This window comes from Pseudomonas sp. 2848 (genome assembly GCF_003253945.1).
Taxonomy (GTDB): domain Bacteria; phylum Pseudomonadota; class Gammaproteobacteria; order Pseudomonadales; family Pseudomonadaceae; genus Aquipseudomonas.
Map to the genome: position 1 here is coordinate 1 of NZ_QKZD01000004.1, position 55,401 is coordinate 55,401.

Sequence of the window (55,401 nt, forward strand, 5' to 3'; positions counted from 1 at the left end):
CGGGCTTCGCCAGCGACTCCATCTGGAGGGAGTCGCTGGCGAAGCTATGTCTGAAAGGATCTTTCTAAAAAAATCCCCTCAAGACAGTTGCTCCCACAGGATTGTCACTGTGCAGTACCTGTGGGAGCCGGCTTGCCGGCGATAGGGCCGTTATAGGAGAAAGGCTTACTCCCCGCGGTTTTTCTTGACGATGGTGTCTGCAATACTCGCCGGCGCCTCGGCGTAGCGGGTGAACTCCATCGAGAAACTCGCCCGGCCCTGGGTCATCGAGCGCATCGAGGTGGCGTAGCCGAACATCTCGCCCAAAGGCACCTCGGCACGGATCACTTTGCCGGCCGGGGTTTCGTCGCCATCCTGGATCATGCCCCGGCGCCGGCTCAGGTCGCCGAGGATATCGCCCTGGTACTCCTCGGGCGTCACCACCTCGACCTTCATCACCGGTTCCAGCAATACCGCGCCGCCTTTCTGCGACAGCTGCTTGGTGGCCATGGAGGCGGCAATCTTGTAGGCCATCTCGTTGGAGTCGACGTCGTGGTACGAGCCGTCGAACACCGCCGCCTTGAGGTTGATCAGCGGGTAGCCGGCGAGCACGCCGTTCTTCATCTGCTCCTCGATGCCTTTCTGGATCGCCGGGATGTATTCGCGCGGCACCACGCCGCCGACAATCTCGTTGACGAACTCCAGCCCTTCCTTGCCTTCGTCGCCTGGGGCGAAGCGGATCCAGCAATGGCCATACTGGCCGCGTCCGCCCGATTGGCGCACGAAACGCCCTTCGATTTCGCAGGTGTTGCGGATCTTCTCGCGGTAGGCCACCTGCGGCTTGCCGATATTGGCTTCGACGTTGAACTCGCGGCGCATGCGGTCGACGATGATGTCCAGGTGCAACTCGCCCATGCCGGAGATGATGGTCTGGCCGGTTTCCTCGTCGGTCTTGACCCGGAACGACGGGTCCTCCTGGGCCAGCTTGCCCAGGGCGATGCCCATCTTCTCCTGGTCGCCCTTGGTCTTCGGCTCCACCGCCACCGAGATCACCGGGTCGGGGAAATCCATGCGCTCGAGGATGATCGGCTTGTCCATGTCGCACAGGGTGTCGCCGGTGGTCACGTCCTTCATGCCGATCAGTGCGGCGATATCGCCGGCGCACACGTCCTTGATCTCGGCGCGCTGGTTGGCGTGCATCTGCACCATGCGGCCGATGCGCTCCTTCTTGCCCTTGACGGAGTTGAGCACCGCATTGCCCGAGCTGAGCACGCCGGAATACACCCGGGCGAAGGTCAGGGTGCCGACGAACGGGTCGGTGGCGATCTTGAAGGCCAGGGCCGAGAACGGCTCCTTGTCGTCGGCGTGGCGTTCCAGGTGCTTGTCTTCATCGTCCGGGTCAGTGCCCTTGATCGCCGGGATTTCGGACGGGGCGGGCAGGTAGTCGATCACCGCGTCGAGCATCAGCGGCACGCCCTTGTTCTTGAATGACGAGCCGAGGATGGTCGGGACGATTTCGTTGGCGATGGTGCGTTGGCGCAGGGCGGCCTTGATTTCCTCGGTGGTGAATTCCTCACCTTCAAGGTACTTCAGGGTCAGTGCTTCGCTGGCATCCGCCGCCGCTTCCAGCATATGGGCACGCCACTCGTCGGCCAGGGCCTGCAGTTCAGCGGGGATCGCTTCCTCGCGGTAGCTGGTGCCCTGGTCGGCATCGTTCCAGTAGATGGCTTTCATCTTCACCAGGTCGATCTGGCCAATGAAGTTCTCCTCGCTGCCGATGGCCAACTGGATCGGCACCGGGTGGTGGCCCAGGCGCTGGTCGATCTGTTTCACCACACGCAAGAAGTCCGCGCCCTGGCGGTCCATCTTGTTGATGTAGGCCAGGCGCGGCACATGGTACTTGTTGGCCTGGCGCCACACGGTCTCGGACTGCGGCTCGACCCCATCGGCGCCGCTGAACACCACCACCGCGCCATCGAGCACGCGCAGCGAGCGCTCCACCTCGATGGTGAAGTCGACGTGGCCTGGGGTGTCGATGATATTGAAGCGGTACTTGTGCTCGAACTGCTTGGTCGAGCCCTGCCAGAAGGCCGTGGTGGCCGCCGAGGTGATGGTGATGCCGCGCTCCTGCTCCTGAGCCATCCAGTCCATGGTCGCGGCGCCGTCGTGCACCTCGCCCATCTTGTGGTTGACCCCGGTGTAGAACAGGATCCGTTCGGTGGTGGTGGTCTTGCCGGCATCCACGTGAGCGACAATGCCGATATTGCGGTACAGCTCGATGGGAGTCGTGCGGGCCATGGCGGGTCACCTGCGGGTGAGGATTCTCCCAAGGTAGCAGAGCGGGAGAATCCTGCCGGGGCGACCGTCAGTCGGCGAGCACCTGCAGCTGCCATTGGCCCTCGGCTTCACGCGCCAGGCCGCTGGCCGGCAACAGGGCCAGCAGGCGTTCGTGCAGGGCCGCGTCGGTGAAGGCCTTGAGGGTGGCCATGTCCAGCGCGCCGATGGTGATCAGTTCGGCCTTGGTGTAGGACAGCCACGCCTTCTTCAGCACCATCAACACGTCGCTGCCGGCGGTGCTGGCGAAGCGTCGGTGCAAGGTGCGGCCTTCCAGTTCGAAGCTGTGGCGGTGGCTATAGGTGCTCTCGTCACCATTGCCCTCAACGCAGCGGTGGCAGCGGCAGGGGCCGTCGCCGAAAGCGTTGCGCAGGTAGGCGTTGAAGTCCACGACGGGCTTGAGGGTCAGGCGTTTGTCGACCTCGAACAGGTCGGCGATCAGGGGTTGTTCTGCGCTCACTCGGTATCCTCGCGTGGTGGGGCATGCATCGGCGGGCACCCTAACAGATCGGCGCCCGCGAGGCCATGTCAGCCAGGTCGCAGGGCCTCCCGTGGGAGCGGGCCTGCCCCGCGATGAGCCGGTAGAGACAACCCCGAGCGTCTGCCGTACTCTTGTCACCCATTTTCAGCCCCATACCCCGAGGTAACCCCGCTTGAGCAGCAAATACCCCTACATCGCCACCGTGACCGTCAGCGCCGAAGACCGTGGGGGCGACACCGAGGCTTCGGAGAACAGCAGCATGCGCGTGGGCCTCGAGGCGGTAACCGAAGTGCTGAAGAAGGTGCATTTCGTCGGAACGCTCGCGGCACCGGAAAAAGGCGCCACGCACATCTGCGTCACGCTGGAGAACGGTCTCACTTACTACGGCCTGATCGTCAACGGCCATGCCGAACTCGAAGGCGGCTGGATCGCCTTCGAATGCGACATGCCCACCCCCGAAGAGCTGGGCCTGTAACCCTTACCCCAGTTCAGCCAGGCACTGCTCGAGGATGTCCAGCCCTTCCTCGAGCACCTCGGCCTCGATGGTCAGCGGCGCCAACAGGCGGATGATATGCCGCGCCTTGCCACTGGGCATCAGCAGCAACCCCTTGGCACGCGCCGCCTCCAGCACCTTGGCCAGTTGCGCCGGTGCCGGGCTGCCATCGCCGTTGACGAACTCCAGCCCGCGCATGGCGCCGACGCCGGTCAGGCGGCCGAGCGAACTGGACAATCCTGCGGCTTTCCAGCGTGCATGGCGTGCGACGATGGCCTGTTCCTGGCGTTCGCCCCAGGTGGCGAGGTTGGCGTCGGTCATCTGCGCAAGGCTCGCCAAGGCCGCCGCACAGGCGATCGGATTGCCCGAGTAGGTGCCGCCCAGGCCGCCCTTGGGCAGCGAGTCCATGATCTCCCGGCGGCCGACCACCGCGCCCAGGGGCATGCCTCCGGCGATGCTCTTGGCCAGCAGCAGCAGGTCCGGCTCGATGCCCAGTCGGGGGAAGGCGAAACGCTGCCCGGTGCGGCCGAAACCGGACTGGATCTCGTCGACGATGATCAATATCCCGTGGCTGTCGCAGAAGCGGCGCAAGGCCTGGGCGAAGCTCGGATCGAGGGCGAGGAAACCACCTTCCCCCTGCACCGGCTCGAAGATGAACGCCGTCACGTCCTCCACCGCCAACTCCACACTGAACAGGCGTTCCATGGCCTTGAGCGCCTGTTCGCAGCTCACTCCGGTGTCCGGGCTGGGGTAGGGCAGGTGATAGACCGGGCCTGGCAGTTCCCCCACGCGTTGCTTGTACGGGGCTACCTTGCCATTGAGGTTGAGGGTGGCCAGGGTGCGGCCATGGAAGCCGCCGTCGAAGGCGATGACAGCGCGCTTGCCGGTGGCGCCGCGGGCGACCTTAAGCGCGTTTTCCGCCGCTTCCGCGCCGCTGTTGGTCAGCATGCCGGCCAACGGGTAGCTGACCGGGACGAATTCACGCAGGCGCTCCATGAGCTCCAGGTAGGGGCCGTGGGGCGCCGCGTTGAAGGCGTAGTGGGTCAGGCGCGTGGCCTGCTGCTGGATCGCTTCGACTACCGCTGGATTGCAGTGGCCCAGGTTGAGCACGCCGATGCCGCCGACGAAGTCGATGTAGCGCTTGCCGGTGATATCCCAGACTTCGGCATTGCGACCATGGGAAAGCGTGATCGGGTGAACGATGGCAATGGACTGGCTGATGCTTGGCTGATTCATGTGCGCGGCGCCTGTGATTCGATGGCGTGAATATCGAAGCGTGCCGGGGGTATCCGCAAACGATTTATTGGATTGCTGTCATTCCTTTGAGTCATGAAATTATGCGGGGCCTGCCTACGCCGCCCGCTTGCTGGAATCGCGCCAAGATAAAAGGCGGCTGTCCCTTAAGGGGCAGCCGCCTTTTGCTGTTTCGCTTCGAGCCTTCGACCGTTGGGGTCAGTGGCGACGCTTGTGCTTGCGGTTGCTGTCACCCATGTGGTTGCCGATGGCGCCACCGGCCGCGCCGCCCAGACCTGCGCCAATGGTCGATCCGTTGGAGCCGCCGAGCTTGCCGCCAATCAGCGAACCGCCCGCCGAGCCCAGGCCGCCACCGATGGCCGCTTCGGTACGGTTGCCCTTGCGCGCGCCGACCGCGCTGCCGGCCGCGCCACCGAGACCGGCGCCGATGGCCGCACCGGTGCTGCCGCCGATCTGTTTGCCCACGACGTTGCCCAGGGCGCCACCCAGGCCGCCGCCGATGGCCGCGGTGCCGTCACCGGCGAAAGCGCCCTGGCAGAGCAGCAGGCCGAGGGCGAGGGAAGGCAGAGTCAGACGCATGTTATGAACCTCAGGGGAGTCATCAGGGGTAGATTGCCGCACGCTCGCGGCGAGTCAGGGTTGCAAGGACGCTTCAGCGGTAGTAGCGGTCACGGTACTGGCGGTCGTCATCGTCGCGGTCATGGCGATGGTGGTGACGGTGGCCGCGGTCACGATCGCGCCAGCCATCGTCATCATCGTGGTAATGGTTGCTGTAGCAGCCGCCGAGCAGCAGCAGGGTGGCGACCATGGAAAGGCTTGCAAGGCGTGTCATCACGATATAGGTCCTTGATCCGCAACGGTTTACGCGGTACCTCCTGAGACCGAAGGCGATCGATTTGGTTCTTGGGCGCGCAAGATTTTATTGCGGCGGCGATGAACGGCGGCGGTGATTCACCTGCTGCCCCCGCAATGCTAGAGTCACCTTCTTTTTTTTGTCCCGAGGATGGAACATGCGAGCAATTCTGCCGATCACCGTGGCGCTGCTGCTGGCGGGCTGTGCATCGTCGACCATGGAAGCGGCGCGCGGCGGCGCACCCACCGCGCAGCTGGATTCGCACAAGACGCCGGATCTGGTGGCCCAGTGCATTCAGTTCAGCTGGCAGGAAGAGAACACCTTCGGGGTCGACGCCAGCGGCTACCTGGAGGCTCGCAAGCAAGGTGGATTCACGGTTTATACCCGCGAAGCCGAGTCGTTCGTCGACGTTTACGCCCAGGCCGGCGGGACGCGGGTGGACTACTACGCGCAGAAGAACGACGGCATGGCCCTGCGCCGACGGGCGGCAGCCGCGACCTGCCTGTAGGTCGCGCCCGGTCAGTGGCCCGATATCACATCGGCAGCAGCCGGTCCTGAATCACCTCCTTCATCACCAGCGTCGAACTCAGGCGCTTCACATTGGGAATGCTGGTCAGCTGTTCGTCATACAGCTTCTGGAAGGCCGGCAGGTCCCTGGCCACCACGTGCAGCAGGTAGTCGGGGTCGCCGAACAGGCGCTGGGCCTCGACGATCTGCGGGATCTCCCCCAGCGCCGCCTCGAAGTCCGCCACCGGCTGGCGGGTCACCTCGCGCAGGGTCACGAACACCAGCGCGGCGAAGTTCAAACCCAAGGCCGCCGGGGCCAGGCGGGCGTGGTAACCGAGGATGGCGCCTGAGTCCTCCAGCGCCTTGAGGCGCCGGTGGCAGGGCGACAGGCTCAAGCCGACGCGGTCGGCCAGTTCGGTCACGGACAGGCGCCCGTCTTTTTGTAGCTCGGCAAGGATCTTTCGATCTGTTCGATCCATGGGGAAGATTCTTCCATTACTTGGTTTGGTACGGGGAATATACGAAAGAAAATCCCTGGGCGATATCCGTAGTCTTTCTTTCACCGAAACCTGTGTAAGGAAGGCTCGAAATGGCCATGAGTGTACTGACGGCGTTCTGGGCCGTTTCCCTGCTGTTCGTGATCACCCCCGGCGCCGACTGGGCCTACGCCATCTCGGCCGGCATGCGCGGGCGCTGGGTAGTGCCGGCGGTGGCGGGCATGCTGTCCGGCCATCTGCTCGTTACCTTGGTGGTGGCCGCCGGAGTCGGCAGCCTGATTGCCGGGCACCCGCTGGCGCTGAGCTTGCTGACCCTTGCAGGTTGCGTGTACCTGTTGTGGCTGGGTGGCAACCTGCTGCTGAGCCCGGCCGTGCCCGAGGCCGGCGCCGGAGGTGGGCAGGACTCGGGGTCGCGCTGGGCATTCAAGGGCTTGTGCGTCAGCGGCCTCAACCCCAAGGTGTTCCTGCTGTTCCTGGCGTTGCTGCCGCAGTTCACCGACCCGCAGTCGAGCTGGCCGGTGCCCTTGCAGATCCTGCTGCTGGGGTTGGTGCACCTGGGCAGTTCGCTGGTGATCTACCTGATGGTCGGCTACGGTGCCAAGGCCGTGCTGCGCACCCGGCCTGCCGCGGCGCAGGCCGTGGGCCGGTTGTCCGGTGGAGTGATGATCCTGATTGCCGTGGGGCTGATTGCCGGGCAGTTGCGTTGAGCCTGTCAAGCACGGCGGGTTGGGCTATGCTGACGGCCCTCACGATTCGGACCTGACCCTCATGAAATACGCCGCCGCACTTCTGCTCAGCCTGCTGGCGCTCGTGGCCCACGCCGCGCAACCCGGCGACACCCTCGCGCCCTGGACATTGCTCGATCAGTACGACCAGCCCTACAGCCTGGGGGCCGATACCCGAGTCCTGCTGGTCGCCCGCGACATGGACGGCGCCAAGCTGGTCAAGGCGGCCCTGGCCGAACAGCCCAAAGGCTACCTGGAGGCGCGGCACGCGGTGTTCGTCGCGGATATCCAGCGCATGCCGGCGCTGATCAGCAAGCTGTTCGCCATCCCGGCCATGCGCGACTACAGCTACCGCGTGCTGCTCGACCGCGAAGGCCGGGTCGCCAGCCGCTATGCCGGGGACGAAGGCAAGGTGCTATGGCTGGCGCTGGATCACGGCGTGGTGGCAGCGCGCAACAGCTACGCCGATGCTGATGCCTTGAAGGCTGCGTTGGACCAGGCTGGCCGCTGAACTGGCCTGCCAGCCGCTCAGGAAAAGGCCCGGCGCAATAGTTGCGGCAGTACCTCACCCGCCTTGCCGGGCAGCATGAACGCCCGCGGGTGCTCGCAGGGCACAGGCTGCGGATTGACATGCACCACCGTCGCCCCCGCAGCCAGTGCCATGCGAGGTATCGAGGCTGCTGGCTGTACCAGGCCTGATGTGCCTACAGAAAGCAGTACATCGCACTGTCGCGCGGCGGCGAATGCCTGCTCCAGTACCGCCTCGGGCAACATCTCGCCAAACCACACCACACCGGGGCGCAGCGGCCCGGCGCAGCAAGCGCAGCGCGGTGGTTCCATACGGCAGCCGTGAGCGGCCTCCTCGGGCAGTGCCACGGGCTCATCCGCCGGGCGCGCGCAGTCCAGGCAGCGAAAGGCATCCAGCCGCCCATGCAGGTGCAGCACGGCGCGGCTGCCGGCGCGTTCGTGCAGGTCGTCGACGTTCTGCGTTACCAGGGTCAGCTTCGGCACCTGCGCGGCCAGCGCGGCGATGGCCAGGTGACCCGCGTTGGGCGCGGCCTTGGCGATCCCGGCGCGGCGCATCTGGTACCAGCCCCAGACCAGCGCCGGGTCGGCGCGAAAGCCCTCGGCGCTGGCCAGCTGCGCCGGATCGAAGCGCGCCCACAGGCCGGTCAGCTTGTCGCGAAACGTGGCTATGCCACTTTCCGCGGACACCCCGGCACCGGTGAACACCACCACGTGGCGGGCCTGGGCAAGCAGCGTCGGATCGAATGGCATGAGGGCTCCCATGGTGCGGTGCAGGGCGGTCGGTCACTGTGCCAGTGGGTCGCGGGCCGGACAAGATCCGAGTGAACCCTTGGCGCACGTGGCAACCCAAGCCAGTACAGCCAATAGGAGAAGACTCATGGAAATCGGAACAATCTGGTTCGTTGTCGCGCTCATCGTCATCCTCCTGGAAATCTGGGCCATCTGGCACATCATCGGCAGTGATCGGCGCGCCGAGCGCAAGATGCTGTGGGTGGTGTTCGTCGTCTATGCACCGTTCCCAGGCCTGTTGTTCTGGGCCTGGCGTGGGCCGCGCGCGGTGAAGGGCAGGGCGGTGCTGCAGGAAAAATAGGCGCCGACCAAGGTGTGGCAGGCGGGGCTTGACCTCGACTTAACCTGAGGTTTGATACTCGGCCGCTCTTTCCATCGATGGAGCGATACCATGACCCAGCCAGCCGCCTTTGCCCTGAGCAACCCCGAAGGCCTCTACGACCCCAGTGGCAATGCCTATTCCCACGTCGCCGAGGTACGCGCCGGCAGCCGCCTGCTGTATATCGCCGGCCAGGGCGGCGAGGACCTGCAGGGCAAGTTGTCGGCACGTTTCGACGAGCAGGCGCGCCAGGCCCTGGTGAACCTGAAGATCGCCTTGGCCTCCCGTGGGGCAACGCTCGAGCACGTGTGCAAGCTCACCCTGCTGGTGGTCGACCATTCCGAGGCGCGGCTGCGCCAGTGGGTGGCCGAGGCCGAGCGTGCCTGGGGCGGCAGGATGACCCCGACCTGCACCTTGATCCCGGTGCCGCGCCTGGCGCTGGACGGCATGCTGGTGGAAGTGGACGCGGTGGCGGCCTTGCCGCAGGTTTGACAAAGCCCGCATCCATCGGCGTGGCGACGCGCCGCGAGGATGGATGCGCCGCCGCCCCGCTGCAAACGCCTGAGCGCCCAGGTAGACTCGCGCTCCCGCATTCATCGAGCCTGTTCCATGACCCTCCCTGTCGAACTGCTCCAGTCCGGCCCCGAGCATGCCGACCTGGTGCGCAACCTCTACCAGTTCTACGCCTACGAGTCCTCTGACTGGGAGCAGGAGGATGTCGAGGCGGATGGGCGCTTCTACCTCCACGAGCCGCACTTCACCCGCTACTGGCAAACCCCGGGCTGGAGCGCCAGCCTGATACTGGTGGACGGTTTCGTCGCCGGCTTTCTGCTCATCGAGCGCAGTGAACTGCCCGGCATCGACGCCTGGGAGCTGGCCGACCTGTTCGTGCTCAAGAAATATCGCCGCCAGGGCGTGGGCCTGGCGGTAGCGCGGCGCACGCTGTGCGAGGGTCAAGGCGACTGGTTGGTGCGGTGCTACGGCGAGGATGCCCCGGCCCTGGCGTTCTGTCAGGCGGTACTGGCCGACCTGCCACGGCCGGTGCGGGAGATTGCCCTGGATGACGAGCCGTCGTTGCGCAACTTCCTGGTGACCCAGCGGCGGCACTGAAAGCTGCGGCTCTCAGGCGCAGCCGTTGAGGGAAACGGTTCGATCAGCGAACGGAATGTACCGGTTGGACCACAATGCTTTGTTCCTCCCGGAGGTTCTCTTCTAGAATCCGCCCATGCCCGGGCGCCATGCCGGGGCAATCGCCCGAGAGCCCCATGAGTTCCAGTACACCGTTGTCCGGAGTCAACCAGCCGCTGCGCGGTATCGCCTTGGTGGTGGTGGCTACCTTCCTGTTCGCCAGCCACGACGGTTTATCGAAATTCCTCGGCGGGATCTACCCGGTCATCATGGTGGTGTGGGTCCGTTACCTGGTGCACACCTTGCTGATGGCCGGGATCTTCCTGCCCAAGGCCGGCCTGGCGGTACTGCGCACCCGCCGGCCATTGCTGCAGACCTTGCGTGCGCTGAGCCTGCTCAGCACCAGCCTGTTGTTCACCGCCGGGCTGCAGTATCTGCCGCTGGCGGAGGCGACCTCGGTCAACTTCCTCGCCCCGGTGCTGGTCACCGCATTGTCGGTGCCGCTGCTCAAGGAGCGGGTGACCCCGGGACAGTGGCTGGCGGTGGTCATGGGCTTCGTCGGGGTGCTGGTGGTGGTGCACCCGGGTGGCGCGATGTTTACCCCGGCAATCCTGTTTCCCTTCGGTTCGGCCCTGGGTTTTTGCTTCTATCAGTTGCTGACGCGCAAGCTGGCGGCCCATGACAGCCCGACCACCAGCAACTTCTACGCAGGCGTGTGCAACACCCTGATCATGACGGCGCTGGTGCCGTTCTTCTGGCAGACGCCGCAGTGGCCGCATGTACCGCTGATGCTGGCGTTGGGCGGCTGCGGGATGACCGCGCACCTGCTGCTGACCCAGGCGTTCCGCCATGCCGCGCCGGCGTTGCTGGCGCCGTTCAGCTATTGCCAGATCGTGTTCGCCGGGTTGCTGGGGTTGGTGGTGTTCGCACAGGTGCCGGACAGTACCAGCCTGGTCGGTATCGCGGTGATCTGCCTCAGCGGGCTTGGGGCTGCCTGGATGCAGCGGCGACGTTGAACGGCCCTTATCCCGCGCGTCCTTCGTGCTGCTTGCGGTACGCCCCCGGCTGCACCCCGACGGCCTTGGCGAAGGCCCGGGTGAATGCCGCCACCGACTGATACCCGGCCTGCGCGCCTACCTGCTCGACGGTATTGCCGGCCTTGAGCAACTGGCAGGCATGACGCATGCGCAGGGCCAGCAGCACCTGCCCGGGGGATTGCCCGGCCAGTTCGTTGAAGCGCTTGAAGAACGCCGAGCGCGACAGCCCCGCGCAGGCCGCCATGGCCTCCAGCGTCCAGGCCTGGCCTGGTGCCTCGATCAAGCGCTCCAGCAACCCGGCGAAGGTCGGCTGGCGGGCGAGGGCGACCAGCCCGCCCAACGCTTGGCCGTCGTGTGCCTGCTGGCGCAGCACATAGAGGAACAACAGGTGGGTCAGGCGTTCGAGCAGCGCCTGGGACGGCTGCGGGCGCCGGCACTCCTCGAGGATCAGCCCGAACAGCGCCCGCGCCGCGCTGCCGGCGGGGTCGCTGGCGTGCAGCAGGATCCAGTCCGCCAGCCCGTCGACGATCAATGACGACAACCCCGACTGGAAGTGGAAGAAACCACATACCAGCCCCACGCCGTCCCCGGCTTCCAGGTCCAGCGCCTGCATGCTCCGGCGTGGCTGGGCACAGGCGTCGGCGGCATCCTCGTCGCCGGACAATCGATAGGCCAGGTCACGCAAGAGGAACACCGCATCGCCGCTCTCCAGGCGCAGCGGCTGCGCCTGGCCGTCGATGTGCAGCCAGCAATGGCCCTGCACCACCAGGTGGAAACTGGCCCGACCCAGGCCCTGGGTGCTGGCATGCCAGCCACCGCAGTAGCGGCCCACATGGAACAGGCTGGCATCGAGCTCCAGGCTCTCTAATAACCAATCGACGAGGGGGCTGGAAGAAATCATCTAATGCAAGGACTCTGGAGCAAGGAAAGGCGACTGATGAATATGGATGCTACTTCTTATAACCAACAGACTGTAGCGACCTACATCAAAGGAGACCACTCCATGTCCGCGCGCATTACTCTACACAGCCTGCAGACCGCTCCGGAAGCCGCCCGCCCGTTCCTCGAGAATGCGCAGAAGAACTCCGGCTTCATCCCCAACCTGCTGGGCATCCTGGCCAACGCCCCGGCGGCGCTGGAAACCTACGTCACCGTTTCGGCGCTCAACGGCAAGTCCGAGCTGACCCTGGCCGAGCGCGAAGTGGTGCAGCTGATCGCCGCCACCCAGCACGGTTGCGACTTCTGTGTCGCCGGCCACACCGCGGTGGCCCTGAACAAGGCCAAGCTGCCTCAGGAAGTGGTCGATGCCCTGCGTGCCCGCGGCGAACTGCCCGACGCCCGCTACGAGACCCTGGCCGCGTTCGCCCGTGAAGTGATCGCCACCCGCGGCAACGTCAGCGACGCCACCTACCAGGCCTTCCGTGAAGCCGGTTTCAGCGAAGGCAACGCGCTGGAAGTGATTCTCGGTATCAGCCTCGCAACCCTGTGCAACTTTGCTAATGTGTTCGCCCAGACGCCGCTCAACGACGAGCTCGGCAAATACCGCTGGCAGCCTTCGGCCTGACCGAGGCCTGATGCCGGCGCGCCCGGCGTTTCAAAAGGAGTTAGGGACATGCTTGACCATGCATTTCGACAATGGCTGGATGCCAATGCCGAGGCCATTGACCAGGGCCAGTGCGATCCGCACCTGGTGCTGGCGCAGATCGCCGAGTCGCAGTTGCTGCGCATCGGCGTCGACCCGGCCCTGGGTGGCACGGGCGGCGATGTCAGCGAGGCGGTCGAGGCTATCGCGGCCATCGCCAGCCGGTCGCTGGCCGCGGCCTTCGTCTGCTGGGGCCAGCGCGCCTTCATCGAATACCTGCTGCAAAGCCCCAACCGGGAGCTGTGCAAACGGCTGATGCCCGACCTGCTCAAGGGCGAACTTGCCGGGGCCACCGGCCTGTCCAATGCCATGAAGTTCCTCTCTGGCATCGAGGCCTTGCAGGTGCGTGGCCGCCTTGCGGCCGATGGCTGGAACCTCGAAGGCCGGCTGCATTGGGTGACCAACCTGCGCAAGCGCGGTTTCGTGGTGGCGGCGGCCATCGAGGATGACGCCGGCGGCGCGCCGTTCGTGGTCGCCATTCCCTCCAACGCGCCCGGCCTGGAGCGTTCCGACGATCTGCAACTGATGGGCCTGCAGTCGAGCAACACCGCGGCGCTGGCGTTCCACCAGGTGCCCCTGGCCCGCGACTGGCTGCTGCATGACAACGCCCGCGAGTTCCTGCCCAAGGTGCGCCCGGCGTTCCTGGCGCTGCAGTGCGGCATGGCCATGGGCCTGGCCCGGCGTGCGTTGGATGAAGTGCAGGCGCACCTGCAAGGCCGTGGCTCGTTCCTCGAAGAGGCCCGCCAGGTGCTCAAGGAACGCCTGGAGAATACTGTCGGCGAGCTCAAGCAGGGGTTGCTCGACGGGCGTTTCCAGGGCCAACCGGCCGCCTTGTTCAAACTGCGCATCACCCTCGCCGAATGCGCCGCCGACGCCGTGCAGCTGGAGCTGCAAGCCAGCGGTGGCAAGGCCTACCTGACGGCCTATGGCGAAGGCTTCGCCCGGCGTTGGCGCGAGTCGGCGTTCGTGCCGATCGTCACCCCGAGCCTGGTGCAACTGCGCGCCGAACTGCAACGCCAGGCGGCCAGCGCATGACCGAGGTGCTGCTCGAAGCCTGTGACATCAGCCTGGGCTACCCGCGCGACGGTGGCTGGCGGGCGGTGCTGGAGCAGTTCGACCTGGCGCTGGCGCCCGGCGAGGTGGTGACCATCCTTGGCCCCAGCGGGGTCGGCAAGTCCAGCCTTTTGCGCGTGCTGGCGGGGCTGCAGCAGGCCCGTGGCGGCAGCGTGCAGCTGCGCGGCGAGCCACTGCAGGGCCCGCACCCGCGCCTTGCGGTGGCGTTCCAGGACCCAAGCCTGCTGCCCTGGCTGAGCCTGGAAAAGAACGTCGCCTTCGGCCTCGACTTCGCCCGCCAGCCCAAGCTGGCGGCGGCCGAGCGGCGTGCACGGATCGACCACGCCATCGACGCGGTGGGCCTGGCCCACGCCCGTGGGCAGTACCCGGCGCAACTGTCCGGCGGCATGGCCCAGCGTACTGCGCTGGCCCGCTGCCTGGCGCGCCAACCCGAGGTGCTGTTGCTGGACGAGCCGTTCGGCGCGCTGGACGAGGTGACCCGCGCCGACATGCAGCAACTGCTGCTGCAGCTGATTGCCACCCATAACACCGCCGCCGTGCTGATCACCCACGATATCGACGAAGCCCTGCTGCTGTCCGATCGCGTGCTGCTACTGGGCAACCACCCGGCGCGCACCCTCGGTCAGTGGCACATCGACCTGCCGCAGCCGCGCGCGCAACGGGTCGAGGAGCTGGGCGCGCTGCGTATCGAAATCCTCAAGACCCTTCGGCGGGCAAGCCGCACAGCCGAACCCACCCCATCCCCCTTGCCCTCGGAGGCTGTCCATGTGCATGGATGACTGCTGTTCCACCACGTCCCGTCGCGATTTTCTCAAGCTCAGCGCCATGCTCACAGCCGCTGGCGCCGTGCCGTTGCTGGCGAGCCTGCAGGCGCGCGCCGCCGCCGAGCCGGACGCGCCGGTGCGCATCGGCTACCTGCCGATCACCGATGCCACGCCACTGCTGGTGGCGCACAACAACGGCCTGTTCGAGGCCGAGGGCATCAAGGCCGAGCGCCCGGTGCTGCTGCGCAGTTGGGCCCAGGTGATCGAGGCATTCATCTCCGGGCAGGTCAACGTCATCCACCTGCTGTCGCCGATGACCGTGTGGGCGCGCTACGGCAGCAAGGTTCCAGCCAAGGTCGTGGCCTGGAACCACGTCGGCGGCTCGGGCCTGACCGTGGCCCCGGACATCACCGACATGAAGCAGCTCGGCGGCAAGACCGTGGCCATTCCGTTCTGGTACTCGATCCACAACGTGGTGCTGCAGCAGATGCTCACCGACAACGGCCTGAAGCCTGTGTCCAAGCCCGCCACCGCGCAGTTGGCGGACAACGAAGTCAACCTGCTGGTGCTGCCGCCTTCGGACATGCCGCCGGCCCTGGCCAGCAAGCGCATCGCCGGGTATATCGTCGCCGAACCGTTCAACGCCCTGGCCGAGAACCTCAAGGTCGGCCGCGTGCAGCGCTTCACCGGCGATGTCTGGCGCAACCACGCCTGCTGCGTGGTGTTCATGCACGAGCATGACCTGAACAATCGCCCGGAGTGGTCGCAGAAGGTGGTCAACGCCATCGTCAAGGCCCAGCACTGGACCCGCGAGCACCGCGCCGAGGCCGCGGCGTTGCTGTCCAAGGCCGGCCCCAACAAGTACACCCCGCACGAACCGGCGGTGCTGACCAAGGTGCTGGCGCCATCGGCCGATGACCGTGCCGGCTACATCGCCAGTGGCGCGATCCAGCACCACCAGTGGGACGAGAAACGCATCGACTTCCAGCCTTATCCGTTCCCCAGCTACACCGAGGAGTTGGTCAAGCGCCTGAAGAACACCCTGATCGTCGGCCAGAGCGATTTCCTTGCCGCCCTCGATCCGGCCCAGGCTGCCCGCGACCTGGTGGACGATCGCTTCGTGCGCAACGCCATCGCCGCGGTGGGTGGCCCGGCGGCGTTCGGCATTGCCGAGAATTTCCAGCGTAGCGAGGAGTTCGCGGTCTGATGCGCAGGCATTTCGTGCATGGCGCCCTGGGCCTGGCGGGCCTGGCGGCGCTGCTGTTGCTGTGGTGGGCGGGGGTGCGCCTGTTCGGCGCCGCCGATGGCCTGTCGGCGCGCTTCGCGCCCCAGGCCACGTTGCAAAGCCTGATCGAGCTGCTGGGGCAGGGTGAGGTCTACGGGCATATCTGGGTGAGCCTCGAGCGTATCCTCGTCGGCCTGCTGCTGGCGCTGCTGATTGGTGTGCCGTTGGGCCTGCTGGTGGGCAGCTATCGCCACCTGGAGGCGGCGACCACGCCGGCATTCCAGTTCCTGCGCATGATCTCGCCGCTGTCGTGGATGCCGGTGGTGGTGATGCTGATGGGCGTGGGCGACCAGCCGATTTACTTCCTGCTGGCCTTCGCCGCGCTGTGGCCGATCCTGCTCAACACCGCCGCCGGGGTGCGCCAGCTCGACCCGCGCTGGCTGCAGTTGAGCCGCAGCCTCAGCGCCACGCGCTGGGAGACGTTGTGCAAGGTGATCATCCCCGGGGTGATCGGCCATGTGCTGACCGGCGTGCGCCTGGCCATCGGCATCCTGTGGATCGTGCTGGTGCCGTGCGAAATGCTCGGGGTGAGTGCCGGGCTTGGCTATTTCATCCTCGACACCCGCGACCGCCTGGCCTATTCGGAGCTGATGGCGATGGTGCTGCTGATCGGCGTACTGGGGTTCATGCTCGATGCCTTGGCGCGGGCGCTGCATCGACGTTGGGTGCATGCCTGAACAAAGAAGGCGCGTATAGCGAATCCTGGCGCGGATCTGTGGGGGCGGCGTAGCGCAGCGCCCACAAAGTCCGCGTTCAATCTTGGTATCAAGCGCATCCCAGCGCCTGAGCAGATCAGAAGCTGTACTTGGCGGTCAGCATCAGGTTGCGTGGATCGCCAAAGGTGTCGCCCCCGTAGTTCACCGAGCTGGAAATCGACGAGTAGTACTTCCTGTCGAACACGTTGTTGGCGTTGAGCTGCAGGTCCAGGTGCTGGTTGACCGCGTAGCCGGCCATCAGGTCGGTCACCGCATAGGCGCCTTGCTCGAGGCGGTAGCGGCCGCCATCGGCCACGCTGAAGTCGTTGTACATGCGGCTCTGCCAGGTGACGCCGCCACCGACGCGCAGTTTTTCCAGCGGGCCCTGGAAGCGGTAGGTGGTGAACAGCTTGAGCTGGTGCTCGGGGGTGTCGGAGGACAGCGGCTTGTTGACGTTGGCGGGGTTCTTGGCGTCCTTGATGGTGTGCACGCGGGCGTAGGTGTAGCCGGCACCGATCTGCCATTGCTCGGTCAGCGCGCCTTGCACCTCGAAGTCGATACCCTGGCTGCGCACCTCGCCGGAGGCTTCGTAGCAGGTGAACTGGCCCGCACGGCAGACGCTCTTGTCGTCCACCTCGACCGCGCGGTTTTCCTGGTCGATGCGGAACACGGCAAGGCTGGCATTGAGCGCGCCATCGAAGTATTCACCCTTGATGCCTACCTCGTAGTTCTTGCCTTCGATTGGCCGAACCGGCGTGCCGCTGCTGTTCTGGCTGTCCTGTGGCTGGAAGATATCGGTATAGCTGGCGTAGACCGAGTGGTGTTGGTCCAGCTCGTAGATCAGGCCGGCATAGCGGGTGACGTTGCGGGTCACTTTGTAGTCGCCATCGTTGCTGCCGCGCTTATCGTAGTCGTACCAGTCCAGGCGCCCACCGAGGATCAGCTTGAGCGGATCGGCCAGGCTCAGGCGAGTGGTGGTGTACACGCCTTCCTGGTTGATCAGGTAGCGGCTGCTGCTGGTGTGCAGGAAGTCGGGCTTGCCGCCGTCGATGGGGTAGTCCATGTCGTAGGGGCTGTAGTTGCGCTCGCTCATGTCGTAGATGCGCTTGCTGGCGCCGACCACCAGTTCGTGGGTGCGCCCGAATGCCTCGAACGGGCCGCTGGCGAAGGTGTCCAGGCCCAGTTGGTTCTCGTCGTGGGCCGACTGGTAGACCGTTCGGCTCAGCGGCTTGGCCAGGTCCCAGCGCGACTGGTAGGAGCCGCGGAACAGCGCGTTCTGCTCACTGTAGGTGGCGTTGACCTGCAGCTTCCAGTCATTGGCCAGGCGCTGGCGCACCTCGGCGAACAGGGTATTGATCTCCTGGTCTTTGACCTCCCAGTCGGTGGCCGGGTTGTAGGAGCGTGGCAGGTCCAGGTGATGGCCGTCGAGGGCGGTGGGGATTGCGCCCCAGAACACGTTGGTCTTGTCCTTCTGGTGGGAGAGGCCGAGGGTGAGGGTGGTGTCTTCGCTCAGGTCGGCCTCGGTGATCGCGTAGAACAGCCCGTGGTCCTCCTGCTGGCCGTCACGGAAACCGTTGGCGTCCTGGTACGAGGCCACCACGCGGCCGCGCAGGGTGCCGCTGTCGTTGAGCGGGCTGGAGGCGTCCAGTTCGCCGCGGTAGTTGTCCCAGCTGCCGGCGGCGCCAGTGAGGGTGACTTTCTGCTCCGCCAGCGGGCGCTTGCGCACCAGGTTGATCGCCGCCGAGGGCGTGCCGGACCCGGTGACCAGGCCGGTGGCGCCGCGCACCACTTCCACCCGGTCGAACATTGCCAGGTTCGGCTGGGCGCCGACTACCCAGCCGGTGTAGGCGCTGGGGATGCCGTCGTACATGATGTTGTCGACGTCGAAGCCACGGGCCTTGTAGGTCTGCCGGCCCGGGCCGTTGGACTGGTTGAGGAACAGGCCCGGGGTGTACCTGGCGACGTCGTTGATGCTGGTCATGCCCTGGTCGTCCATGCGCTGGCGGGTGATCACCGTAACCGCCTGAGGCGTTTCGCGCATGGTCAGCGGCAGCTTGGTGGCGGTGGACATGGCGCCGGTGGTGTACGACTTCGACCCCTCGGTGGTGCTGCCCAGGCTGCTGTCATCGATGGCCGTGGCGCCCAGCTCGATCACGGCGGGGGCCTGTTCGGCTGCCAGCGCGGGGGTGAGGGTCGCCATGCAGATGGCCATGGCCAGCAGGTTGCGGGTGGGCGCGAAACGGTGGGGCGAGGGGAGCGATGACATGCCGAGCTTTATCCTTATTGCTATTGTTTATGAGAACGATTAGCAATAAGTATGTCGGGATTGCCCGGCCAAGAACAGGGCGTATGAATTGAAAATGATGAAATTTTCACATTTTTACATTCGAATGGATTGATTTGGCCGCAGCCACACCTATCGACCCGTGCCACCTGTGCCAATCCGTTTACCTTGTTGCCTGCCTATTTCCAGCGCCTGGCCGTCGCGTTGCTTGCCGTGCCGTGCCTGGCCCACCAGCTCGGGGATCAGCGGTCCCTCGGGCAGATGGCGCCAGAAGCGTCCGGGCAGATGCTGGCGCAGCGCGCCGGGGTTGAGCCGGGCGGGGTTGAAGGTGTGTCGGTAGTAGGCCAGCCACAGTTCGGCCCCGGGGTCGTCGGCATTGCGCGCCCATTGCCGCCAGTCTTCCGGGCACTGGCGGCGGTAGTCCAGTTGCGCGCCGTCGTAGCGGATGCCGTCATGGGGCGTGGCGATCAGCCAGCGCTGGCGGCCGAGGCGTTCGGCGAAGTGTGCGCTGGCGCTGTCGAGGATGTCATGCGCGGGTTCGTGGTAGGCCACCAGGTCCAGCTGCAACTGCTCGGCCAGCGCCTCGGGCAATGGCACGAAGCGCACGAAGGCATGCAGGTGATGAGCCTCGCGGCCGACCTGGCGGATGCGCCGTTGCAGCTCACTGCCCAGGCGGTCGCCGGCCAGCATCGCGGTGCGATCGCCATGGGCGACGCGCCAAAGCACCTCGTACAACAGGTTCCAGCGCTGCTCGCCGCGGTAGCGCCCGGCCTGTTCCAGCTGGGCCAGCAGCGCCGCCGGCACGCGGGCGTGGAACGGGCCGGGGCCTGCGGGCAGGGGCGTGGGCACGGCCAGCAAGTCATCCATCCAGGTCTGGCCCCAGGTCACCGTGGCCGGGTCGATGCCGTGGCCGAGCAGTTGGCGGGCCTGGTCGCGCCAGGTGGTGAAATCATCGCCGCAATCCAGCGCGATCATCCCCACAGCCCCATCTGCACGGGCGCCTGGGGTTCGCGCAGGCGGGCCCGCAGCAGGCCGCTGCGCAGCTCGGCCTGGGCCGGGCGGTAGTCGCTGGTGACGATGAACGGGCGGGCTTTCTCCAGCACGCAGCGCAACTGGATCAGGTCGTCGTAGCGGATGCGCCGCTCCCGGCGCAGGGCGACCAGGCGCTGCACGCTGCGCAGGCCGATACCGGGGATGCGCGCCAGCAACGCCGGTTCGGCGCGGTTGACGTCGAGCGGGAAGACCTCGCGGTTGGCCAGCGCCCAGGCCAGCTTGGGGTCGATGTCCAGGGCCAGGTTGCCGGTCTCGCCCAGCAGTTCGCCGGCCTTGTAGCCGTAACCGCGCAGAAGGAAGTCGGCCTGGTACAGGCGGTGTTCGCGCAGCAGCGGCGGCGCGGCCAGGGGCACGCTGGAGGGGCTGTCGGGGATCGGGCTGAAGGCGGAGTAATAGACCCGTTTGAGTCCATAGCCCTGGTACAGCGACTCGGCATTGCGCAGCAAGGTGCTGTCGTCGGTGGCGTCGGCGCCGACGATGACCTGGGTGCTCTGCCCGGCAGGGGTGAAGCGTGGCGCCCGTGGTTCGCCGGCGACGGCCTGCTGGCCGTGGTGGATCACGCCCATGGCTTGGCGGATGGTGCTGGCGCGCTTTTCCGGGGCCAGGCGCTGAAGGCTGGCGTCGGTGGGCAGTTCGATGTTCACGCTCAGCCGGTCGGCCAGGCGCCCGGCTTCCTCGATCAGCAGCGGGTCGGCGTCGGGAATGGTCTTGAGGTGGATATAGCCGCGAAAGGCGTGTTCTTCGCGCAGCAGGCGCGCCACCCGGATCAGCTGCTCCATGGTGTAGTCGGCCGAGCGGATGATGCCTGAGCTGAGGAACAGGCCGCTGATGCAGTTGCGCCGGTAGAAGTCCAGGGTCAGGCGCACCACCTCCTCGGGGCTGAAGCGTGCCCGGGGCACGTTGCTGGAGCGGCGGTTGACGCAGTACTGGCAGTCGTACAGGCAGAAGTTGGTCAGCAGCACCTTGAGCAGCGACACGCAGCGGCCATCGGGGGTGTAGCTGTGGCAGATGCCCATGCCATCGGTGGCGCCGAGGCCGTCGCGGCCGCGCGAGCTGCGCTTGGGCGCGCCGCTGCTGGCGCAAGACGCGTCGTACTTGGCGGCGTCGGCGAGGATGCCGAGTTTGGCGATGAGTTGCATGGGGTGTTCCGCTGAATACTGAATATTCATACAGTATTTCGGGATTGGTCTGATGGCAAGGGCTTCTGATCGGCCAGGCGCTGCCAAGTCCCCCGTGGAACGCCCGAGCGCTCGATTACAGAATTGTAATCTTCACGCCACCCCCCAGATAACCAAGGCTCCCTAAAGTCCCTCGCCAAAGCATTCCGCCGCTTGTCGACGAGGACTTCCGCCGTGCCCATCCCCCGCAAGATCGCCTTGCTCTGCCTGTTGCTGGCCGGCCCTGCCGGCGCCGAGGGCCTGAGCCTGGACCAGGCGCTCGACGCCGCCTTTGCCCAGAACCCGGACTTCGCCGCCATCGGCCGCGAGATCGGCATCGCCGAAGGCGAGCGCCGTCAGGCCGGGCTGATTCCCAACCCCGAGCTGTCGTGGGAGGTCGAGGACACCCGCCGTGACACCAGTACCACCACCGTGACCCTCAGCCAGGCCCTGGAGCTGGGCGGCAAGCGCGGTGCGCGGATCGAGGTCGCCGAGGCCGGTCAGGCGGTCGCCCGCCTGGAACTCGAGCGCCAGCGCAACAGCCTGCGCGCCGATGTGATCCAGGCTTTCCATGCCGCCTTGCGGGCGCAGACCGCGCTGGAGTTGGCGCAGCAGTCACAGGCGCTGACCGAACGTGGCCTGCGGGTGGTGGAGGGGCGGGTGCGCGCGGGGCAGTCCTCGCCAGTGGAGGCCACCCGCGCCCAGGTGCAGTTGGCCCAGGCCGAGGCGGCGGTGCGCCGGGCGCGAACCGAACGCACGGTGGCCAATCAAGCCCTGGCGCGGCTGACCGGCAGCGCCGAGGCCCGCTTCGACCGACTCGACGCCAGCTCGCTCTCGCCAGGCCCGGCGCCCAAGGCCGAACGCCTGCTGGCCACGGTCGAGCAGACCGCCGAATGGCGCCTGGCCGCGGCGCAGATCGAGCGTGGCGATGCCAGCCTGGGCTCCGAGAAGGCCCAGCGCATCCCCAACCTGACCGTGAGCCTGGGCAGCCAGTACAGCCGTGAGGAGCGTGAGCGGGTCAATGTGGTGGGGTTGTCCATGCCGCTGCCGCTGTTCGACCGCAACCAGGGCAACGTACTGGCCGCCGCGCGCCGCGCTGACCAGGCCCGCGATCTGCGCAACGCCGTCGAACTGCGCCTGCGCAGCGAAACCCGCAGTGCCCTGGAGCAGTGGGGCACGGCCATGGGCGAGGTGCAGGCGTATGACCGCACCATCCTGCCCGCCGCCCAGCAGGCGGTGGACACCGCCACCCGAGGTTTCGAGATGGGCAAGTTCGCCTTCCTCGATGTGCTCGATGCCCAGCGCACGCTGATCGAGGCGCGGGGCTTGTATCTCGAAGCGCTGGCCCAGGCGACTGATGCCCGGGCACAGGTGGAGCGGATCTACGGCGAGCTTTGAGCCTCGTCCCGTCGCGGGGCAGGCCCTGAACTGCAACGACTTTTCCAGCAGGAGCAACAATGACCAACCCACGCAAGCTCGCCATCCTCGCCGCCGCCCTGGCCGTTATCGGCCTCGGTGGCGCGGCCTGGACCGGCACCCTCGGCAAGGCCGGCAGCGGCCAGGCCCAACACGACGGCCACGGCGAAGCCGGCCATGGCCATGACGAAGAGAAGGACGACGGACACGGCCACGGTGAGTCCACAGGCGAGGGGCATGGCGAGGAGGAGGGCCAGCTGCACCTGACTGCCGAGCAGATCCGCGCCGCCGGCGTGCAGCTGGCCACCGCCGGTCCGCGCACCTTGGGCACCGCCATCAGCTTCCCCGGCGAAATCCGTTTCGACGAAGACCGCACCGCTCATGTGGTGCCACGGGTTCCTGGCGTGGTCGAGTCGGTGCAGGCCGAGCTGGGCCAGGCGGTCAAGCGCGGCCAGGTGCTGGCGGTGATCGCCAGCCAGCAGATCTCCGAGCTGCGCAGCGAGCAGCAGGCCGCGCAACGGCGCCTGGAGCTGGCCCGGCTGACCTTCACGCGTGAAAAACAGCTGTGGCAGGAACGCATCAGTGCCGAGCAGGACTACCTGCTGGCCCGCCAGGCGCTGCAGGAGGCCGAGATCGCTGCCGCCAACGCCGGGCAGAAGGTCGCCGCGGTGGCACCGGCCGGCAAGGGCAACCGCTACGAGCTGCGCGCACCGTTCGACGCGGTGGTAGTGGAAAAGCACCTGACCGTGGGCGAGGTGGTGGACGAGACCAGCAATGCCTTCACGCTATCGGACCTGAGCCGGGTCTGGGCCACCTTCGCCGTGGCCCCGCGTGACCTGGACAAGGTGGTCAGTGGTCGTGGCGTCACCGTCAGCGCGCCGGACCTCGGCGCCCAGGTGGAGGGCAAGGTCAACTACGTCGGCAGCCTGCTCGGCGAGCAGAACCGCGCCGCCACCGTGCGCGCCACCCTGGCCAACCCCAATGGCGCCTGGCGCCCCGGGTTGTTCGTCAATATCGCGGTCACCGTCGAGCGCTTCGAGGCCGAGGTGGTGGTGCCGGAAAGCGCCCTGCAGACCTGGGAAGAGCAGACCGTGGTGTTCGCCCGCACCGATGAAGGGTTCGCGGCCCGCCCGGTCAAGCCCGGCCGGCGTGATGCCGGCCAGGTGGAGATCCGTGAAGGCCTGGCCGCCGGTACCGAAGTGGCCGCCGCCGGCAGCTTCGTCCTCAAGTCCGAGCTGGGCAAAGGCTCGGCCGAACACAGCCACTGACCGGGGACGTCTTCCATGTTCGAACGCCTGATCCAATTCGCCATCGAGCAGCGCCTGGTGGTGATGCTCGCCGTGGTGCTGATGGCCGCCGTGGGCATCCACAGCTACCAGAAGCTGCCCATCGACGCCGTGCCCGACATCACCAACGTGCAGGTGCAGATCAACACCGCCGCGCCCGGCTATTCGCCCCTGGAGACCGAGCAGCGCATCACCTTCGCCATCGAGACCGCCATGGCCGGGTTGCCAGGCCTGAAGCAGACCCGCTCGCTGTCGCGCTCGGGCTTGTCGCAGGTAACGGTGATCTTCGATGACGGCACCGATATCTTCTTCGCCCGGCAACTGGTCAACGAGCGCCTGCAGGTGGCCCGCGAGCAGTTGCCCGAGGGCATCGAGGCGGCCATGGGGCCGATCTCCACCGGCCTTGGCGAGATCTTCCTGTGGACGGTCGAGGCCAAGGAGGGCGCCGCGAAGGACGACGGCACGCCCTATACCGCCACCGACCTGCGGGTGATCCAGGATTGGATCATCAAGCCGCAGCTGCGCAATGTGCCTGGCGTGGCCGAGGTCAACAGCATCGGCGGCCACGCCAAGCAGTACCTGATCGCCCCGGAGCCCAAGCGCCTGGCAGCCTACAAGCTGACCCTCAACGATCTGGTCGCCGCCCTGGAGCGCAACAACGCCAACGTCGGCGCCGGCTATATCGAACGCAACGGCGAGCAATTGCTGATCCGCGCCCCGGGCCAGGTGGCTTCGGCCGAGGACATCGCCAGCATCGTCATCTCCAGCGTCGACGGCACGCCGATCCGCGTCAGCCACGTGGCCCAGGTCGGCCTGGGCCAGGAGCTGCGCTCCGGCGCCGCCACCGAGAACGGCCGGGAGGTGGTGCTGGGCACGGTATTCATGCTGATCGGCGAGAACAGCCGCACGGTGTCCCAGGCGGTGGCGGCCAAGCTCGAGGAGATCAACCGCAGCCTGCCCAAGGGCGTGGTGGCGATCACCGTGTATGACCGCACCAACCTGGTGGAAAAGGCCATCGCCACGGTGAAGAAGAACCTCATCGAGGGCGCGATCCTGGTCATCGCGGTGCTGTTCCTGTTCCTGGGCAACATCCGCGCCGCGCTGATCACCGCCATGGTTATCCCGTTGTCGATGCTGTTCACCTTTACCGGCATGTTCAGCAACAAGGTCAGCGCCAACCTGATGAGCCTGGGTGCGCTGGACTTCGGCATCATCGTCGACGGCGCGGTGGTGATCGTCGAGAACGCCATTCGCCGCCTGGCCCATGCCCAGCAGCATCATGGCCGCATGCTGACCCGTTCCGAGCGCTTCCACGAAGTGTTTGCCGCCGCCCGCGAGGCGCGCCGGCCGCTGATCTACGGGCAATTGATCATCATGGTGGTGTACCTGCCGATCTTCGCCCTGACCGGGGTCGAGGGCAAGATGTTCCACCCCATGGCCTTCACCGTGGTGATGGCGTTGCTGGGGGCGATGATCCTCTCGGTGACCTTCGTCCCCGCGGCCCTCGCGCTGTTCGTCACCGGCAAGGTGAAGGAAGAAGAGGGCGTGGTCATGCGCACCGCCCGGCGTCGTTACGCCCCGGTGCTGGAGTGGGTGCTGGGCCGGCGCAACCTGGCCTTTGCTGGCGCCGCGACCCTGGTGCTGCTGTCCGGTGTGCTGGCCAGCCGCATGGGCAGCGAGTTCATCCCCAGCCTCAGCGAGGGTGACTTCGCCCTGCAGGCCCTGCGCGTGCCGGGCACCAGCCTGTCGCAGTCGGTGGACATGCAGCAGCGCCTGGAGAAGACCATCATCGAGCGGGTGCCGGAGGTGGAGCGGGTGTTCGCCCGCACGGGCACCGCCGAGATCGCCTCCGACCCGATGCCGCCGAACATTTCCGACGCCTATGTGATGCTCAAACCGCGCGAGCAGTGGCCGGACCAGGGCAAGTCGCGTGACGCGCTGATCGCCGAGGTGCAGCAGGCGGCGGCCAGCGTGCCGGGCAGCAACTACGAGCTGTCGCAGCCAATCCAGCTGCGCTTCAACGAGCTGATTTCCGGGGTGCGCAGCGACGTGGCGGTGAAGGTGTTCGGTGATGACATGGAGGTGCTCAACCGCACCGCCGCGCAGATCGCCACCAGCTTGCAGCAAGTGACGGGGGCGTCCGAGGTGAAGGTCGAGCAGACCACCGGCCTGCCGGTGCTGACCATCGATATCGACCGCGACAAGGCCGCCCGCCACGGCTTGAACGTGGGCGATGTGCAGGATGCCATCGCCATCGCGGTGGGGGGGCGTACCGCCGGTACCCTGTACGAAGGCGACCGTCGCTTCGACATGGTGGTGCGTCTGTCCGAGGCGCTGCGCACCGATGTCGACGGGCTGTCGAGCCTGCTGATCCCGGTGCCGGCCAGTGCCGCCGCGGGGGCCGCGCAGATCGGCTTCATCCCGCTGTCCCAGGTGGCCACGCTGAACCTGCAGCTGGGGCCCAACCAGGTCAGCCGCGAAGACGGCAAACGCGTGGTGGTGGTCAGTGCCAACGTACGCGGGCGTGACCTGGGCTCGTTCGTCGAGGAGGCGTCGCAGACCTTGATCGACCAGGTGCAGATTCCACCGGGCTACTGGACCCGCTGGGGCGGCCAGTTCGAGCAGTTGCAATCGGCGGCCGAGCGCCTGCGCGTGGTGGTGCCGGTGTCGTTGCTGCTGGTCATGGCCTTGTTGCTGATGATGTTCAACAACCTCAAGGACGGCCTGCTGGTGTTCACCGGGATTCCTTTCGCCCTCACCGGTGGCGTGCTGGCGCTGTGGCTGCGCGACATTCCGCTGTCGATCTCGGCGGGCGTGGGCTTCATCGCGCTTTCCGGGGTGGCGGTGCTCAACGGCCTGGTGATGATCGCCTTTATCCGCAACCTGCGCGAGGAAGGGCGCGGCCTGCGCGCCGCAGTCGAGGAGGGCGCCTTGACCCGCTTGCGGCCAGTGCTGATGACCGCGCTGGTGGCATCGCTCGGGTTCATCCCGATGGCCCTGGCCACTGGCACCGGTGCCGAGGTGCAGCGACCGCTGGCGACGGTGGTGATCGGCGGGATCCTGTCGTCGACGGCGCTGACCTTGCTGGTGCTGCCGGCGTTGTACCAGTGGGCGCACCGGCGCGATGAGGCCGAGACTGCGTGAACCTCTATCAACGGGCAAGCCCGCTCCCACGCAAGCATCACAGTGGGAGCGGGCTTGCCCCGCGATGCTTCAACGTCGACGCCACAGCCAGTGGTCCAGGCTCAACCTTCCAGAGCCTTTCAACAGCAGTGGCAACAACGCCACCAGGTAGATCAGCGGCAGCTTGAAGTTGCCAAACCCTTGGTCGGTGATCGCATACCCCCGCCCCAGTTCCGCCAGGCTCGACCACTGGCTTGGCCAGTGCACTGCCGCGATTGCCACTACCGTCACCACCATCAACACTGCCGAGGCCAGGCGGGTGCCGAGGCCGAGCAGCAGGAGCAGCGGGCAGAGCAGCTCGGCCCACATCGACAGTTGCCAGTTCAGGCCCGCCGGCAGCAGGTCGAACGGGAACGGAAAACTGCCTTGCAGGTCGGCGAACCAGTTGGCGCCATTGAACTTCTCCAGGCCCGATTCGAAGAACTCCCAGGCCAGGAACAGGCGCAGCGGCAGGTCGGCGCTCCAGCTGCCGGCCCGGTCGAGGGCCATGAACGGGCGAATCAGGGTGTTTGTCAGCATGGTGATCTCCTTGGGTCAGTGCGACAGGGCAGTGGCGGCCCGGCGTGAGCGTTGGGCCTGCTTGGCGATGAGCTTGAGGCTGATGGCGGCGAACATCAGGGCGAACGCCAGCGGGTACCAACCGCCCATGGGGATGCGCTTGTAGAACGACAGGCAGAACACCGCCGCCAGCACCCAGGTGCCGGTGCTGTGCAGGCCTTTCCACAGGCGTGGGCCGAGCAGGCGCATCGGTGCCTTGAACGAGGTCAGGGCCAGCAACAGGATGAACAGATAGCCCACCGAGCCCGGGATGTTCGCCACCGCGCTACGCCCGGCCCAGAACAACTCCGGGTAGCGTTGCGCATACAGGTAGATCAGCACGCCATGGACCGTATGCGAGAAGGCGAAGGCCAGGCCCAGGTAGCGCCGTTCACGGAGCAACTGGCGGCTGGCCTGGCTGGGTAGCAGGGTGACCAGCGTCGAGGCCAGGAAGGTCAGCAGGAACAGTGCAAAGGAGCTGCGTGCCGTGGCGCGGATGGCGCTGCGCAAGCCGTCGGCACCGAGCGGATGGGTGGCGATGACCAGAGCGGTCATCAGCAGGGTCAATGCCGCGAGGGCGTGGAACAGCTTCCAGCCAGTGGGCAATGGCAATACTTTCATAGGCAAGGGTCCCGGCGTGCTTGGCGACGGCGGGGGCCGTCGCGCGGTGTGGCCGGAAGTGTGCGGGGGCGGCGTATCGGCAGTGTGTCGCGGGAGGCTGGGTTATGTAACGCTGTGTAGCGGTGCTCAGCGAGTACTGGTCAGGCGCTGCTGCGCCGCCGCGCAACCATTGATCTCCACTGCCTTTTGCAGGAAGGCCTGGCGCTGGCGCGGGTCCAGCTCGCCCAGCAGCCGGTAGATCTCGGCCTGATAGTCACGCTGGCGCCCCCACTGCAGCTGCAGGCCTTGTGGCCTGCTGCGGTTGCACGCCAGGCGGGTGGCCGGCTGCGGATAGTAGGCGGCATACAGGGTGGCCATGCTCGGGACTGCCTCCAGGGCCTCGCGGTAGGCGGGGCTGGCATTGTAGGGCGCACACCAGTGGGCGATAGCCAGCGCCGGTGGGGCAAAACCTTGCTTGAGGCTGGCCTCGAGCAAGGGGCAGGCGGCCTCGGCGATCTGGTTGGCGGGCAGGTAGGTGGTGTAGTACAGCGCCAGGCGGTACTGGGCCACTGGGTGGCCGAGGGCGACGGATTTCTTCAGCAGCGCCACGGCCGTGGGCAGTGTGTGCGCCATGGCCTGGCCCTGGCGGCTGAGTTCGGGGTCGCCAACGGCGGTACGCAGCGGGCTGGCGCTGTCGTCCTGGCTGTCGGCCTGCTCCAGCAGGGGCAATGCCTGGCGGTAAAGCAGGTCGGCATGGGGGTCGATGTTCACTTCCAGGGCCTGGGCGCCGACGGCGGCCAGCAGCAACGGCATCGCCACTGCCAGGCTGGCGCGGTGGCTGCGGCCCTGACGGCGGGCCGGAAACGAAGGAACGGCTGGGATGGTCATGGCAGTTACGCGGTTGCCTCGGGCAAATCAGGAGCGACGACAGCGTATTCTATCCATCCGCGCCCCTTCCCCGAAAGCCCGGCGTACGGCCATCAGACCAGCTTGATCGGCGCGGCCTTGCGCAGGGCCTGTCTTTCCTGGGCCAGCCCCAGCTTGGCGGTGATCACCTTGGCCAGCGCGTTATTGCCCAGGTCGTTGAAGTGCAGGCGGTCGACGAACAGGTGTTCGCTGAAGACCGGCGAGCTGCTGAGCATGCTGTTCATGTCATAGCACGGCACCGGCTCGGCCTGGTTCTTGATACGGCGAAAGAAGGCCATGTGCAGTTGGCTATCGAAGGTGTCGCCGAGCAGACGATCAAAATTCGACGGCTGGCGCTCAAGCTCGCTGAGCATAGCCTGTTCGGCGCTGGGCACGACCTCGCGGCACCAGGGCAGCAGCGGCTGGAGGATGAAGGTGAGGGTGGTATGGCCGTCGGCCAGCAGGCGATCCCATTGGCGCAGGGTGCGGCCGACGCAATCGGCGGCGCGGATCAGACGCTTATCGGGGCTGGACAGAGGCTCGATGTCCGGCCAGCGTGGTTGTCGCGCAGGCGCCAGAACCTGGCCCAGGCGCTGCCAGAGCGATTCGCGGCGTGCCTCGCCAGTGGCTTGCACCCCTTCGTTGAAGCGATTGAGAAAATCCTGGTAGGCCTGCGCCCGGTGCGGGTCCTGCGCGCCGGCCAGTACCTCGGCCAGGGCCTCCTGGGCCAGCGAGTTGAGGCCGCTGAGCACCACCACATGGCCGATCTGGCCGAAGCGGTGCTGGTGGGTGAGGAACATCAGCAGTTCCTGCGTGGCATTAAGCCCGCAACCGGTCAGGTTCAGCCAGATCTCGCCGGTCAGCATCGACAGGTAAGAGGCCACGGTGTGCTCGTCGGAGCTGGCGCCGATGCCCATGGCGGTGGAGCCGCCTACCAGCAGGTTGACCCGCGCCGCGCCGCCGCGTTCGGCCACCGAGAAGCGCTTGCCGGCGCAATGGCTGTAGCGCATGCCCAAAGCGTCGGTGTTGATGGTGCCGGAGCGGTAGCCGCGCTCATGCACGTACAGCGTGTGCGGTGCCCGGCGGCTGCCCAGTTGCAGGAAACGCTGGTAATCCTCTGCCAGTGGGTCGGGCGTGCCCATGCTGCCGGGGGTGGCGCTGTCGGTCGGTGTCATGGGCGCTCCTTGGTGTGAGGGCAGGCTCAGGCGGCCAGTTCCCTGATGTTGTAGGCCAGGCCGACAGCGGCAATCAGCAGCAGGGCGACACCCGAGGCCAGGCTTATCAGGCGGTTGCTGCGCGGCGAGGCGATCTTGCCGATGGCGAAGATGTAAAGGCTGAGCACGGCGAAATCGATGGCGATCCACAGCAGCGACAGCACCACCATGCTCTTGCCGAACGACTCGGTGATCTGGATGAACTGTGGGAAGAAGGCGATGAAGAAGATGATGTCCTTGGGGTTGGAGATGCCGACCATGAAGCCCTGCAGCAGGCCGCCACGGCCCGGCTGCACGCCGGTTGGGGCCGGGGTGGCGCCCTCGGCCGGGGCTTGCAGCGCTTCGCGCAGGGTACCCAGGGCGATGTAGCCGATGAACAGGCAGCCCAGCAGGCTCATGCCGCTGAGCCAGGCCTTGTCGATGGCTGCGCTGGTCAGGATGATCCAGGCGGCCGCGCCGATCAGCACCAGTGAAGCCCAGTTGGTGCCGACTGCGGTGAACAGGGCTTTGCGCGAGCCCGAGGCGGCGGCGGTGTTGACGATCAGGGCCACCACCGGGCCGGGCGTGGCGATTAGCAGCAGGACGGTGAGAGCATAGGTGGCGGTCAGTGCGGTATTCACGTTCAGTTCTCGGTAAGGGGTTCAGCTGTTGCGTGGGTATGGAACGGGCAGCGTGCCGGGCTTGGCGAGCCGGGCTCCTGCAACTGGTACTGCTTCCATTCGAAGTTGTCGTCCTGGCCGAAGAAACCAAGGGTCTCGGGCATGACGCCGTCGTTGTAGTGGCGCACCCGCTCACGAATCCGCGCCCGGATGCGCTGGCCGCTCTCGGTACCGGCGCTGGCGACCTCGTCGAAGCTCTCCCGCGGATTGATGACGAAGGCAATGTGCGGGCCCAGGTTGCGGCTTTTCATCAGGCGATGGGCGGGAAAGCTCATGTTGATGAACAGCGGCATGCCGGCGAAGCAGAATGACCAGCGTGCGTCATGCGGGTCCTGCGGGATCTCCTCGGGCCATGGCTGCGTGTCGCGGGCGTGGACCTCGCGCAGCACGTCCCAGGCCAGCGCCTGCTGCGCCTCGAGCGAGGAGTCGGCGGCCGTTTCGAGAAACACCAGCAACGGGTTACCGATACGCTGCTTGAGCGGGATCGGCGTGATGGTGGCGATGTAGTCGGCCAGGCCCCGGGCGATATCGTCGGCCAGCCGTGCGGCGCGGGCGAAGACGATATGGCAGGTGCGCGCCGTGACTGCCTTGCGCCCGAACAGGCAGGGGAAGTCAGGGTTGGCCAGGGTTTCCTTGAAGTGTTCTATGGTCTTGTGTGTCCAGTGGTGGCGGTTCTGGACATGTTCGTCGGCGAGCTCTAGCGCATCCAGGCGATAGCAGTTTCCATAACCCGTAAACATGATTTCCCCAGGTAGATCCGAAGGTAGCGTTAATAGAACTTTTTCGTCATATCCGTGCAGGTTGGTTATATATAATTGTTATTTACCGGCATTTTCGGAGATGGGTCCTACGTTGTAAAACGCCTGGATCTATGACCTACTATTAGCTTCACTCATGCTCTGGAAGGCGCCATGTCGGAACGGATTCAAGCCTTGCACGCCTTGCGGGCCTTCGAAGTGGCCTCGCGCTATGGCTCCTTCACCCGCGCGGCCCAGGAACTGGCCCTTACCCAGGGCGCGGTCAGCCACCACATCAAGACCCTCGAAGCCCTGTTCGGCTGCGACCTGTTCGAGCGCCGCGGCCCCAAGCTGCGCCTGACCGAGCCTGGCCGCCTGCTGGCCCAGGAACTCAAGGTCGGCTTCAAGATCATCGAGAATGCCTGCGCGCTGTTGCGCCAGGATCGCTACGGCGTGCGGCTCAAGGCGCCGTCCACGCTCACCGTGCGCTGGCTGCTCCGGGCCCTGGACGGCTTCAAGAAGGTCGACAACAGCTGTTCGGTGCAATTGTCGAGCGTTTGGATGGACATCGATGCGGTGGATTTCTATTCCGAGCCCTATGACTGCGCCATCCTGTTGGGTAACGGGCGCTTTGCGGCGGATGTGGAGAGCCTCAAGCTGTTCGATGAATGGCTGATCCCGGTATGCCACCCGAACTACCTCGAGCAGGCGCGGCCGGAACTCTCGGTGCTCTCCAGTTGCGAATTCCTCCACCCGTCGCCGGACCGTCGCGACTGGCGGCGTTGGCTGGCGCGCATGGACGCGCTGGACATCAGCATCGACCAGGGCCAGGTGTTCGACACTCTCGATCAGGGTATTTCAGCCGCCCAGCAGGGGCTGGGCATCTCGGTGGTCGACCTGGTGCTGGCCAGCGCCGACCTCGCCGCCGGCAACCTGGCCACGCCGTTCCCCCACGCCGTGGCCACCGGCGACGGTTATTACATGACCTGGCTCAAGTCCAGCCCCAAGGCCCACCAGATGCACAAGTTGCGCGACTACCTGGTGGCGCAGGTGCCGCCGCTGTCGCACAAGGACATCAGCTACCTGTACGGCTGAGGTCGGTGGCTGGCAGCACTCGCTCGAGCATGAAGTCGATGAACACCCGCAGCTTGGGCGGCATCTGCCGCCCGGATGGCCACAGCAGGTAGAAGCTGCCGCGCCGCTCCATGAAGGGGTCGAGCACACTGACCAGGCTGCCGGCCGCCAGCTCCCGGCGCACGCTGAAGTCCGGCAGGCAGGTGATGCCACGGTGGTTGAGGGCGAAGCAGATGCGCGTCTCTACATGGTTGCAGACCATCGAGATGGGAATGGCGTAGTCCTGTTCGGGGTGCTCCCGGCGCAGCGGCCAGGTTTCCAGCTTGCCGCTGCTGGGGAAGCGGTAGTGCAGGCAGCTGTGCCCGCCGAGCTCGCGGGGGTGCTGCGGCGTGCCGCGTTCGCGCAGGTACTCGGGGGACGCCACCAGGCGATGCTGGAAGTGCCCGAGGAACTTGGCGTTCAGCCGTGAATCCAGGGGCTGGCCGCCGCGCATCACCACGTCGAAGCCTTCGCCGATGATATCCACCATGCGGTCGCTGAAGTCCAGGTCCAGCTCGATCTCCGGGTAGCGTGCCATGAACTCGGCCAGCGCCGGCATCACCAGCCCGGTCACCTGCGGCAGGCTCACCCGCAGGCGCCCGCGCGGCGCGCCGCTGGCCTGAGACAGTGCCTGCTCGGTGGCCTCGATCTCGGCCAGGATGCGCCGGCTGCGCTCGAGGAACAGTGTGCCCTCGGCGGTCAGGGTGATGCTGCGCGTGCTGCGGTGGAACAGGCGCACTCCCAGTCTTTCCTCCAGGCGGGCCACGCGTTTGCCCACGGCTGACGCGCTGATCCCCAGCGATTGGCCGGCGGCGACGAAGCTGCGGGCTTCGGCGACCCGAATGAAGACCATGAAGCCACTGAGGCTGTCCATGCTGTGCTCCGATTGCGGACGTTGGTGTCCTGACTGAGCGGAATTGTACCCGGCTTTTTCCGCAATACCCCAGCGGCGCAAGATGCCTGCCTGTTTGACCAACCGGAGACCATCATGCATTCACCTTCCCCGGCGGCCTGCGCCGGAGCATCCCCCGCCAGTGCCACGCGCCTGCCCCTGAGCGGCTTGCTGGCGCTGGCCTTGACCGGCTTCATCGCCATCCTCAGCGAGACCCTGCCGGCCGGCCTGCTCGACCAGATCGCCGACGGCATGCAGATCAGCCAGGCCATGGCCGGGCAATGGGTCACGGCCTACGCCTTGGGTTCATTGCTCACGGCCATCCCGCTGGTGACCCTGACCCAAGGCTGGTGGCGCCGTCGGGCACTGCTGCTGGCCATTGGCGGATTCATCCTGTTCAACGGGCTGACCGCGGTGTCGTCGGACAACACACTCACCTTGCTCCTGCGTTTTTGCACCGGTGCCGCCGCCGGCCTGGCCTGGGGCCTGATCGCCGGCCATGCGCGGCGCATGGTGGCACCCGCCCAGCAGGGCAAGGCCATGGCAGTGGCGATGCTGGGGCAGCCCATCGCCTTGTCGCTGGGTTTGCCCATCGGTACCTGGCTGGGGACATTTATGGGTTGGCGGGCAACCTTCGTGATGGTGACCCTGGCTGCATTGCTGCTGGTCGCCTGGGTGTTGCGGGCGGTGCCGGACTTTCCCGGCCAGGCCGCGGGCAAGCGCCCCGCGGCAATGGCAGTGTTGCGCACCCCGGGCGTGGCGCGGGTGCTGGTGGTGATCCTGGTGTGGATCCTTGGCCATAACATTCTCTACACCTACATCGTGCCGTTGCTCGCCGCGGCGGGCATGGCTGACGCGGTGGGCCAGGTGCTGATGACCTTCGGCCTGGCCTCGCTGGCCGGCATCGCCCTGGTCGGTCTGGGGGTCGATCGGCATCTGCGCGGGTTGGTGCTGTTGTGCCTGGCCGGCTTCGCCCTGGCGACCCTGGCCCTGGGGCAGGTGCAAGGCGCGGCCTGGCTGGTGCATGTCAGCGTGGCGCTGTGGGGGCTGACCTACGGCGGCGCGCCGACGCTGCTGCAAACGGCCTGTGCCGATGCGGCGGGCGAGGGCGGCGATGTGGCGCAGTCTATGCTGGTGACCGTGTGGAACAGCGCCATCGCCCTGGGTGGCATCGTCGGCGGGCTGTTGCTGGTGGGGGCTGGGGTCGGGGCGTTTGGCGCGGTAGTGCTGGCACTGGTGGGGTTGGCATGGTTGCTGGTGCTGGGCGGACGCCGAGCCGGGTTCGCCGCCGGCGCCCGCTAACCCGACGTCCGTATCCGCGAAGCAGCATTTCTGGCAGCAGGACAGTTACAATCGGCAGGTGCGAACAAAGCAGCGATCCGAGGTTCCCCCGCAGTGCAATTGCAACAAGGCTTCGTCCTGACCCGCCATTGGCATGACACGCCCGAAGGCACCTGCGTGGAGTTCTGGCTGGCCACCGACCAGGGGCCCCGGCGCGTGCGCCTGACCCCGCAGCCCTCGGTGGCTTTCCTGCCCGTCGCCCAGGCCGAACACGCCCGCTTGCTGCTGGCCGATGAGCAGGGGGTCGAACTCAAGCCGCTGCAACTGCGCGACTTCGATCTGCGCCCGGTCATGGGCCTGTACTGCCGCCAGCACCGCCAACTGATCGCCCTGGAAAGACGCCTGCGCGGCGCCGGCATCGAGGTGTTCGAAGCCGATATCCGTCCGCCGGAGCGCTACCTGATGGAGCGCTTCATCACCGCGCCAGTGCGTTTCGATGGCCGCGCCGACGATCAGGGTACCTTGCTCGATGCCCAGCTCAAGCCCGACCCTGACTATCGCCCGGACCTGCGCCTGGTGTCGCTGGATATCGAGACCAGCGAGCGTGGCGAGCTGTACAGCATCGCCCTGGAAGGCTGCGGCCAGCGTCAGGTCTATATGCTCGGGCCGGCCAATGGCGAGGCCGGCGAGGTGGATTTCGACCTGCATTACTGCAGCGACCGCGCCGAGCTGATCACCTGCCTCAACCAGTGGCTGGCCCGCCACGACCCCGATGCGATCATCGGCTGGAACCTGGTGCAGTTCGACCTGCGTCTGCTGCATGAGCATGCCCAGCGCCTGAGTGTGCCGCTGTGCCTGGGCCGTGACGGCGCGCCGATGCACCTGCGCGAGCATGGCAGCCACAGCCATTTCTTCGCCGAGGCGCCGGGCCGGTTGTTGATCGACGGTATCGAGGCCTTGCGCTCGGCGACCTGGAGCTTCCCCTCGTTCAGCCTGGAAAGTGTCGCGCAACAATTGCTCGGCGAGGGCAAGGCCATCGATACGCCCTACCAGCGCATGGACGAGATCAACCGCCGGTTCGCCGAGGACAAGCCGGCCCTGGCCCGCTACAACCTCAAGGATTGCGAACTGGTCACGCGGATCTTCGCCCATACCCGGCTGCTGGAGTTCCTGCTCGAGCGCTCATCGGTCACCGGCCTTGCCGTGGACCGCAGCGGCGGTTCGGTGGCCGCGTTCTGCCACCTGTACATCCCACACATGCACCGCCTGGGCTATGTCGCACCCAACCTGGGCAGTGTCGAGGGCGAGGCCAGCCCGGGCGGCTTTGTCATGGACTCGCGGCCCGGCCTGTACGATTCGGTGTTGGTGCTCGACTACAAGAGCCTTTACCCCTCGATCATCCGCACCTTCCTGATCGATCCAGTGGGTCTGGTCGAGGGCTTGCGCCAGCCGGACGACACACATTCGGTGGAGGGTTTTCGCGGCGGGCGTTTCTCGCGCAGCCAGCATTGCCTGCCAGCGATTGTCGAACGGGTGTGGCAGGGCCGCGAGGCGGCCAAGCGTGACGGAAACGCGCCGCTGTCGCAGGCGCTGAAGATCATCATGAACGCCTTCTACGGCGTGCTTGGCTCCAGCGGCTGCCGCTTCTTCGACCCGCGCCTGGCCTCCTCGATCACCATGCGCGGGCACCAGATCATGCGCCAGACCCGGACACTGATCGAAGCGCGGGGCTTTGATGTGATCTACGGCGATACCGACTCCACCTTCGTCTGGCTCAAAGGCGCACACGACGAAGAGGGCGCGGCGCGCATCGGCCGCGAGCTGGTGGCCGAGGTCAACCAGTGGTGGCGCCGCCACCTGGCCGAGACCCTGGGCCTGGACAGCGCCCTGGAGCTGCAATACGAAACCCACTACCGGCGTTTCCTCATGCCAACCATCCGTGGCGCCGACGAAGGCAGCAAGAAACGCTATGCCGGCCTGGTACGACGTGGCGACGGCAGCGAGGAGATGGTCTACAAGGGCCTGGAGTCTGTACGTACCGACTGGTCGCCCCTGGCCCGACAGTTCCAGCAGGAGCTCTATGGCCGGGTGTTTCGGGGCCAGCCGTATCGCGACTATGTGCGCGGCTATATCGAGCGCACCCTGGCCGGTGAGCAGGATGAACTGCTGGTCTATCGCAAGCGCCTGCGTCGGCCGCTGGCCGACTACCAGCGCAACGTGCCGCCGCATGTGCGCGCAGCGCGGCTCGCGGACCAGTACAACGCCCGCCTCGGGCGCCCATTGCAGTATCAGCGCGGCGGCTGGATCAGCTATGTCATCACCACGGCCGGCCCGGAGCCCTTGGAGAACCGCCAGGCGCCCTTGGACTACGACCACTACCTGACGCGCCAGTTGCAACCGGTGGCCGATGCCATCCTGCCCTTTGTCGCCGATGACTTCGCGGCGCTGATCGATCGTCAACTAGCGCTGTTCTGAGTGCGGTGGTAGCCGGCTAGTGCGAGGTGCAAGGCAGCTGTCCCTAAGCTGTGGCCTCCAGCACAAGGAGACCACGCATGCCCACCGACAGCGATTCAGGGGTTGCGCAAAGCGACGACACGCTCAGGCTCGAACAGGCATTCCAGGATGGCCTGATCGCCAAGCGGCTGCCTGAGTGGTTGCACAGGCTTGGCGATGCCCCTCTGGCGGAATTGAGCGCCGCCCTCAAGACCAGCCTTGACTGCCGGCAACGGCTGCAGACGCGTTGGGGACGTGTGCAGGGGATCGAAGCGTTTGTCGGTGCCGCCTTGCAGGATGTCTTCGACAAACGATTCACCCCAGGGTTGGATGTCGGCACCCTGTGGTTTCGCCAAGGGTATCCGGTGCCGTTGCGCGGTCAGTATTTCACCACTCGGGTTCCGGTTTCGGGTACTGACTATGCGCAGGTACCGCTGGTGGAAGCCATACTGCGCAATTTCGTCGCCAGCGAGTCCATGCCCAACGGCCAGCCGCGTGGCAACGGCCTGTTCGACGAGGCCGGGGGGCGTCTTGACCAGCCCAGCGCGATCGGGTTTGCCCGGTTATGCCGCGAACTGGATGCTGGCGCACGCTACCAGCGCCACCTGGACGCAGTCCTTGACCCGCCCGGCGAGCAAAGCATGCGCGAGTTGCTGGCGCGGTTGCTGCATTCCACGCTTGTCGTCGATGCGTGCAAGGCCAATGCCGATGGCATCCTGAGCGCCGCCGAGCTCAACCTGCTGCTGCGCGTGTGCCGCAATGGCGAGCCGCAGGCCCTGGACGGGGCGCCGGTGGTTGTCAAGCAACTGCGCGTGCTGGAGTGCGCGCTGGAGCAGATCATCGTGTTCGACGTCGTCGATCAGGGCTGGTTGCGCAATACCAGCAAGCGCATCCTCTGCTACATCCCAGGTGATCCACACGGCCCCTGGAGTGCCCATCCCGACCTGGAGCACCTTAGCCACAAGCGGCTGGGTCGCCACTTGCGCGATGGCGCCTACCTGAAGTTCTTCAGCCGTTTTCTGAGGCGCCGCGACAGCCATCGCTTCTTTTCGGCCGTCATCGAGTTGTACCGGGATGTGGCGATCTGGGCTACCCGCGACCTCCAGGTACACATGCGCCCCATGCCACAACCGCTGTTCGACCATCTGGCGGCGGCGCGTATCGCGCAGATCAAGGATGACGCCGCAGTGATCGCGCCGCCCGTGGCACAACTCGATCGAGCGGTGCAGCAGGCCCATGACCGGTACCTTGCCGCGCAGGGGTGGTTGCTTGTGGGCCTGGCAGGTTTTTTCATCCCTGTTGTCGGCGCTGCATTGCTCGCGGTCTTTGCCTGGGATCTGCTCACCGAGGTTTTCCATGGCGTCGAGGATTGGCAGGACGGCGATACCTCTGCCGCTCTCGACCATCTTACGCATGTGGTACGCGATCTGGCCGTGGTGGCGGCGACTGCGGCCGGGGTGTCGGCCGTGCGTCATGCGTGGGGGCGTTCGCTGCTGGTCGACAGCCTGGTGCCGGCGCAAATGGAAAATGGCGAGACGAAACTGTGGAACCAGGACTTGGCGGCCTATCGCAGTGAGGCGCCACCGTTGGCTGCGCGGCAAGATAGCGATGGCGTCCAGCGGCTTGCTGGGCAAGCGTTCATCGAGATGGATGGGCAGCACTATCCGGTGCAGCAGCACAGCGTGGATGGCGCGTGGCAATTGCGCCCCCGGGCAGGCTTCGGCCCTGTGTTGCGTGGCAACGGTGCCGGAGCTTGGCGGTTGGCCAGTGCGCAGCCGTCGTGCTGGCAGGGCGCACGCCTGATGTTTCGTCGATTGGGCAGACCGTTCAGCGAACTGGATGCTGCCAGGGTTGACGCAGCATTGAGTATTCACGGGATTGGCACAGGCAATCTGCGGGTCTTGCATATGGAAAACCAGGTGCCCGATCCCTGGCTCTGTGACAGCGTCGAACGCCTGCTCCTGGAGGCGCGCATAGGTCGGGCGATCATGGATCTACGTTCCGGAGTGGGCAGCGAGGATCATGAGCTGCTGCGCCATGCCCGGCGTTTGTCGGAAATACCTGGGCTGGAGGGCGCGCGGCTTGCCGGGCAGATTGGAGTGCACCGGCGGCGGTTGTTGCAGGCGCTGTACGACAGTGGGCAGGAAGCCGATACGGTCGCTATCGCCACGCTGCGACGGATCTTTACAGGCTTGCACAGACGAGCGGCGCAGGCCTTGCTGGAAGGTGCCGATGCCGACGACTACCGGCGCCTGGTCGAAACCGGCAGGATACCCATGCGCCTTGCCGAGAGTGCCAGGGCGAGCGTCGCGCGGATCCGTACGGTGCGGGTTCTGGAGGCCCTGCATTACGACATGCCGCAGTCAGCGGACCTTGCGCGGGTGGTGATCGGGCTGCTCGAAGGGGTGACGGGCGCTTCCAGGTCCATACGCTGGCGCCTGCTGGACGAGCATGTCGGTGGGACGGCGCTGGTCGCGGGCGGCGACCCCGCGACGGCGACCGGCCTGTTGCACCTCGATGGCCGGTTTGTGCGCCTGGATCCACAGGGCAACACCGTGGGAGAGGCTGGTGACCTGTTCGAGGTCATGGCCGCTGCCTACGACGCTGACCAACTCACGGCGCTGGGCCTGGACGCACCTTTTGCCGCCAGCCTGCGCCTGGCGGTGCGGCGGCGCGCCGTTGCCGACCGGCAGGCCGCGGAGCGCCTGCTGTCACCTGCGCGGCCAGGTGCCTTGCGCGCGCCATCGCGGCTGCAGGACGGTCGCTTCGGTTATCTGCTGAGCGGGCGCCAGCCCGGCAGAGGGTGGCGCAGGGGCAGGCCGCAGGCCCTGATCGACAGGGTGCACGGCCTGTTTCCAGCCCTGGAGCAGGCAGAGCTCGATAGGTGGATCAGCGCGGTCCAGGCCTCGGGGCGGCCCGTCGAGGAGGTCCTGGCGACGGTGCGTGCGCAATCCGAACTGTTGCGCCAGCACATGGACCGCTGGATCAGAAGCGTTTCGGGTGGCGAGGCCCGGGAGCAGCGCCGCTACTTCGGTGACGCGCTCATGCGGTGCTGGCAACGCAGTACGTTCGAAGAGTCCGTTCATCGCTTCCCTCCGATCGAGCTCTGGTGGAGCCAGATGGGCGCCAGGCCAGGCGTCCTCCCGGAACTGCCGGATCAAATCCGTCTAAGTCGCGTTGCGATCCTGTCATTGCGCGGCATGGAACTGGAAGCGGTTCCCGACAGTTTTCTCCAGGCGTTTGCCAATCTCAGAGTACTGGAGCTGCCCGGCAACAGGCTAACTCGTCTGCCGGCGCAATTGCAGCATATGCGCCAGTTGCAGTGCCTGGACCTGTGCAACAACCAGATCGCGCTGGATCCTGGTCAAAGCGCAGTGCTCGCCGGTTGCGAAGCGCTCACCTACCTGAATCTTTCCCACAACCCGCTCGGGCGCACGTTCTCGGTGCATGCGATGACGCAGCTCAACGAATTGCGTTTGAGCGGCAGCAGGATCGCCGCTCTGCCTCACGGTACGCTGGAGTGCCAGCGGCTGGTTACGCTCGATGTGCGCGACAACCTCATCACCGCGTTGCCCGAAGGTTTTTATCAAGCACAGCTTTGGACCAGGGGCCGGGTGTGGCTGCAGGGCAACCCCTTGACGTCCGAGCAGCGTCAGCGGTTGCTGGCAGCCTTGGCTCTGCCGGTTGCACCTGTGCAATTGATTGAGCCTGACATCCCGGCGCGTATGCGCTGGCTCGATGCGATCGAGGATAGGCACCGCGATGAGTTGGGTTCGGCCTGGGCGCTGGTGGACGGCAACGAACACGGCGAAGCGTTTTTCGACCTGCTCACGGGCTTGACGGAATCGGCCGACTTTCGCAGCCCTGTCGGTGCCCGCGATCTCGCCTTTCGGGTACTGGAGATGCTCCAGGCGATGGATGCGGATGCAGAGCTATGCAATGAACTGTTCGCCTGCGCCCGGGATGTCACCTGCCAGGACAGCATTACCCTGCGTTTCAGCGACCTGGAAGTGCGTTTGCTGGTGAGGCAGGCGCAGCAGGGCAGCGTTGTGGGTAATCGTGAACGGGCCTTGCTGCATCTTGGGCGTCAGCTGTGGCGGCTGGACGCCGTCGATCGTATCGCCCTGGAAGATGTTCAGGCACGGCGAGCGGCAGGCGGGAACCCGGACGAAATCGAGGTGGTACTGGCGTATCGGCTGGCGCTGCGCCGCGATCTGGACTTGCCGCTGCGGATCAATGATATGTTGTTCCGCGACTTTGCAGGTGTCGGCATGCAGCAGGTCGCGCAGGCGCGTGAGCGTGTGCTGGCGGCAGAGAGTAGCGAGACGGTGGCACGGTCGTTGGCCGAGAGGGATTTTTGGTGCCGGCACCTGCGCCATGTCTATCAGGCACGCTTCGATGCCTTCAATGCGCCCTATCACGCCCGCGTGGAGGCACTGATGGCGGATCGGAGTCTATCGGAAGCAGCTCGGCTGGAGCAGATCGGCCAGGTACAGGAGACGCAGGCGCTAGCCGAGCGCACGATGATGCTTGAAATGACTCGTCATGCATTGGAGCTGGTTGTCGAGCAGGAAATCTTCGTTCGCTGAGTTCCCTTCGGAGCATGATGGCTTTGGACTACGCTCAAGGTTGGGAGTGGTGATTCCGTAAAGGGTGTCAGCAAGATCTGCGAGGGTTGCCGAAACCGCTGGTTACCTTTGACCCAAGCAGATAGATGAACACTTGGTTTAGGCTCCCGGCCCGGATCTTTCTCCCTGATCTGCAGTCTTTGGTTTATCGAGAGAATAAGGAGATGCGCATGCTCGTTCGGTCACTGACCCTCGCCACCTTGCTTGCCGTAGCCGGCCCTTTGCACGCCGCCGACAGCGATGCCCCGCTGGCCAAGGAACTGGGCAAGGCCAGGCCATTGGTGGTCATTGCCCCGAGTTCAGCCGACCCGACCCTGCGTGGCCTGGAAGAGGCGCTGAAAAAGCCTGCGACCCAGGCCGGATTCAAGGAGCGTGGCCTGGTGCTGTACAGCGTCGCCAACATGATGGGCAAGCGTGAGGACAAGAACCTCGAGCAGCAGACCACCATGGCGTTGATCCGAGAGCTCAAGCTGGGGGCCAGCAAAGGCACCAAGGTGATCCTGGTGGGCAAGGATGGCGAGCGCCATGTGCTCAAGGACGACGACAGCGGCGAGAAGCTCGACCCGCAAGTTATTTTCAAGGCAGTCGATGAATTGCCGGCCAGCGAGCAGGCGGTGACAGCGCCGGAGCCGGTAGCCGCTGCACCAGCCGAGCCCAAGGCCAAGGACAGCAAGGCCAAGCCGAGCAAGCCCGCCAAACCTGCCGCGCCGCCCAAGCCGCTGGAAGACTGACGCCTCTGTCACGGCCCTCTGCACGAGCAGAAGGCCGTTCTTGTATCCCTGTGTATCTGCGCCTCGCCCCGACCCACTGCCATACAAAACCACGCCCGCTCCGATACATCGACGACACACCGCTGCGGCTCAATGGCTCCACTTTCCAACCACAGTGGAGCGACACCATGAAAACGACCCGTCAAACCCTCGGCCTGCTCGGCGCCACCCTGCTCGGCGGCATGGTCCTGGGCAACAGCGCCTTCGCGGTAGAACCGTTGGCCCAGGGCTACCAGCTGGCCGCTGCCAAGACCCCTGGCGAAGGCAAGTGCGGCGAGGGCAAATGCGGTGCCAGCGGCAAGGTCACGCAAAGCGAAGGCAAATGTGGCGAGGGCAAGTGTGGCGCCAGCGCCAAGGCCGGTGCCGAGGGCAAGTGCGGTGAGGGCAAGTGCGGCGACGCCTCGTTCGCCCGCACCGACAGCAACCATGATGGCAAGGTCTCGCGCGAGGAGTTCCTGGCCGTGGCCAAGGACCGGGCGGCCGACTTCGACAAGATCGACCGCAACCACGATGGCTTCATTTCCGAGCAGGAGGCCCACGATCACCTGGCGGCGATCTACAAGGCCAATGGCAAGGCGATGCCTGACGGGTTGTTCAGCCACCTGACCAGGTCCTGAAGCCTGTCGCGGGGCCAGCCCGCTCCCACCGGCATTTGCCCTGTGGGGGCGGGCTGGCCCCGCGATGTCGATCCCTGCCATACGGAACCCTCCGACCATGCCCCAACACACCTTGCACACCGGTCTCGGCCTGCGCCGCGGCCTGCTGCCCGACCTGCTGACCATGGAGGCGGGCGCAGTGGACTTCCTTGAGTGCGCCCCGGAGAACTGGATCGGTGTCGGCGGCGCCTTCGGCCAGGGCCTGGCGCGCCTGGCCGAGCGCTTTGCCATCGCCTGCCACGGCCTGTCGTTGTCATTGGGTGGCACCGCGTCGCTGGACCTAGGCTTCCTCCAGCGCACCCGGCAGTTCCTCGACCGCCACCAGGTGCGGATGTACAGCGAGCACCTGAGCTATTGCAGCGACGACGGTCACCTCTATGACCTGATGCCGATTCCGTTCACCGACGAGGCCGTCCACCATGTGGCCGCCCGTATCCGCCAGGTCCAGGACATCCTTGGCCGGCGCATCGCCGTGGAGAACATCAGCTACTACGCCGCGCCGTACCAGGCGATGGCCGAGCTGGATTTCGTCCGCGCCGTGCTCGACGAGGCCGACTGCGACCTGCTGCTGGACGTCAACAACGTCTTCGTCAACGCCTGCAACCACCGTTACGACGCCCGGGCCTTCCTCGCCGGCCTTCCCCGCGAGCGGGTGGTGGGCATGCACGTGGCCGGTCACTATGACGAGGCGCCGGACCTGAAGGTCGACACCCACGGCGCGCCGGTCAAGGAGGATGTCTGGGCCTTGTTCGCCGTCGCCTGCCAGCGCTTCGGCGCGCAACCCACAGTGCTCGAGCGCGACTTCAACTACCCGCCGCTGGCCGACTTGCTGGCCGAGACGGCGCGCATCCGCGACGTGCAACGTGCCCATGGAGCGTAAGACCATGATCGAAACCCTGCGCCACCAGCAGTTCACCCTGGCCCGCCACCTGCGCGACCCGGTCGGCAACCCGCCGCCGCCCGGTATCGAGGCGCGGCGCCTGAAGGTCTACCGCGAATTGTTCTATGGCGCCATCGAAGGGCTGTTGGCCGGCAGTTTTCCGGTGATGCGCCGGACCCTAGGCGATGAGCACTGGCATGCGCGGGTGCGTGACTTCTACGCCCATTACCGTAGCCAGACGCCGCTGTTTATCGAAGTAGCCGAAGCCTTCATCGACTACCTGCAGGGCGTCGCGCCGGACGCTCCCTGGCAGCTGGAGCTGGCGCACTACGAATGGATCGAAGCGCAGCTGTACCTGAGCGACGCCGAGGATCCGCCGCACGACCCGGACGGCGACCTGCTGGCCGGCGAGCCGCTGCTGTCGTGCGTGGCCCGGGTGCTGGCCTACCGCTGGCCGGTGGAGCGCATCGGTCCCGAGTATCAACCCGACGAGGCGCCGGAGCAGCCCACCTTGTTGCTGGTGTACCGCGACGCCAACCTGCAGGTACGCTTCGCCCGGTTGGCGCCTTTGGCCTGGCAGCTGCTGGTGGGCTTGCCCGGTACCGGGCGCGAGCGCTTGCGGGCGCTGGGGGATCAGCACCTGCAGCAGGGGCTGCAGATGCTGCGACAGTTGCGTGAGCAGGGCATCATCGTCGGTATTCGAGATGCCCTGTAGGCGCGCGCAGATGTACCGTCAGGCCACCGGGATCAACGGATCGGCTGCCGCCAGCGCTGCCGCGCGGTCAGCCGCCGGCGGATAGATCCATACCGAATTGATCTGCTGCTTGAGCTGCTTGGCCTCGGCCTTGTCCGTCGGCGGCGAAACGGTGCGCTCCCAGCCTTCGGTGTACACAGCGCCCCAGGCGCCCAAGTCCAGGCAGGTGACGTACTTGGGCTGGCTGTAGGTCATCGGTGCCACGCCGATCAGCTCGGCGGCGGCATTGTTGCCAGCGTAGCGGCCCAGCGGAATGGCATGCTGGCAGGACATCACTGCGAAGTTGCCAACCTCGTCGCAGGCAGCGTAGGCCACATCGCCCGCGGCGTACACCGTCGGGTTGCCGATGACCTTGAGGTTGCCATCCACATGCAGGCGGCCCTGGCGGTCGCGTTCGCCGCTGATCTGCTCGGTCAGTGGGTTGGCCTTGAAGCCCACGGTCCAAACAACGGTGTTGGCGGCGATGCGTTCACCGTTGTCCAGCAGCACGCCGCCGCCATCCACCGAGGCCACCGTGGCGCCGCAGATCCACTCGATCCCCAGCGCCGCCGATGCCTGTTCGATGGCCGGGCGAATGCCGTCGCCCAGGGCGGCGCCGATCTTCGCGCCGCGGTCGACCACGACGATGCGCGGCTTGACCTTGTCGCCCAGGATCGCTCGCAACCGGCTGGGCAGCTCGGTGGCGGTCTCGATGCCGGTGAAGCCGCCACCGGCCACCACCACGGTATTGCGTGCGGGGCTGTCGGGGCGGGCGGCCAGGGACTTGAGGTGTTCTTCCAGGCGGGTGGCCGAGTCGATCTTGTCGACATCGAAGGCGTGCTGGTCGAAGCCTGCCAGCGCCGGGCGGTTGAGCAGGCTGCCGCAGGCCATGATCAGGCGGTCGTAACCCATCTTGGCTTCGATGCCACCCGTCTGCCGATAGGCCACCTGCTGGTTGGCCTGGTCGATGTGGTAGGCCGTGCCTTTGACGAAGCGCACGTTGACCGCGTCGAACACCGCCTGCAAGGGAGCGGCCATGGTGTGTACGTCGGGTTCGTAGAAGCGTGGGCGGATGTGCAGCTCCGCCTGGGGGGCGAGCACGGTGATCAGCACGTCGTCGCGTTTGTGCAGGTCGAGCAGGCGGGCGGCGCCGAGGGCGCTCCACAGCCCGGCGAAGCCTGCGCCAATGATCAGGATCTGTTTCATGAGGGGCTCCTGGATGCCGCGATTATGGATGTTGTCGCTGCGGCAGTGGAAAAAGGGTACGCCTTGGGGGTGAGCCTGGATTGCGGCCCGACAAGCGTGGTGCAGATGCTAAGCGCCCCCTCGGTTTGCCCCTAGGCCAAAGAACCCTGGATTTCAGCCAGCGGCACGCTGCGGGCGAAGCGCGCCCTATAGTCTCGCGGGGTTACCGCCAGGTGGCGCTGGAACGCCAGGCGCATACGCTCCTCGCTGCCGAACCCGCACTGGCGGGCGACCTGCTCGATATGCTGGTCGGAGTTTTCCAGCAAGCGGCGCGCCGCCTCCAGGCGGAACACCTCGATGGCCTTGGCCGGGGTGCGGCCGGTCTTGTGCTTGTACACCCGGGTGAAGTTGCGCAGGCTCATGCGCGCCTGCTCGGCCAGCCGCTCGACCGTCAGCCGCGGGTCGCCCAGGTGCTCGCTGAGCCATAGGTGCAGGGCCTCGAAGGCGTCGCTGTCCTCGCCCTGGGCCTTGAGCAGTTCGCTGAACTGCGCCTGGCCGCCGGGGCGCTTGAGGAACACCACCAATTCGCGGGCCACCTGCATGGCCACCTCGCGGCCGCAGTCGGCCTCGACCAGGGCCAGCGCCAGGTCGATGCCGGCGCTGACGCCGGCCGAAGTCCACACCTGATCCTGCTGCACGAAGATCGATTCGGCATCCACCTCGATGGCCGGGAAGCGTCGGTGCAGGGCATCGCACATCGCCCAGTGGGTGGCGGCCCGGCGGCCATCAAGCAGGCCAGCGGCGGCCAGCAGAAAGGTACCACTGCATACCGAAGCGGTACGTCGGGCGCGTTGGGCGGCCTGGGCCAGCCAGGCGACCAGCTCGGCGTGATCGGGGAGGGTGCGGACGATCTCCGGGGCGCCGGGCACGACCAGCGTGTCGAAGGGCTCGTGCAGCCAGGGCGCCAGTGGCTCGGTGGCGACGGCCAGGCCCTCGGCGGTGGCCACCAGGCCCCCTTCGAGGCTGGCAGTGACCACCCGGTAGCCGGGCAGGCCGCGCGCGGCGCGGGCCTTGGTCGCGGCCCAGAACACCGTCTGCGCGCCGCTGAGGTCGAGCAGGCCCATCTGCGGGTAGGCGAGGAACAGCAAGGTGCGCGGCTGGTCAAGCGCGTGCACGGGCGCTGCGGGAATTTGCGGGATGTCGGTCATGGCGCGCTGCTTGTGGACGGGGCGTAGGCCCTAGTCGAGCAGGTGGCGCGATGATGTTCAAGCACGACGCGATGGCCGTCAGACCTGGGCTCTTGTGGGAGCGGGCCAAGCCCGCTCCCACGCTGTTACCTGGCCGACCTAGAAGCTGTAGTCCACCGTGGCGAAATACGAGCGCGGTGCGCCCAGCAGCCACTGTTCGCCGCTGTAGCTCGACTGGGCGTACTCGCGATCGAACAGGTTGTTCACCTGCAGGCCCAGGCGCACGTCGGGTAGCACCTGCCAGCCGATGTTGGCATCGACCACGGTGTAGCCCGGCACGCGTTGGTCATTGGCGGCGCTGGTATAGCGGGCGTCTACGTAGCGCAGGCCAATACCGGTGTCGACGCTTTGCCCGAAGCCTTTGCTCAGCCACAGGTTGGCGGTTCGACGTGGGACGTCCTGAGGGTGGTTGCCAGACCGGTCGTAGGAAACGCCTCGGCTGAGCTGAGTGAAGTCATCGTACTTGGCGCGCACCAAGGCTGCGTTGCCCGACAGTTGCCATTGATTGCCCAGTGCCAGCTCCAGGCTTGCCTCCAGGCCATCGGAGGTCTGTTGGCCTGCCTGCTGGCTGCGCTTGGAGACCACGTCGTACACCGGCAGCTTCTTCTTGACGATGTGGTAGGCCGCCAATGTCCATTCGCCGCGTCCGTCCCAGAACCGTTGCTTGAGGCCGAATTCGGTCTGCTTGGCTTCGGTCAGTTCAAGGCGTTGCTCCGGGCGCAGGGTCAGCAGGTCACCGACACCATCCTCGCTGGTGGAGTACTGGCCGTACACCGACAGATCGTCAGTCAGCGCGTACACCAGGCCGGCGCGCCAGTTGCCGCCACGCAGGCTCTGGTCTTCGCGAGTGTCCTTCACCAGGTCGTTGCGGTCGATGTGGTTCTGGTCGCGGCGTATGCCGGTGACCAGCGACAGGCGCTCGGTCAGTTGCGTGCGGTTTTCGGCGAACAGCGAGAAGGTGCTGGTTTTCGACAGCGTCTGCGGGCGCGTTGGATCCGCACTGTGGAACCCGCCGGGCGCCGGCCGCCAAGGGTCGAGCGGGTCGGTGTAGCCATCCTCATAGGGTGAGTTGCTGTCGATGTTGAAGCGGATCTTGTTGTACTCGGCGCCCACCACGGTCTTGCTGGCCAGGCCGAACAGCGAGTGATCGAAGGTGAAGCTCTGGCGGTCGCCGATCTGCTCCTGGTTGTGCTTGATCTCCAGGAAACTGCGGCGCTGGATCACACCGGCATCCCAGGCGTATTCCTCGGCATTGCGCCAGTGGCGACGGCTTTTGATGTAGTACAGCTGGTTGCTGGCGCTGATGCTGTCGCTGATGTTCCAGTCGCTGGTCAGCCGTGTCCACTCATCGTGGTAGCGCTGCTGGTCATTGCTGACGTTGTAGTTCTTGTTGCGCACGCGGCTGCGCAGATGGCCGTCGATCAGCGGCGTGCCGTAGTAGTTGGCAGGTTGTGCGTCGCCGCGTTCGTGGGACAAGGTGAAGCTCAGGTCGTCACTGGCATCGAAGCGCAGCGCGCCGGAAAACGCCAGGCTGCGCGAATCGGTGCGGTCGACCCAGCCGTTGCCCGCCTGCTGGTTCAGGGTGGCGCGGTAGCTCAGGCGCTCGCTCAGGCTGCCGCCGCTGTCCAGCCCCAGTTGCTGGCGGTCCCAGGAGCCATAGCCCAGGCGCAGGTGGTTGCGGATATCACCGCTGAAGGGCTTTTTCGGAATCACGTTGACCGTTGCCCCGGTGGCGCCCTCGCCATACAGCACCGAGGCAGGCCCACGGATCACATCGATACGCTCGACCATCCAGGGATCGACCGGGTAGGTGAGGGTGCCGGCGCCGGCGTACAGGCGCGCCCCGTCGAACAGGGTCATCACCGAACTCTGGCCCGTGAAACCGCGCGCCGACAAGCCGGTGCCGCCATCGCCAGGGGTACCGATGAAGGTGATGCCCGGCGAGCGGGTCACGGCATCCTGCACCGTGGTGTTGTTGCGCTGCTGAATCTGCGCGGCGGTGATGCTGCTGGTGCTCGCCGGGGTTTCCAGGGCACTGAGGTTCAGGCGTGAACCGGCCTGGGTGGGGGTGGCCAGGTCGACGGTCTGCGGGTCGCGGCTGTCGGTGATCGCCGTGGAGGGCAGGGTGAGCGCAGGGCTGGGCTGCTCGTCGGCCAGCGCCGGCAGGGACACGGCCAGGCAGGCCGCCAGGGTGTGAAGCTTGTTGATACGGGACATGTCGTTCCACTGCTGCAGGAAAGAATGGATCCCGGTGGAAAACACGCAACGGCGAAGCGCGCGCAGGCGCGCACGCGAATACCGGCCTGCGCCCGCCCACCGCGGGTTGCCAAGTGAAGCCTCAGGCCGGTCTCCGGGCTTGCGAGGGTCGTGAAGCCTTCACCTTCCCATGCGTGTGCACAGTGGTCTGTCGAAGGGTTCGCTCGCTTACCGTTGCGGGGGCAGCGCCGGACTTGTCGTGGTATCGACTCACCGGCTTCCCGTTTCACCTTGCGCGCGGCGGCGCAGGGCACCTGAAACTGGCGCGCATCTGACCACCGAACGGGCAGGGAGTCAATCGTCTGGATGGGTGGGCTGAATCTTGCTGAATCGCGGTTCAGAGCGGTTGCCGTCAGGCAGGTATTGTCTGCGGCCAGGCCTCGTGCATTGGCGCAGGCCGCGCAGGGCGCTACCATCGGCAGCCAGCCTCCTTATCCAACACCAACAAGCCAAGGACGCGTATGACCGAGCACGCCCTGTCCCTGCAACAACTCGCCGCCCCCGAAGGCATCTGCTACGGCTGCGGCTGTTCCCACCCCAGCGGCCTGCATGTGCAGAGCCACTGGGACGCCGACGGCATCCACCTGTCGTGCCGGCATACCCCCGACCCGACTTTCACCGGCTGGCCCGGCCTGGTCTACGGTGGCCTGCTGGCCATGCTGGTCGACTGCCACTCCAACTGGACCGCCATGGCCTGTCACTACCGTGCCGAAGGCCGCGAACCTGGCACCTTGCCACGTATCGACTGCGTCACCGGCCAGCTTGGCCTGACCTACCTCAAGCCCACGCCCATGGGCGTCGAGCTGCTGCTCAAGGCCCGGGTCGAGGGCGAGCTGGGGCGCAAGACCCGGGTGATCTGCGAGGTCTGGGCCGGGGATGTACTGACGGTCACCGCCGATTCGGTGTTCGTGCGGGTCGATACCGAGAAGCTCAAGCGCCAGGCCCATGGCGACGCCTGAACTTGCACCCATGGGGTGGGGCTGGCATTGTCGAACGTGACCCGGCTGCCCGACAGGATGTTGCCATGCCCTACCAGATTCGCCCGGCCCGTGACGAAGACTGCGTGGCCCTGAGCCTTGTCGGCCAGGCGACCTTCGCTCTGGCCAGCCCGCCCGATAGCGCGGTCAGCGCCCAGCAGCACTACATCGCCCACCATCTCCAGCCCGAACATTTCCAGGCGCACCTGGAGCACCCGCACAAGCGATTGCTGGTGGTCGAACGGGATGGCCAGGTGCTGGGCTACAGCATGCTCGACCTGGCGCCCGGCAAGCTGGGCATTGCCGAAGCCGATCAACTGGCGGAAATCTCCCGCTGCTATGTACTACCCTGCGCCCATGGCACCGGCGCCGCGCAATTGTTGCTCGCCACTACCCTGGCCCAGGTCGATGGCCAGGCGCGCCTGACAGTTAATGAGCTGAACGCTCGGGCGATCGGTTTCTATCAGCGCAACGGCTTTCGCAAGGTGGGCGAGGCGATCTTCCCTTGCGGCGACGAGCGGCACCGCGACTGGGTGATGGTCAGGATGGCCGAAGATCATCTAGATTGAAGGCTCCCAACGCGAAGGCACCCCCATGACCGAACTTTCCGCATTCCCCATCACCGGCAAATGGCCGGCGCGACACCCCGAGCGTCTGCAACTGTACTCGCTGGCCACGCCCAACGGGGTCAAGGTCTCGATCATGCTCGAGGAAATCGGCCTGCCCTACGAGGTGCACAAGGTCAGCTTCGAAACCGAGGATCAGTTGAGCCCCGCGTTCATCTCCCTGAGCGCCAACAACAAGATCCCGGCGATTCTTGACCCCGATGGGCCGGGGGGCCAACCGTTGCCCTTGTTCGAGTCGGGGGCGATCCTGCAGTACCTGGCCGAGAAGAGCGGCCAGTTGCTGAGCCAGGACCCGGCCCAGCGCTACCAGACCCTGCAGTGGCTGATGTTCCAGATGGGCGGCATCGGGCCGATGTTCGGCCAGGTGGGGTTCTTCCATTTCTTCGCGGGCAAGGAGTATGAGGACAAGCGTCCCCGTGACCGCTACGTCAATGAGTCCAAGCGCCTGCTGGCGGTGCTCGACCGCCACCTGCAAGGGCGGGAGTGGATGGTCGATGCATACAGCATCGCCGATATCGCCATCTTCCCCTGGGTGCGTAACCTGGTGGAGCGCTACAACGCGCGGGAGCTGGTGGAATTCGACACGTTCAAGGAAGTGCAGCGGGTGCTGGCGCGGTTCCTCGAGCGCCCGGCCGTGCAGCGAGGCCTGAAGATTCCGGCATGACCTCGTCGGGGGCTGCGCGGCAGCCCCCGTCGCACATCCTCAGAGGATCTGGTTCAGCAACCAGTACAAGCACCCCGCCAGCACCATTGCCGCCGGCAATGTCAGCACCCAGGCCATCAGCAGGTTGACCAGCGTCTTGCGTTGAATCCCCGAGCCATTGGCCACCATGGTCCCGGCCACCCCCGAACTCAGCACATGGGTGGTCGATACCGGCAGGCCGAACATATCCGCCGCACCGATGGTGCACATCGCCACCACCTCGGCCGAAGCGCCCTGGGCATAGCTCAGGTGGGTCTTGCCGATCTTCTCGCCCACCGTCACCACGATGCGCCGCCAGCCGACCATGGTGCCCAGGCCCAGGGCGATGGCCACCGCCACCTTGACCCACAGCGGGATATAGCGGGTGGCGTCGTCCAGTTGGCGCTTGAACAACTGCACATGGCGGGCGGTATCGGCGTCGTAGCGGGCCAGCTGGTGCTTGTCGATCTGGCGGATGGCTTCGCTGGCCAGGTACATGTCGTTGCGCACGTTGGCCATGGCCTCGGCCGGCACGCGCTTGAGCGAGCCATAGCCCTTGACCTCCTCGCCGATCATGCCAGTCAGCGCGGCCAGCGCCGGCAGCAGCTCGGGGCTGGCCGCAGGGGTGGCGACGAACGCGGTCAGCACCTGGCGCGGATCGGCCGGGGCGGGCGCGGGGGCGGCCCGTACCAGCGCCTGGCGGGTGACCTCGGCGACGGCCGAGAACTGCAGGGCCTGCTCGTTGGGCATGGTCTTGTTCAGGGCATAGGCCATTGGCAGGGTGCCGACCAGGATCAGCATGATCAGGCCCATGCCTTTCTGCCCGTCGTTGGAGCCGTGGGCGAACGACACACCGGTACAGGTGAGGATCAGCACACCGCGGATCCACCAGGGCGGCGGTGTCTGGCCTTGCGGGGCCTGGTACAGCTCGCGGCGCTTGACCAGCGCGCGCAGGGCGAGCAGCAACAAGGCGGCGCAGGCGAAGCCGATCAAGGGCGAGAGCAGCAGGGCGTAGCCAACCTTGCTGGCCTGGGCCCAGTCAACGCCGCTGGTGCCATCGCGCCCGTGCATCAGCGCGTTGGCCACCCCCACGCCGATGATCGAGCCGATCAGGGTATGCGAGGACGAGGCCGGCAGCCCCAGCCACCAGGTGCCGAGGTTCCAGATGATCGCCGCCAGCAGCAGGGCGAAGACCATGGCGAAACCGGCCGACGAGCCGACCTGCAGGATCAGCTCCACCGGCAGCAGGGCGATGATGCCGAAGGCCACCGCGCCGCTGGACAGCAGCACCCCGAGGAAATTGCACAACCCAGACCACACCACCGCAACCGGTGCCGGCAGCGAATGGGTGTAGATCACCGTGGCCACGGCGTTGGCGGTGTCGTGGAAGCCATTGACGAACTCGAAGCCCAGGGCGATCAGCAGGGCCAGGCCCAGCAACAGGAAAGGGGTGACGGTGGTGACGACGGTGCCGCTGGCGCTGACGTCCTGCTTGAGGCTCCAGAAGGTGTAGGCCAGGCCCGCCAGCAGCAGGCCGAAGAACAAGGTGAGGGTGGCGCGTCCGGGTTTGTGGGCAAGGGGTGGGCCTGGGGTGCGCAGGCTCAGGTCGGGCTGGCTGGCCAGTGACGGGGTTGCCATGAGGGCTCCGGTTGGCGTCGGGCGGTGGTGCCGAAGGTATACAGCATAGAAACAATTCGTTACCGGGCCGTGACCTCGATCAATGAAGGCCCTAGGCTTGTAGGGGAACGATGTCGCAGGAGTACCTGATGATTCGCTGCAAACGCGTCTACGAGAGCGTCGAGGTGCAGGATGGCCAGCGCGTGCTGGTCGATCGCCTGTGGCCCCGCAATAAGCGCAAGGAAGACCTGCATGGGCAGTGGTTGCGCGAAGTCGCGCCCTCCGATGCACTGCGCAAGGCATTTCACGCCGGTGAATTGGACTTTGCAGCCTTTGTCCAGCGCTATCAGCAGGAACTGGCCGCCCACCCCGAGCACTGGTATCCGTTGCTGGACCTGGCCGGTAAAGGCGATTTGACCTTGCTCTACGCTGGCAAGGATACCGAGCACAACAATGCCCAGGTCCTGGCCCGGTGGCTGGAGGATGAGCTGGAGCGCCGTGGCCCGGCCAGTTCACCGGTGTGCTATGCCCCTTGAACTGATTCCCGCCAGCGATGACTACCTGACGTTTGCCCGCGACCTTACCCGCCGCGCCATGCTGCCGTACTACCGCGAGTTCGACCTGCTGTGGATCGAGGAAGCCTTCGACGAGGCCTGGGGCTGGCGCGAACAGTGGTTGGTGGTCGAGGACGATCAGGTACTGGGGTTCTGCAGCCTCAGTCAGGATCGCCAGGCGTTGTTCATTCGCGAGTTGCACCTGTTGCCCGAGTATCGTGGCCGTGGCGTGGGCAGCTGGGTGCTGGAGGAATTGGCCACCTGGGCGGCGCAACGCCGGCTGCCATGGCTGCGGCTGATGGTGTTCGCCAGCAACCCGGCGCGGCGCCTGTACCAGCTCCGGGGCTTCGCTGAAGTGGGCATGGACGAGTGTTTCGTGCGGATGCAGCGCCCGGTCGCCTGAGCTACTACTGACGCAGCCGCACCATCCGCCCCTGGACCAGCGTCGCCTCGAGCACCTGCCCCTGCAGCGCCAGCAGGTCACCGGCCAGCAGGTTCTGCAGCAGCGCCTTGCCGTCGAAGGTATTGTTCCCCAACTCGACCTCCCGCAGTCCCTCGACCCGCACCACCGCCTTGCCCACCTGTCCCAGGCGATTGCCACTGAGCAGCAGCGGGCCCGGCAGGGGCGTGGCATTGCGCAGGCTGACGGCGTACTCCGGGGTATTGCCGATGCGATTGCCGACCAGGGCCAGGGCCGCCACCTCACTGGCGTCCACCGCACTGCCCTGGCTGCTGGCCAGCAGGTTGTCGTCGATCAGCAGCGGCGCCTCGGGCGTGGGAGCGAGGTTGCGCAGCTGGATGCCGTTGCCCCGGCTGTCGCCGATGCGGTTGCCCGCCAGCCACACGGCGCCGCGCTGGTCGCTGATCTCGATGGCGGCCTTGGCGGCGCCGAGGATCAGGTTGCCCTCGACCAGCGCCCGGGTCTGGCCGCGCAGGCGCACGCCGCTGTTGTTGTCGATGCCCCGCACCTGGTTGTCATGCAGGTGCAGCTGGCTGTCGCGGGCGTCAATGGCGTATTGCTGCGAGCCTGCGAAGCGGCTGCCGGTGATGGTTGCCTGGCTGTGTTGCAGCTCCACCGCGCTGGACAATTCGCTGAACTGACTGTTTTCGACCAGCAGCGTGGCGGGGCGCGTACCGGCGGGTTGCTGGGTACTCAGCGCGGTGCTCAGGCCCCGGGACAGGTTGGCGTTGTAGCCCAGGCGCCGGAGCGTCGAGCCGATCACCTGGGTGTGGCTGCCGGCCCAGGCCACCACGAAGGGGCGCCAGGCGCGATCGGTGTTGCCCGGTTTGTCGCCGGCCACGCTCTCGAGTGTCGAACGCTCCAGCCCCAACCAGCCCTGGTTGATCAGCGCGGTGCCGGAAAAACTGTACAGGTAGAGATGGGCGCCCTCGAGC

Annotated in this window: 52 protein-coding genes and 1 riboswitch (1 of these 53 only partly in view); of the genes, 29 read left to right on the plus strand and 23 right to left on the minus strand. The window is 66.3% G+C overall.

The annotated features are described in order from the left end of the window. Positions 1-165: 165 nt before the first annotated feature. The gene (gene fusA / locus DFS21_RS09235; RefSeq protein ID WP_111532170.1) at positions 166-2,277 is read right to left on the minus strand and encodes an elongation factor G; all 2,112 of its coding nucleotides are present in this window, start codon (positions 2,275-2,277) and stop codon (positions 166-168) included. A gap of 67 nt (positions 2,278-2,344) precedes the next feature. Then, the gene (locus DFS21_RS09240; protein WP_110700790.1) at positions 2,345-2,773 is read right to left on the minus strand and encodes a hypothetical protein; all 429 of its coding nucleotides are present in this window, start codon (positions 2,771-2,773) and stop codon (positions 2,345-2,347) included. A 193-nt stretch (positions 2,774-2,966) separates the two neighbouring features. Between DFS21_RS09240 and DFS21_RS09245 the strand changes: the two genes are divergently transcribed. After that, entirely contained in the window at positions 2,967-3,269 is a 303-nt protein-coding gene (locus DFS21_RS09245) for a hypothetical protein (RefSeq protein WP_110700788.1), read from the plus strand. Between the two features lie 3 nt (positions 3,270-3,272). Here the strand turns inward: DFS21_RS09245 and DFS21_RS09250 are convergent, their stop codons facing one another. The 3 genes from DFS21_RS09250 to DFS21_RS09260 form a co-directional block, all read right to left on the minus strand. Further along, positions 3,273-4,523: an aspartate aminotransferase family protein gene (locus DFS21_RS09250; RefSeq protein WP_110700786.1), complete on the minus strand. Its 1,251-nt coding sequence runs from the start codon at positions 4,521-4,523 to the stop codon at positions 3,273-3,275. A 216-nt stretch (positions 4,524-4,739) separates the two neighbouring features. Then, entirely contained in the window at positions 4,740-5,120 is a 381-nt protein-coding gene (locus tag DFS21_RS09255) for a glycine zipper domain-containing protein (protein ID WP_110700784.1), read from the minus strand. A gap of 73 nt (positions 5,121-5,193) precedes the next feature. Next, positions 5,194-5,373: a hypothetical protein gene (locus DFS21_RS09260; RefSeq protein WP_110700782.1), complete on the minus strand. Its 180-nt coding sequence runs from the start codon at positions 5,371-5,373 to the stop codon at positions 5,194-5,196. A gap of 178 nt (positions 5,374-5,551) precedes the next feature. On the opposite strand from DFS21_RS09260, the gene DFS21_RS09265 reads away from it, so the two are divergent. Then, positions 5,552-5,902 (plus strand): hypothetical protein, encoded by a 351-nt coding sequence (locus DFS21_RS09265; RefSeq protein WP_046855051.1) that lies wholly within the window; start codon positions 5,552-5,554, stop codon positions 5,900-5,902. A gap of 25 nt (positions 5,903-5,927) precedes the next feature. Here DFS21_RS09265 and DFS21_RS09270 read toward each other — a convergent pair whose 3' ends face one another. Next, positions 5,928-6,380, minus strand: a complete 453-nt coding sequence (locus tag DFS21_RS09270) for an Lrp/AsnC family transcriptional regulator (RefSeq protein ID WP_110700780.1) — start codon at positions 6,378-6,380, stop codon at positions 5,928-5,930. Between the two features lie 110 nt (positions 6,381-6,490). Between DFS21_RS09270 and DFS21_RS09275 the strand changes: the two genes are divergently transcribed. Both DFS21_RS09275 and DFS21_RS09280 read left to right on the plus strand, forming a co-directional pair. Next, positions 6,491-7,105 (plus strand): LysE family translocator, encoded by a 615-nt coding sequence (locus DFS21_RS09275; protein ID WP_110700778.1) that lies wholly within the window; start codon positions 6,491-6,493, stop codon positions 7,103-7,105. Positions 7,106-7,166: 61 nt separating this feature from the next. Then, positions 7,167-7,634 (plus strand): FAD/FMN-containing dehydrogenase, encoded by a 468-nt coding sequence (locus tag DFS21_RS09280; protein ID WP_111532315.1) that lies wholly within the window; start codon positions 7,167-7,169, stop codon positions 7,632-7,634. A 17-nt stretch (positions 7,635-7,651) separates the two neighbouring features. On the opposite strand, the gene DFS21_RS09285 is transcribed toward DFS21_RS09280, so the two are convergent. Beyond that, a complete protein-coding gene (locus DFS21_RS09285) occupies positions 7,652-8,401 on the minus strand; it encodes an NAD-dependent deacylase (RefSeq protein ID WP_110700776.1) in 750 nt (249 codons plus the stop codon). Positions 8,402-8,528: 127 nt separating this feature from the next. Here DFS21_RS09285 and DFS21_RS09290 point away from each other — a divergent pair, with 127 nt between their 5' ends. The 4 genes from DFS21_RS09290 (at position 8,529) to DFS21_RS09305 (ending at position 10,903) form a co-directional block, all read left to right on the plus strand. Next, entirely contained in the window at positions 8,529-8,741 is a 213-nt protein-coding gene (locus DFS21_RS09290; protein WP_110700774.1) for a PLDc N-terminal domain-containing protein, read from the plus strand. A 90-nt stretch (positions 8,742-8,831) separates the two neighbouring features. Then, positions 8,832-9,251 (plus strand): RidA family protein, encoded by a 420-nt coding sequence (locus DFS21_RS09295; protein ID WP_110700773.1) that lies wholly within the window; start codon positions 8,832-8,834, stop codon positions 9,249-9,251. Between the two features lie 117 nt (positions 9,252-9,368). Further along, a complete protein-coding gene (locus tag DFS21_RS09300) occupies positions 9,369-9,869 on the plus strand; it encodes a GNAT family N-acetyltransferase (protein ID WP_110700771.1) in 501 nt (166 codons plus the stop codon). 155 nt (positions 9,870-10,024) lie between these two features. Beyond that, a complete protein-coding gene (locus DFS21_RS09305) occupies positions 10,025-10,903 on the plus strand; it encodes a DMT family transporter (RefSeq protein ID WP_110700769.1) in 879 nt (292 codons plus the stop codon). A gap of 7 nt (positions 10,904-10,910) precedes the next feature. Here the strand turns inward: DFS21_RS09305 and DFS21_RS09310 are convergent, their stop codons facing one another. Next, complete coding sequence (locus DFS21_RS09310; RefSeq protein WP_110700767.1) at positions 10,911-11,825, minus strand: AraC family transcriptional regulator; 915 nt, start codon at positions 11,823-11,825, stop codon at positions 10,911-10,913. 102 nt (positions 11,826-11,927) lie between these two features. On the opposite strand from DFS21_RS09310, the gene DFS21_RS09315 reads away from it, so the two are divergent. From DFS21_RS09315 to DFS21_RS09335, 5 genes are read left to right on the plus strand one after another with little or no spacing between them, the layout of a single operon-like run. Next, positions 11,928-12,488, plus strand: coding sequence for a carboxymuconolactone decarboxylase family protein (locus DFS21_RS09315; RefSeq protein WP_102684087.1), 561 nt, complete (start codon positions 11,928-11,930; stop codon positions 12,486-12,488). Positions 12,489-12,536: 48 nt separating this feature from the next. After that, positions 12,537-13,601, plus strand: coding sequence for an acyl-CoA dehydrogenase family protein (locus DFS21_RS09320; protein WP_110700765.1), 1,065 nt, complete (start codon positions 12,537-12,539; stop codon positions 13,599-13,601). Beyond that, positions 13,598-14,419 carry an ABC transporter ATP-binding protein gene (locus tag DFS21_RS09325; protein ID WP_111532171.1) on the plus strand — a complete coding sequence of 274 codons (822 nt, stop codon included), beginning with the start codon at positions 13,598-13,600 and terminating at the stop codon, positions 14,417-14,419. Before DFS21_RS09320 ends, DFS21_RS09325 begins: the two co-directional genes overlap by 4 nt. Then, positions 14,406-15,611 (plus strand): ABC transporter substrate-binding protein, encoded by a 1,206-nt coding sequence (locus DFS21_RS09330; protein ID WP_111532172.1) that lies wholly within the window; start codon positions 14,406-14,408, stop codon positions 15,609-15,611. Before DFS21_RS09325 ends, DFS21_RS09330 begins: the two co-directional genes overlap by 14 nt. Further along, complete coding sequence (locus DFS21_RS09335; protein WP_111532173.1) at positions 15,611-16,366, plus strand: ABC transporter permease; 756 nt, start codon at positions 15,611-15,613, stop codon at positions 16,364-16,366. The genes DFS21_RS09330 and DFS21_RS09335 overlap by 1 nt, the downstream gene beginning before the upstream one ends. Positions 16,367-16,481: 115 nt before the next feature. Here DFS21_RS09335 and DFS21_RS09340 read toward each other — a convergent pair whose 3' ends face one another. The 3 genes from DFS21_RS09340 to DFS21_RS09350 all read right to left on the minus strand — a co-directional run bounded on the left by DFS21_RS09340 (position 16,482) and on the right by DFS21_RS09350 (position 20,860). After that, a complete protein-coding gene (locus DFS21_RS09340; protein WP_110700759.1) occupies positions 16,482-18,650 on the minus strand; it encodes a TonB-dependent siderophore receptor in 2,169 nt (722 codons plus the stop codon). A 150-nt stretch (positions 18,651-18,800) separates the two neighbouring features. Then, positions 18,801-19,643: a TIGR03915 family putative DNA repair protein gene (locus DFS21_RS09345; RefSeq protein WP_110700757.1), complete on the minus strand. Its 843-nt coding sequence runs from the start codon at positions 19,641-19,643 to the stop codon at positions 18,801-18,803. After that, positions 19,640-20,860: a putative DNA modification/repair radical SAM protein gene (locus DFS21_RS09350; protein ID WP_102684094.1), complete on the minus strand. Its 1,221-nt coding sequence runs from the start codon at positions 20,858-20,860 to the stop codon at positions 19,640-19,642. The genes DFS21_RS09345 and DFS21_RS09350 overlap by 4 nt, the downstream gene beginning before the upstream one ends. A gap of 213 nt (positions 20,861-21,073) precedes the next feature. On the opposite strand from DFS21_RS09350, the gene DFS21_RS09355 reads away from it, so the two are divergent. The 3 genes from DFS21_RS09355 to DFS21_RS09365 are packed head-to-tail and all read left to right on the plus strand — an operon-like array spanning position 21,074 to position 26,724. Beyond that, positions 21,074-22,276, plus strand: coding sequence for a TolC family protein (locus DFS21_RS09355; protein WP_110700755.1), 1,203 nt, complete (start codon positions 21,074-21,076; stop codon positions 22,274-22,276). Positions 22,277-22,335: 59 nt separating this feature from the next. Continuing rightward, positions 22,336-23,562 (plus strand): efflux RND transporter periplasmic adaptor subunit, encoded by a 1,227-nt coding sequence (locus DFS21_RS09360; RefSeq protein WP_110700753.1) that lies wholly within the window; start codon positions 22,336-22,338, stop codon positions 23,560-23,562. A 15-nt stretch (positions 23,563-23,577) separates the two neighbouring features. After that, positions 23,578-26,724 (plus strand): efflux RND transporter permease subunit, encoded by a 3,147-nt coding sequence (locus DFS21_RS09365; protein WP_110700751.1) that lies wholly within the window; start codon positions 23,578-23,580, stop codon positions 26,722-26,724. A 69-nt stretch (positions 26,725-26,793) separates the two neighbouring features. Here the strand turns inward: DFS21_RS09365 and DFS21_RS09370 are convergent, their stop codons facing one another. The 6 genes from DFS21_RS09370 to DFS21_RS09395 form a co-directional block, all read right to left on the minus strand. After that, positions 26,794-27,282, minus strand: coding sequence for a DoxX family protein (locus tag DFS21_RS09370; protein ID WP_110700749.1), 489 nt, complete (start codon positions 27,280-27,282; stop codon positions 26,794-26,796). A gap of 15 nt (positions 27,283-27,297) precedes the next feature. Further along, positions 27,298-27,921: a ferric reductase-like transmembrane domain-containing protein gene (locus DFS21_RS09375; protein WP_110700747.1), complete on the minus strand. Its 624-nt coding sequence runs from the start codon at positions 27,919-27,921 to the stop codon at positions 27,298-27,300. A gap of 126 nt (positions 27,922-28,047) precedes the next feature. After that, positions 28,048-28,713 (minus strand): sel1 repeat family protein, encoded by a 666-nt coding sequence (locus DFS21_RS09380; protein WP_110700995.1) that lies wholly within the window; start codon positions 28,711-28,713, stop codon positions 28,048-28,050. Positions 28,714-28,880: 167 nt separating this feature from the next. Beyond that, a complete protein-coding gene (locus tag DFS21_RS09385; RefSeq protein WP_110700745.1) occupies positions 28,881-29,981 on the minus strand; it encodes a hypothetical protein in 1,101 nt (366 codons plus the stop codon). Positions 29,982-30,007: 26 nt separating this feature from the next. Further along, positions 30,008-30,640, minus strand: a complete 633-nt coding sequence (locus DFS21_RS09390; protein WP_110700743.1) for a LysE family translocator — start codon at positions 30,638-30,640, stop codon at positions 30,008-30,010. 2 nt (positions 30,641-30,642) lie between these two features. Continuing rightward, entirely contained in the window at positions 30,643-31,419 is a 777-nt protein-coding gene (locus DFS21_RS09395) for a YqcI/YcgG family protein (protein WP_110700741.1), read from the minus strand. 171 nt (positions 31,420-31,590) lie between these two features. Here DFS21_RS09395 and DFS21_RS09400 point away from each other — a divergent pair, with 171 nt between their 5' ends. After that, the gene (locus DFS21_RS09400; RefSeq protein ID WP_110700739.1) at positions 31,591-32,511 is read left to right on the plus strand and encodes a LysR substrate-binding domain-containing protein; all 921 of its coding nucleotides are present in this window, start codon (positions 31,591-31,593) and stop codon (positions 32,509-32,511) included. On the opposite strand, the gene DFS21_RS09405 is transcribed toward DFS21_RS09400, so the two are convergent. Then, a complete protein-coding gene (locus DFS21_RS09405; protein ID WP_110700737.1) occupies positions 32,492-33,403 on the minus strand; it encodes a LysR family transcriptional regulator in 912 nt (303 codons plus the stop codon). The two genes, DFS21_RS09400 and DFS21_RS09405, sit on opposite strands and share 20 nt — an antisense overlap. 114 nt (positions 33,404-33,517) lie before the next feature. Between DFS21_RS09405 and DFS21_RS09410 the strand changes: the two genes are divergently transcribed. The 7 genes from DFS21_RS09410 to DFS21_RS09440 all read left to right on the plus strand — a co-directional run bounded on the left by DFS21_RS09410 (position 33,518) and on the right by DFS21_RS09440 (position 44,844). After that, complete coding sequence (locus DFS21_RS09410) at positions 33,518-34,723, plus strand: MFS transporter (RefSeq protein ID WP_110700735.1); 1,206 nt, start codon at positions 33,518-33,520, stop codon at positions 34,721-34,723. Positions 34,724-34,816: 93 nt separating this feature from the next. Beyond that, on the plus strand, positions 34,817-37,177 hold the full coding sequence (locus tag DFS21_RS09415; protein WP_110700733.1) for a DNA polymerase II: 2,361 nt from the start codon (positions 34,817-34,819) through the stop codon (positions 37,175-37,177). 77 nt (positions 37,178-37,254) lie between these two features. Then, complete coding sequence (locus tag DFS21_RS09420; RefSeq protein WP_111532174.1) at positions 37,255-41,784, plus strand: NEL-type E3 ubiquitin ligase domain-containing protein; 4,530 nt, start codon at positions 37,255-37,257, stop codon at positions 41,782-41,784. Positions 41,785-41,993: 209 nt separating this feature from the next. Continuing rightward, positions 41,994-42,554 (plus strand): DUF4174 domain-containing protein, encoded by a 561-nt coding sequence (locus DFS21_RS09425; protein WP_110700728.1) that lies wholly within the window; start codon positions 41,994-41,996, stop codon positions 42,552-42,554. A 167-nt stretch (positions 42,555-42,721) separates the two neighbouring features. Continuing rightward, complete coding sequence (locus DFS21_RS09430) at positions 42,722-43,210, plus strand: EF-hand domain-containing protein (protein ID WP_110700726.1); 489 nt, start codon at positions 42,722-42,724, stop codon at positions 43,208-43,210. 97 nt (positions 43,211-43,307) lie between these two features. Further along, positions 43,308-44,129, plus strand: a complete 822-nt coding sequence (locus DFS21_RS09435; protein WP_110700724.1) for a DUF692 domain-containing protein — start codon at positions 43,308-43,310, stop codon at positions 44,127-44,129. A 4-nt stretch (positions 44,130-44,133) separates the two neighbouring features. Further along, positions 44,134-44,844 (plus strand): DUF2063 domain-containing protein, encoded by a 711-nt coding sequence (locus DFS21_RS09440; RefSeq protein ID WP_111532175.1) that lies wholly within the window; start codon positions 44,134-44,136, stop codon positions 44,842-44,844. Positions 44,845-44,862: 18 nt separating this feature from the next. On the opposite strand, the gene DFS21_RS09445 is transcribed toward DFS21_RS09440, so the two are convergent. The 3 genes from DFS21_RS09445 to DFS21_RS09455 all read right to left on the minus strand — a co-directional run bounded on the left by DFS21_RS09445 (position 44,863) and on the right by DFS21_RS09455 (position 49,511). Next, positions 44,863-46,068 carry an NAD(P)/FAD-dependent oxidoreductase gene (locus tag DFS21_RS09445; protein ID WP_110700720.1) on the minus strand — a complete coding sequence of 402 codons (1,206 nt, stop codon included), beginning with the start codon at positions 46,066-46,068 and terminating at the stop codon, positions 44,863-44,865. A 131-nt stretch (positions 46,069-46,199) separates the two neighbouring features. Then, positions 46,200-47,255, minus strand: coding sequence for a GlxA family transcriptional regulator (locus DFS21_RS09450; protein WP_110700718.1), 1,056 nt, complete (start codon positions 47,253-47,255; stop codon positions 46,200-46,202). Positions 47,256-47,393: 138 nt separating this feature from the next. Next, positions 47,394-49,511 carry a TonB-dependent siderophore receptor gene (locus DFS21_RS09455; RefSeq protein ID WP_111532176.1) on the minus strand — a complete coding sequence of 706 codons (2,118 nt, stop codon included), beginning with the start codon at positions 49,509-49,511 and terminating at the stop codon, positions 47,394-47,396. Between the two features lie 106 nt (positions 49,512-49,617). Continuing rightward, positions 49,618-49,823, minus strand: a riboswitch (cobalamin riboswitch). A 188-nt stretch (positions 49,824-50,011) separates the two neighbouring features. On the opposite strand from DFS21_RS09455, the gene DFS21_RS09460 reads away from it, so the two are divergent. The 3 genes from DFS21_RS09460 to DFS21_RS09470 all read left to right on the plus strand — a co-directional run bounded on the left by DFS21_RS09460 (position 50,012) and on the right by DFS21_RS09470 (position 51,817). After that, positions 50,012-50,509: a PaaI family thioesterase gene (locus DFS21_RS09460; RefSeq protein WP_102684116.1), complete on the plus strand. Its 498-nt coding sequence runs from the start codon at positions 50,012-50,014 to the stop codon at positions 50,507-50,509. Positions 50,510-50,574: 65 nt separating this feature from the next. Next, a complete protein-coding gene (locus DFS21_RS09465; RefSeq protein WP_046855088.1) occupies positions 50,575-51,096 on the plus strand; it encodes a GNAT family N-acetyltransferase in 522 nt (173 codons plus the stop codon). 25 nt (positions 51,097-51,121) lie between these two features. Next, positions 51,122-51,817, plus strand: coding sequence for a glutathione S-transferase N-terminal domain-containing protein (locus DFS21_RS09470; protein ID WP_111532177.1), 696 nt, complete (start codon positions 51,122-51,124; stop codon positions 51,815-51,817). 39 nt (positions 51,818-51,856) lie between these two features. Here the strand turns inward: DFS21_RS09470 and DFS21_RS09475 are convergent, their stop codons facing one another. Then, positions 51,857-53,473: an inorganic phosphate transporter gene (locus DFS21_RS09475; protein ID WP_110700708.1), complete on the minus strand. Its 1,617-nt coding sequence runs from the start codon at positions 53,471-53,473 to the stop codon at positions 51,857-51,859. 128 nt (positions 53,474-53,601) lie between these two features. Between DFS21_RS09475 and DFS21_RS09480 the strand changes: the two genes are divergently transcribed. Then, entirely contained in the window at positions 53,602-53,988 is a 387-nt protein-coding gene (locus DFS21_RS09480) for a DUF488 domain-containing protein (RefSeq protein ID WP_111532316.1), read from the plus strand. Next, complete coding sequence (locus tag DFS21_RS09485; protein WP_111532178.1) at positions 53,978-54,409, plus strand: GNAT family N-acetyltransferase; 432 nt, start codon at positions 53,978-53,980, stop codon at positions 54,407-54,409. Before DFS21_RS09480 ends, DFS21_RS09485 begins: the two co-directional genes overlap by 11 nt. Positions 54,410-54,413: 4 nt before the next feature. Here the strand turns inward: DFS21_RS09485 and DFS21_RS09490 are convergent, their stop codons facing one another. Next, positions 54,414-55,401: the 3' portion of a right-handed parallel beta-helix repeat-containing protein gene (locus DFS21_RS09490; protein ID WP_111532179.1), read on the minus strand. The gene runs 443 nt beyond the window's last position; the window shows 988 of its 1,431 coding nt (coding positions 444-1,431); the start codon falls outside the window, past its right edge — the gene reads right to left on this strand; it ends in the stop codon at positions 54,414-54,416.

Bases quoted from the DNA above. Each gene is read 5' to 3' on its own strand.
- DFS21_RS09330 (WP_111532172.1), top strand. From the start codon at position 14,406: ATGTGCATGGATGACTGCTGTTCCACCACGTCCCGTCGCGATTTTCTC.
- DFS21_RS09325 (WP_111532171.1), top strand. From the start codon at position 13,598: ATGACCGAGGTGCTGCTCGAAGCCTGTGACATCAGCCTGGGCTACCCG.
- DFS21_RS09285 (WP_110700776.1), bottom strand. From the start codon at position 8,401: ATGCCATTCGATCCGACGCTGCTTGCCCAGGCCCGCCACGTGGTGGTG.
- fusA (WP_111532170.1), bottom strand. From the start codon at position 2,277: ATGGCCCGCACGACTCCCATCGAGCTGTACCGCAATATCGGCATTGTC.
- DFS21_RS09470 (WP_111532177.1), top strand. From the start codon at position 51,122: ATGACCGAACTTTCCGCATTCCCCATCACCGGCAAATGGCCGGCGCGA.
- DFS21_RS09395 (WP_110700741.1), bottom strand. From the start codon at position 31,419: ATGTTTACGGGTTATGGAAACTGCTATCGCCTGGATGCGCTAGAGCTC.
- DFS21_RS09485 (WP_111532178.1), top strand. From the start codon at position 53,978: ATGCCCCTTGAACTGATTCCCGCCAGCGATGACTACCTGACGTTTGCC.
- DFS21_RS09480 (WP_111532316.1), top strand. From the start codon at position 53,602: ATGATTCGCTGCAAACGCGTCTACGAGAGCGTCGAGGTGCAGGATGGC.
- DFS21_RS09255 (WP_110700784.1), bottom strand. From the start codon at position 5,120: ATGCGTCTGACTCTGCCTTCCCTCGCCCTCGGCCTGCTGCTCTGCCAG.
- DFS21_RS09455 (WP_111532176.1), bottom strand. From the start codon at position 49,511: ATGTCCCGTATCAACAAGCTTCACACCCTGGCGGCCTGCCTGGCCGTG.
- DFS21_RS09450 (WP_110700718.1), bottom strand. From the start codon at position 47,255: ATGACCGACATCCCGCAAATTCCCGCAGCGCCCGTGCACGCGCTTGAC.
- DFS21_RS09305 (WP_110700769.1), top strand. From the start codon at position 10,025: ATGAGTTCCAGTACACCGTTGTCCGGAGTCAACCAGCCGCTGCGCGGT.
- DFS21_RS09430 (WP_110700726.1), top strand. From the start codon at position 42,722: ATGAAAACGACCCGTCAAACCCTCGGCCTGCTCGGCGCCACCCTGCTC.
- DFS21_RS09375 (WP_110700747.1), bottom strand. From the start codon at position 27,921: ATGAAAGTATTGCCATTGCCCACTGGCTGGAAGCTGTTCCACGCCCTC.
- DFS21_RS09270 (WP_110700780.1), bottom strand. From the start codon at position 6,380: ATGGATCGAACAGATCGAAAGATCCTTGCCGAGCTACAAAAAGACGGG.
- DFS21_RS09280 (WP_111532315.1), top strand. From the start codon at position 7,167: ATGAAATACGCCGCCGCACTTCTGCTCAGCCTGCTGGCGCTCGTGGCC.
- DFS21_RS09340 (WP_110700759.1), bottom strand. From the start codon at position 18,650: ATGTCATCGCTCCCCTCGCCCCACCGTTTCGCGCCCACCCGCAACCTG.
- DFS21_RS09475 (WP_110700708.1), bottom strand. From the start codon at position 53,473: ATGGCAACCCCGTCACTGGCCAGCCAGCCCGACCTGAGCCTGCGCACC.
- DFS21_RS09465 (WP_046855088.1), top strand. From the start codon at position 50,575: ATGCCCTACCAGATTCGCCCGGCCCGTGACGAAGACTGCGTGGCCCTG.
- DFS21_RS09360 (WP_110700753.1), top strand. From the start codon at position 22,336: ATGACCAACCCACGCAAGCTCGCCATCCTCGCCGCCGCCCTGGCCGTT.
- DFS21_RS09320 (WP_110700765.1), top strand. From the start codon at position 12,537: ATGCTTGACCATGCATTTCGACAATGGCTGGATGCCAATGCCGAGGCC.
- DFS21_RS09385 (WP_110700745.1), bottom strand. From the start codon at position 29,981: ATGACACCGACCGACAGCGCCACCCCCGGCAGCATGGGCACGCCCGAC.
- DFS21_RS09295 (WP_110700773.1), top strand. From the start codon at position 8,832: ATGACCCAGCCAGCCGCCTTTGCCCTGAGCAACCCCGAAGGCCTCTAC.
- DFS21_RS09420 (WP_111532174.1), top strand. From the start codon at position 37,255: ATGCCCACCGACAGCGATTCAGGGGTTGCGCAAAGCGACGACACGCTC.
- DFS21_RS09445 (WP_110700720.1), bottom strand. From the start codon at position 46,068: ATGAAACAGATCCTGATCATTGGCGCAGGCTTCGCCGGGCTGTGGAGC.
- DFS21_RS09265 (WP_046855051.1), top strand. From the start codon at position 5,552: ATGCGAGCAATTCTGCCGATCACCGTGGCGCTGCTGCTGGCGGGCTGT.
- DFS21_RS09335 (WP_111532173.1), top strand. From the start codon at position 15,611: ATGCGCAGGCATTTCGTGCATGGCGCCCTGGGCCTGGCGGGCCTGGCG.
- DFS21_RS09365 (WP_110700751.1), top strand. From the start codon at position 23,578: ATGTTCGAACGCCTGATCCAATTCGCCATCGAGCAGCGCCTGGTGGTG.
- DFS21_RS09370 (WP_110700749.1), bottom strand. From the start codon at position 27,282: ATGCTGACAAACACCCTGATTCGCCCGTTCATGGCCCTCGACCGGGCC.
- DFS21_RS09405 (WP_110700737.1), bottom strand. From the start codon at position 33,403: ATGGACAGCCTCAGTGGCTTCATGGTCTTCATTCGGGTCGCCGAAGCC.
- DFS21_RS09345 (WP_110700757.1), bottom strand. From the start codon at position 19,643: ATGATCGCGCTGGATTGCGGCGATGATTTCACCACCTGGCGCGACCAG.
- DFS21_RS09350 (WP_102684094.1), bottom strand. From the start codon at position 20,860: ATGCAACTCATCGCCAAACTCGGCATCCTCGCCGACGCCGCCAAGTAC.
- DFS21_RS09300 (WP_110700771.1), top strand. From the start codon at position 9,369: ATGACCCTCCCTGTCGAACTGCTCCAGTCCGGCCCCGAGCATGCCGAC.
- DFS21_RS09440 (WP_111532175.1), top strand. From the start codon at position 44,134: ATGATCGAAACCCTGCGCCACCAGCAGTTCACCCTGGCCCGCCACCTG.
- DFS21_RS09400 (WP_110700739.1), top strand. From the start codon at position 31,591: ATGTCGGAACGGATTCAAGCCTTGCACGCCTTGCGGGCCTTCGAAGTG.
- DFS21_RS09275 (WP_110700778.1), top strand. From the start codon at position 6,491: ATGGCCATGAGTGTACTGACGGCGTTCTGGGCCGTTTCCCTGCTGTTC.
- DFS21_RS09260 (WP_110700782.1), bottom strand. From the start codon at position 5,373: ATGACACGCCTTGCAAGCCTTTCCATGGTCGCCACCCTGCTGCTGCTC.
- DFS21_RS09250 (WP_110700786.1), bottom strand. From the start codon at position 4,523: ATGAATCAGCCAAGCATCAGCCAGTCCATTGCCATCGTTCACCCGATC.
- DFS21_RS09425 (WP_110700728.1), top strand. From the start codon at position 41,994: ATGCTCGTTCGGTCACTGACCCTCGCCACCTTGCTTGCCGTAGCCGGC.
- DFS21_RS09410 (WP_110700735.1), top strand. From the start codon at position 33,518: ATGCATTCACCTTCCCCGGCGGCCTGCGCCGGAGCATCCCCCGCCAGT.
- DFS21_RS09315 (WP_102684087.1), top strand. From the start codon at position 11,928: ATGTCCGCGCGCATTACTCTACACAGCCTGCAGACCGCTCCGGAAGCC.
- DFS21_RS09290 (WP_110700774.1), top strand. From the start codon at position 8,529: ATGGAAATCGGAACAATCTGGTTCGTTGTCGCGCTCATCGTCATCCTC.
- DFS21_RS09435 (WP_110700724.1), top strand. From the start codon at position 43,308: ATGCCCCAACACACCTTGCACACCGGTCTCGGCCTGCGCCGCGGCCTG.
- DFS21_RS09310 (WP_110700767.1), bottom strand. From the start codon at position 11,825: ATGATTTCTTCCAGCCCCCTCGTCGATTGGTTATTAGAGAGCCTGGAG.
- DFS21_RS09460 (WP_102684116.1), top strand. From the start codon at position 50,012: ATGACCGAGCACGCCCTGTCCCTGCAACAACTCGCCGCCCCCGAAGGC.
- DFS21_RS09380 (WP_110700995.1), bottom strand. From the start codon at position 28,713: ATGCCGTTGCTGCTGGCCGCCGTCGGCGCCCAGGCCCTGGAAGTGAAC.